This window comes from Nocardia sp. NPDC058114 (genome assembly GCF_042884695.1).
Taxonomy (GTDB): Bacteria; Actinomycetota; Actinomycetes; order Mycobacteriales; family Mycobacteriaceae; genus Nocardia.
Genome location: NZ_JBHVTK010000006.1, coordinates 113760 through 170099 on the forward strand (window position 1 = coordinate 113760; position 56340 = coordinate 170099).

Annotated in this window: 56 protein-coding genes (2 of these 56 running past the window's edge); 43 read left to right on the top strand and 13 right to left on the bottom strand. The window is 66.3% G+C overall.

The window, feature by feature from the left end; genetic code table 11:
• From ACFVVI_RS22460 to ACFVVI_RS22470, 3 genes are all read left to right on the top strand, one after another.
• Positions 1-388, top strand: partial view of a CPBP family intramembrane glutamic endopeptidase gene (locus ACFVVI_RS22460; protein ID WP_387446634.1) — the final stretch only. It extends 404 nt beyond the left edge of the window; 388 of the gene's 792 nt are visible here — the last part of the coding sequence; its start codon lies off the left edge, out of view; the stop codon is at positions 386-388.
• A gap of 129 nt (positions 389-517) precedes the next feature.
• The gene (locus tag ACFVVI_RS22465) at positions 518-955 is read left to right on the top strand and encodes a VOC family protein (RefSeq protein WP_378992834.1); all 438 of its coding nucleotides are present in this window, start codon (positions 518-520) and stop codon (positions 953-955) included.
• A 170-nt stretch (positions 956-1125) separates the two neighbouring features.
• Positions 1126-1860, top strand: coding sequence for a flavodoxin family protein (locus ACFVVI_RS22470; protein ID WP_378992835.1), 735 nt, complete (start codon positions 1126-1128; stop codon positions 1858-1860).
• Positions 1861-1905: 45 nt separating this feature from the next.
• Here ACFVVI_RS22470 and ACFVVI_RS22475 read toward each other — a convergent pair whose 3' ends face one another.
• From ACFVVI_RS22475 to ACFVVI_RS22495, 5 genes are all read right to left on the bottom strand, one after another.
• Positions 1906-2349 carry an SRPBCC family protein gene (locus tag ACFVVI_RS22475; protein WP_378992837.1) on the bottom strand — a complete coding sequence of 148 codons (444 nt, stop codon included), beginning with the start codon at positions 2347-2349 and terminating at the stop codon, positions 1906-1908.
• Between the two features lie 255 nt (positions 2350-2604).
• Complete coding sequence (locus ACFVVI_RS22480; protein WP_387446635.1) at positions 2605-3342, bottom strand: histidine phosphatase family protein; 738 nt, start codon at positions 3340-3342, stop codon at positions 2605-2607.
• 205 nt (positions 3343-3547) lie between these two features.
• Positions 3548-5257: an alkaline phosphatase D family protein gene (locus ACFVVI_RS22485; RefSeq protein ID WP_387446637.1), complete on the bottom strand. Its 1710-nt coding sequence runs from the start codon at positions 5255-5257 to the stop codon at positions 3548-3550.
• 135 nt (positions 5258-5392) lie between these two features.
• Complete coding sequence (locus ACFVVI_RS22490) at positions 5393-5833, bottom strand: hypothetical protein (protein WP_387446638.1); 441 nt, start codon at positions 5831-5833, stop codon at positions 5393-5395.
• Between the two features lie 110 nt (positions 5834-5943).
• On the bottom strand, positions 5944-6186 hold the full coding sequence (locus tag ACFVVI_RS22495) for a CsbD family protein (protein ID WP_387446639.1): 243 nt from the start codon (positions 6184-6186) through the stop codon (positions 5944-5946).
• Positions 6187-6452: 266 nt separating this feature from the next.
• Here ACFVVI_RS22495 and ACFVVI_RS22500 point away from each other — a divergent pair, with 266 nt between their 5' ends.
• Positions 6453-7169: a TetR/AcrR family transcriptional regulator gene (locus ACFVVI_RS22500; protein WP_387447011.1), complete on the top strand. Its 717-nt coding sequence runs from the start codon at positions 6453-6455 to the stop codon at positions 7167-7169.
• A 43-nt stretch (positions 7170-7212) separates the two neighbouring features.
• On the opposite strand, the gene ACFVVI_RS22505 is transcribed toward ACFVVI_RS22500, so the two are convergent.
• The gene (locus tag ACFVVI_RS22505; RefSeq protein WP_378992846.1) at positions 7213-8550 is read right to left on the bottom strand and encodes a M20/M25/M40 family metallo-hydrolase; all 1338 of its coding nucleotides are present in this window, start codon (positions 8548-8550) and stop codon (positions 7213-7215) included.
• Positions 8551-8728: 178 nt separating this feature from the next.
• On the opposite strand from ACFVVI_RS22505, the gene ACFVVI_RS22510 reads away from it, so the two are divergent.
• The 3 genes from ACFVVI_RS22510 to ACFVVI_RS22520 all read left to right on the top strand — a co-directional run bounded on the left by ACFVVI_RS22510 (position 8729) and on the right by ACFVVI_RS22520 (position 13031).
• Complete coding sequence (locus ACFVVI_RS22510) at positions 8729-10384, top strand: FAD-binding dehydrogenase (RefSeq protein WP_387446640.1); 1656 nt, start codon at positions 8729-8731, stop codon at positions 10382-10384.
• Positions 10385-10967: 583 nt separating this feature from the next.
• Positions 10968-12248: a lipase family protein gene (locus tag ACFVVI_RS22515; RefSeq protein WP_387446642.1), complete on the top strand. Its 1281-nt coding sequence runs from the start codon at positions 10968-10970 to the stop codon at positions 12246-12248.
• A 342-nt stretch (positions 12249-12590) separates the two neighbouring features.
• Positions 12591-13031, top strand: coding sequence for a hypothetical protein (locus ACFVVI_RS22520; RefSeq protein ID WP_387446643.1), 441 nt, complete (start codon positions 12591-12593; stop codon positions 13029-13031).
• A 12-nt stretch (positions 13032-13043) separates the two neighbouring features.
• Here the strand turns inward: ACFVVI_RS22520 and ACFVVI_RS22525 are convergent, their stop codons facing one another.
• The 4 genes from ACFVVI_RS22525 to ACFVVI_RS22540 form a co-directional block, all read right to left on the bottom strand.
• Positions 13044-13931, bottom strand: a complete 888-nt coding sequence (locus ACFVVI_RS22525) for a class I SAM-dependent methyltransferase (protein ID WP_387446645.1) — start codon at positions 13929-13931, stop codon at positions 13044-13046.
• A 324-nt stretch (positions 13932-14255) separates the two neighbouring features.
• Positions 14256-15254 (bottom strand): alpha/beta hydrolase, encoded by a 999-nt coding sequence (locus ACFVVI_RS22530; RefSeq protein ID WP_387446646.1) that lies wholly within the window; start codon positions 15252-15254, stop codon positions 14256-14258.
• 39 nt (positions 15255-15293) lie between these two features.
• On the bottom strand, positions 15294-15422 hold the full coding sequence (locus tag ACFVVI_RS22535) for a hypothetical protein (RefSeq protein ID WP_387446647.1): 129 nt from the start codon (positions 15420-15422) through the stop codon (positions 15294-15296).
• The gene (locus tag ACFVVI_RS22540) at positions 15419-16123 is read right to left on the bottom strand and encodes a TetR/AcrR family transcriptional regulator (protein ID WP_378992854.1); all 705 of its coding nucleotides are present in this window, start codon (positions 16121-16123) and stop codon (positions 15419-15421) included. Before ACFVVI_RS22540 ends, ACFVVI_RS22535 begins: the two co-directional genes overlap by 4 nt.
• Positions 16124-16209: 86 nt before the next feature.
• Between ACFVVI_RS22540 and ACFVVI_RS22545 the strand changes: the two genes are divergently transcribed.
• The 7 genes from ACFVVI_RS22545 to ACFVVI_RS22575 all read left to right on the top strand — a co-directional run bounded on the left by ACFVVI_RS22545 (position 16210) and on the right by ACFVVI_RS22575 (position 22656).
• Complete coding sequence (locus ACFVVI_RS22545; protein ID WP_378992856.1) at positions 16210-17310, top strand: hypothetical protein; 1101 nt, start codon at positions 16210-16212, stop codon at positions 17308-17310.
• Positions 17311-17359: 49 nt separating this feature from the next.
• Entirely contained in the window at positions 17360-18952 is a 1593-nt protein-coding gene (locus ACFVVI_RS22550; RefSeq protein WP_387446648.1) for a zinc-binding dehydrogenase, read from the top strand.
• Positions 18949-19743, top strand: a complete 795-nt coding sequence (locus ACFVVI_RS22555; RefSeq protein ID WP_378992859.1) for an MBL fold metallo-hydrolase — start codon at positions 18949-18951, stop codon at positions 19741-19743. Before ACFVVI_RS22550 ends, ACFVVI_RS22555 begins: the two co-directional genes overlap by 4 nt.
• Positions 19744-19800: 57 nt before the next feature.
• Positions 19801-20337, top strand: a complete 537-nt coding sequence (locus ACFVVI_RS22560) for a VOC family protein (RefSeq protein WP_387446649.1) — start codon at positions 19801-19803, stop codon at positions 20335-20337.
• Entirely contained in the window at positions 20334-20864 is a 531-nt protein-coding gene (locus ACFVVI_RS22565) for a carboxymuconolactone decarboxylase family protein (RefSeq protein WP_387446651.1), read from the top strand. The genes ACFVVI_RS22560 and ACFVVI_RS22565 overlap by 4 nt, the downstream gene beginning before the upstream one ends.
• 480 nt (positions 20865-21344) lie before the next feature.
• Entirely contained in the window at positions 21345-22427 is a 1083-nt protein-coding gene (locus ACFVVI_RS22570; protein WP_378992862.1) for an oxygenase MpaB family protein, read from the top strand.
• A 13-nt stretch (positions 22428-22440) separates the two neighbouring features.
• On the top strand, positions 22441-22656 hold the full coding sequence (locus tag ACFVVI_RS22575; RefSeq protein ID WP_378992864.1) for a hypothetical protein: 216 nt from the start codon (positions 22441-22443) through the stop codon (positions 22654-22656).
• A gap of 6 nt (positions 22657-22662) precedes the next feature.
• On the opposite strand, the gene ACFVVI_RS22580 is transcribed toward ACFVVI_RS22575, so the two are convergent.
• Complete coding sequence (locus ACFVVI_RS22580) at positions 22663-23415, bottom strand: TetR/AcrR family transcriptional regulator (RefSeq protein WP_378992866.1); 753 nt, start codon at positions 23413-23415, stop codon at positions 22663-22665.
• Between the two features lie 299 nt (positions 23416-23714).
• On the opposite strand from ACFVVI_RS22580, the gene ACFVVI_RS22585 reads away from it, so the two are divergent.
• The 12 genes from ACFVVI_RS22585 to ACFVVI_RS22640 all read left to right on the top strand — a co-directional run bounded on the left by ACFVVI_RS22585 (position 23715) and on the right by ACFVVI_RS22640 (position 35752).
• Positions 23715-24509: an MlaE family ABC transporter permease gene (locus ACFVVI_RS22585; protein ID WP_378993009.1), complete on the top strand. Its 795-nt coding sequence runs from the start codon at positions 23715-23717 to the stop codon at positions 24507-24509.
• 1 nt (position 24510) lies between these two features.
• The gene (locus tag ACFVVI_RS22590) at positions 24511-25374 is read left to right on the top strand and encodes an ABC transporter permease (protein WP_378992868.1); all 864 of its coding nucleotides are present in this window, start codon (positions 24511-24513) and stop codon (positions 25372-25374) included.
• Positions 25375-25383: 9 nt separating this feature from the next.
• Positions 25384-26724, top strand: a complete 1341-nt coding sequence (locus ACFVVI_RS22595) for an MlaD family protein (protein WP_387446654.1) — start codon at positions 25384-25386, stop codon at positions 26722-26724.
• 1 nt (position 26725) lies between these two features.
• Entirely contained in the window at positions 26726-27751 is a 1026-nt protein-coding gene (locus ACFVVI_RS22600; protein WP_387446655.1) for an MCE family protein, read from the top strand.
• On the top strand, positions 27751-28815 hold the full coding sequence (locus ACFVVI_RS22605; protein ID WP_387446656.1) for an MCE family protein: 1065 nt from the start codon (positions 27751-27753) through the stop codon (positions 28813-28815). The genes ACFVVI_RS22600 and ACFVVI_RS22605 overlap by 1 nt, the downstream gene beginning before the upstream one ends.
• Entirely contained in the window at positions 28815-29909 is a 1095-nt protein-coding gene (locus ACFVVI_RS22610; protein WP_387446657.1) for an MCE family protein, read from the top strand. Before ACFVVI_RS22605 ends, ACFVVI_RS22610 begins: the two co-directional genes overlap by 1 nt.
• Positions 29906-30988, top strand: coding sequence for an MCE family protein (locus ACFVVI_RS22615; RefSeq protein ID WP_378992874.1), 1083 nt, complete (start codon positions 29906-29908; stop codon positions 30986-30988). The genes ACFVVI_RS22610 and ACFVVI_RS22615 overlap by 4 nt, the downstream gene beginning before the upstream one ends.
• Positions 30985-32259: an MlaD family protein gene (locus tag ACFVVI_RS22620; RefSeq protein ID WP_387446658.1), complete on the top strand. Its 1275-nt coding sequence runs from the start codon at positions 30985-30987 to the stop codon at positions 32257-32259. Before ACFVVI_RS22615 ends, ACFVVI_RS22620 begins: the two co-directional genes overlap by 4 nt.
• Positions 32260-32284: 25 nt before the next feature.
• A complete protein-coding gene (locus ACFVVI_RS22625) occupies positions 32285-32869 on the top strand; it encodes a hypothetical protein (protein ID WP_387446659.1) in 585 nt (194 codons plus the stop codon).
• A gap of 40 nt (positions 32870-32909) precedes the next feature.
• Positions 32910-33503, top strand: a complete 594-nt coding sequence (locus ACFVVI_RS22630; RefSeq protein ID WP_387446661.1) for an SRPBCC family protein — start codon at positions 32910-32912, stop codon at positions 33501-33503.
• Positions 33504-34247: 744 nt separating this feature from the next.
• A complete protein-coding gene (locus ACFVVI_RS22635; protein WP_387446662.1) occupies positions 34248-34733 on the top strand; it encodes a hypothetical protein in 486 nt (161 codons plus the stop codon).
• Positions 34734-34900: 167 nt separating this feature from the next.
• Entirely contained in the window at positions 34901-35752 is an 852-nt protein-coding gene (locus ACFVVI_RS22640) for a hypothetical protein (protein WP_387446664.1), read from the top strand.
• Positions 35753-35827: 75 nt separating this feature from the next.
• On the opposite strand, the gene ACFVVI_RS22645 is transcribed toward ACFVVI_RS22640, so the two are convergent.
• The gene (locus ACFVVI_RS22645) at positions 35828-36046 is read right to left on the bottom strand and encodes a hypothetical protein (protein WP_378992880.1); all 219 of its coding nucleotides are present in this window, start codon (positions 36044-36046) and stop codon (positions 35828-35830) included.
• Between the two features lie 124 nt (positions 36047-36170).
• Here ACFVVI_RS22645 and ACFVVI_RS22650 point away from each other — a divergent pair, with 124 nt between their 5' ends.
• The 13 genes from ACFVVI_RS22650 to ACFVVI_RS22710 all read left to right on the top strand — a co-directional run bounded on the left by ACFVVI_RS22650 (position 36171) and on the right by ACFVVI_RS22710 (position 51391).
• Positions 36171-36845 carry a winged helix-turn-helix domain-containing protein gene (locus ACFVVI_RS22650; protein ID WP_387446666.1) on the top strand — a complete coding sequence of 225 codons (675 nt, stop codon included), beginning with the start codon at positions 36171-36173 and terminating at the stop codon, positions 36843-36845.
• The gene (locus ACFVVI_RS22655) at positions 36833-38116 is read left to right on the top strand and encodes a sensor histidine kinase (RefSeq protein WP_387446668.1); all 1284 of its coding nucleotides are present in this window, start codon (positions 36833-36835) and stop codon (positions 38114-38116) included. Before ACFVVI_RS22650 ends, ACFVVI_RS22655 begins: the two co-directional genes overlap by 13 nt.
• Positions 38117-38742: 626 nt before the next feature.
• Positions 38743-39570, top strand: a complete 828-nt coding sequence (locus ACFVVI_RS22660; protein WP_378993011.1) for an MlaE family ABC transporter permease — start codon at positions 38743-38745, stop codon at positions 39568-39570.
• Complete coding sequence (locus ACFVVI_RS22665) at positions 39570-40424, top strand: ABC transporter permease (protein ID WP_378992883.1); 855 nt, start codon at positions 39570-39572, stop codon at positions 40422-40424. Before ACFVVI_RS22660 ends, ACFVVI_RS22665 begins: the two co-directional genes overlap by 1 nt.
• Position 40425: 1 nt before the next feature.
• On the top strand, positions 40426-41691 hold the full coding sequence (locus tag ACFVVI_RS22670) for an MlaD family protein (RefSeq protein WP_387446669.1): 1266 nt from the start codon (positions 40426-40428) through the stop codon (positions 41689-41691).
• Positions 41688-42728, top strand: a complete 1041-nt coding sequence (locus ACFVVI_RS22675) for an MCE family protein (RefSeq protein WP_387446671.1) — start codon at positions 41688-41690, stop codon at positions 42726-42728. The genes ACFVVI_RS22670 and ACFVVI_RS22675 overlap by 4 nt, the downstream gene beginning before the upstream one ends.
• Before the next feature lie 8 nt (positions 42729-42736).
• Positions 42737-43792: an MCE family protein gene (locus tag ACFVVI_RS22680; protein WP_387446673.1), complete on the top strand. Its 1056-nt coding sequence runs from the start codon at positions 42737-42739 to the stop codon at positions 43790-43792.
• Positions 43789-44895, top strand: coding sequence for an MCE family protein (locus ACFVVI_RS22685; protein WP_387446674.1), 1107 nt, complete (start codon positions 43789-43791; stop codon positions 44893-44895). The genes ACFVVI_RS22680 and ACFVVI_RS22685 overlap by 4 nt, the downstream gene beginning before the upstream one ends.
• Positions 44892-46001 (top strand): MlaD family protein, encoded by a 1110-nt coding sequence (locus ACFVVI_RS22690; RefSeq protein WP_387446675.1) that lies wholly within the window; start codon positions 44892-44894, stop codon positions 45999-46001. The genes ACFVVI_RS22685 and ACFVVI_RS22690 overlap by 4 nt, the downstream gene beginning before the upstream one ends.
• The gene (locus tag ACFVVI_RS22695; RefSeq protein ID WP_387446676.1) at positions 45998-47305 is read left to right on the top strand and encodes an MlaD family protein; all 1308 of its coding nucleotides are present in this window, start codon (positions 45998-46000) and stop codon (positions 47303-47305) included. The genes ACFVVI_RS22690 and ACFVVI_RS22695 overlap by 4 nt, the downstream gene beginning before the upstream one ends.
• Positions 47306-47315: 10 nt before the next feature.
• Positions 47316-47984: a hypothetical protein gene (locus ACFVVI_RS22700; RefSeq protein WP_387446677.1), complete on the top strand. Its 669-nt coding sequence runs from the start codon at positions 47316-47318 to the stop codon at positions 47982-47984.
• Between the two features lie 142 nt (positions 47985-48126).
• Positions 48127-49650, top strand: a complete 1524-nt coding sequence (locus ACFVVI_RS22705; RefSeq protein ID WP_387446679.1) for a coniferyl aldehyde dehydrogenase — start codon at positions 48127-48129, stop codon at positions 49648-49650.
• 73 nt (positions 49651-49723) lie between these two features.
• Positions 49724-51391, top strand: a complete 1668-nt coding sequence (locus tag ACFVVI_RS22710; RefSeq protein ID WP_378992897.1) for an acyl-CoA synthetase — start codon at positions 49724-49726, stop codon at positions 51389-51391.
• Positions 51392-51508: 117 nt separating this feature from the next.
• On the opposite strand, the gene ACFVVI_RS22715 is transcribed toward ACFVVI_RS22710, so the two are convergent.
• A complete protein-coding gene (locus tag ACFVVI_RS22715) occupies positions 51509-52294 on the bottom strand; it encodes an SDR family oxidoreductase (protein ID WP_379314567.1) in 786 nt (261 codons plus the stop codon).
• A 168-nt stretch (positions 52295-52462) separates the two neighbouring features.
• Between ACFVVI_RS22715 and ACFVVI_RS22720 the strand changes: the two genes are divergently transcribed.
• From ACFVVI_RS22720 to ACFVVI_RS22735, 4 genes are all read left to right on the top strand, one after another.
• Positions 52463-53692 (top strand): cytochrome P450, encoded by a 1230-nt coding sequence (locus tag ACFVVI_RS22720; protein WP_387447013.1) that lies wholly within the window; start codon positions 52463-52465, stop codon positions 53690-53692.
• 126 nt (positions 53693-53818) lie between these two features.
• Positions 53819-55000 (top strand): thiolase family protein, encoded by a 1182-nt coding sequence (locus tag ACFVVI_RS22725; RefSeq protein WP_387446680.1) that lies wholly within the window; start codon positions 53819-53821, stop codon positions 54998-55000.
• Positions 55001-55029: 29 nt separating this feature from the next.
• Positions 55030-55791 (top strand): crotonase/enoyl-CoA hydratase family protein, encoded by a 762-nt coding sequence (locus ACFVVI_RS22730; RefSeq protein WP_387446682.1) that lies wholly within the window; start codon positions 55030-55032, stop codon positions 55789-55791.
• A 49-nt stretch (positions 55792-55840) separates the two neighbouring features.
• Positions 55841-56340, top strand: partial view of an SDR family oxidoreductase gene (locus ACFVVI_RS22735; protein WP_378992903.1) — the 5' portion only. Its footprint extends 271 nt past the window's final position; only the first 500 of its 771 coding nucleotides appear in the window; it begins with the start codon at positions 55841-55843; its stop codon lies beyond the right edge, outside the window.

Below are 56340 nucleotides of genomic sequence, written 5' to 3' on the forward strand. Positions count from 1 at the left end.
GGCCCTTGCCAGTGGTGTGGTCTGGATCGTCTGGCACCTGCCGGTGCTCGCCGTCATCGGAGACCGCCCACCGCGGGACATCGTCATCTATTTCGCGGGCATGCTGCCGTGGGCGCCGCTGCTTCTAGCACTTCGTTGGCGGTCGGGGAGTGTCTGGCCGGCAGTCATGACGCACGGAGCGATCAACAGCGTCCGGGTGTACCTGCTGCAATCCGTTCCCGATGCGACAGATCATCTGCTCATCGAAGTGATCGGCTGGGTGCTGACGCTCGCCGCTGCGCTGTGGCTGATGCGCACGAGCCCGGCACCGGTCGTCCAGGGAACCGTTGAAGCTCGCCCACTTCCACAGCGCGGCGGCGGCGAAGAGCGGGTATCCCAGCGGCCCTGACCAAGCCTGCGGCGAGAGTGTCGTTCCCAGGCGGGGCCGGGAAAGTCGCTGGTCGCACCGCGGCGCAGCGAGTGTGTCAACAGATCGGTAGTGGGAACGCGCACGGTAACTCGAACCGAAGGAGCCCTCGTGACCAGTCGCCCAGACCTCCCCGCACCCGAACAGGGTCTGATCCTCACCCATTTCCTGACCGTGCGCGATGTGGTCCGCTCGCGCGATTTCTACGCCGACATCCTCGGCGGCCAGGTCGTTCTCGCGGAAAATCCGGCTATCGTCAAGGTCGCCAACAGCTGGATCATCATGAATCCCGGCGGTGGACCAACCCCGGACAAGCCCGACATCACGCTGGCACCGCCGACGGCCGGCGAGGTGGTCTCGTCGTTTCTCAACGTGCGGGTCGCCGACATCGCCGCTTTCTATGCCGACGTCACCGCCAAAGGCGGACAGTTCTTGACCGAGCCGCTGGACCGCAAGGCCGAACTACGGTGCTACCTGCGCGACCCCGACGGCTACCTGATCGAGGTCGGTCAGGCCACCGGGATGCTGAAAGGCATCTTCGCCGACTGACCGACACGCCGCCGTCGCTCGTTCGCGACGAAATCCGCCGCGCTCCAGCGACTCGAGTGATCGAACAGTCACACCAAAGAGATGGGAGCACCAGTGCCGCACCACAACCCCCGCGACCACCACCGCCCACTGCTCTGCCGGGTGCTCGGCCTTCGAGTCGGGCCGAGGCGATGACCGGGCCCGAGGCGGTGACCGAACCGGGCCCGCGCTTCGACGATCTGCGCGCGCTGTTCATCAATTGCACGCTCAAACGTTCGCCCGAGCCCAGCAATACCGACGGGCTGGTGCGGTTGAGTGCGCAGATCATGCGTCGGCGCGGTGTCGAAGTCGAGGAGTTGCGCGCGGTCGACCACGATATCGCGACCGGAGTGTGGCCTGACATGACCGAGCACGGAGCCCCGACCGATGAATGGCCGCAGATCTTCGCGCGCGTGCTCGACGCCGACATCCTGGTTTTGTGCGGCCCGATCTGGCTGGGCGATAACAGTTCGGTGATGAAACGGGTGATCGAACGCCTCTACGGATGCTCGTCGCTGCTCAACGATGCCGGTCAATACGCTTACTACGGGCGGGCAGCGGGGTGTCTGATCACCGGTAACGAAGACGGTATCAAGCACTGCGCGATGAATATCCTCTACAGCCTGCAGCACCTCGGGTACACCATTCCGCCGCAGGCTGATGCCGGATGGATCGGGTCGGTCGGTCCGGGTCCGTCCTATCTCGATCCGGATTCGGGCGGACCGGACAACGATTTCACCAACCGCAATACGTCGTTCATGACCTTCAACCTCATGCACGTGGCGGCCATGCTGCGGCGCAACGGCGGAATCCCGGCTTTCGGAAACCAGCGCAGCGAGTGGGACGCCGGATGCAGGCCCGACTTCGACAATCCGGAGCACCGATGAATCACGCCGAGGAACTGGGATCCGGATCCGCGACGCTGGTGACAGTCAGGACCCGATGCGGTTGTCGAGACATTTCAAGACCCAGCTGAACCCGGCCGACGCGATGAGTTTGCCGGCGGGACCGAACACGAATCCGATACCTCGCACGGGTGAATCGAACTCCGATGTCCAAGTGACAAGGGTCGTGCCTGGCGAGGTCGACTCGAACTCGACCCGGCCGAGTTTGTGCTGCAACGGTGGCCGCGCCTTGCGGATCCTGTACTCCATCAGGACGGGCCGGTCGAAGGCGGTGATCTCCTCCCGGAACCAGGCGATGCCGGCGTTCACCTCGCGGATCGCGCCGAGCCCGTTCGGTTCGGTGTCGCCGGGCCGGACCACAGTGGCCGACACGATGCCGGGCACCAGCGCCAGCGCCGCATGGTCGGTGTAGGCGTCGAACACCGCTTCGATCGGGGCGTCGATGCTGCGTTGCACTTTCACGACGGTCATGGACAGAAATCCCTTCGGTTCACCACGGTCCGGCCTGGACCTGGACGGGTATCGCTGGCGCGGGTGGTTGCGCTTCGGCGGTGACCGTCGCGCGAGCATCAGCGCTGTCGACCGTGCGCTCGGCCGGCGCTTCCCTGACTATGCCAGTGCCCCGCCGCGGTGGACGACTGCGCCACGGGCGCTCCTGTGCTGAGAGACGACCGTGCCCCGGTGCCATCGATTGTGTCGGTGGCATCCGGGGCACGGAAGGGTGAATCAGCCCAGGTCCGGGTGGCCGACCCACTCGACAATCGTCCAGCCCTTCTGCGGGCTGCCCTCGAGGACGACGCGGCCGCCGTTGCGCATCGGATCGGTGCCGAGTTTGCTCTTGTCGGCGTTGGCGGCGTTCATCATCGACCAGAACATGATGGTGCCGCCGTGCGAGAAGATCACCGGGTTGGCGCAGCCGCGGCGCTGCACATCGAGCAGTGCCTGATCGACGCGGCCATCGAACTCGTTGCCGTCGATGGAGCCTGGAATCCGTGCGCTCAGGTCGCCGGAGAGCCACTTGATCGGCGCCTGTAGGTACCCGGACATCGCCTCGGCCTCCGGGGTGCCCTCGTACTGGCCTGCCTCGATCTCCCGGAAACCGGGCTGAATGTCGAGGCTCAGGTCCTGCTTGGCGACGGTCGGTGCCGCGGTCTGCTCGGTACGCACCATGGTGGACGCGAAGGCGCAGTCGTAGTTCTTGTCGCCCAGCTGGATAGCCAGATTGTCTGCCTGTGTCCGGCCGCGTGAGGTCAGGTCGGGTCCGGGCACCTTGGTGTCGATCAGGCCGGAGGTGTTACCGAGGGACTCGGCATGGCGCACCAGGGTGATGACCATGTCGCCGCTGCTGCCGGAGCTGCTGCCGGAACTGCCGAAGTCGATATCGGCGGACGCGACGCCGGTGGTAGCGGTTGTGGCCGCGACCGCCATCACGGCAATGGACAATCGAAGAGGTCGGATTCGCATGGGTGGGAATGCCTTTCATTGTGGCGAACGCCAATTCCGGTATGTCGAAGAACCGGAATTCGGAGTGTCGCGTCTCACAGAAGCAGCTATTTGCCCGAATCAAAGACGGGGTCTCCCATTCATCGGGAGCTTTCGCGCACTGGACCGCGCAGGCGAAACCACCGGTAGCGGAAGTGCGAGCGGCATGTCGACTCACGCGACCTGCTCACCCGGCCGTTTCGATGCCGCCGATCCCGTGTGCACGGCGATTTCCACAACCCGACAGCACCACGTCCGCGACCGTCGTCAAATGTGGACGGCCGCCGTCGGTGCTCACCTGCTCCAGCACGAGGCGGCTGGTCCGGCCGCGCAGATGCAGCGTCGCTATCTGGTTGCCGAAGAAGGGGCCGGTGACCCGACTCCACTCGACCGACACCGGGGGAACGGTGGACACCCGGTCCAGGAGGAAACGCGTCACCCGTTCGGCGGCCCGACTCCACGAGACCCGGAAGATCACCTTCATGGCGGTCGGAACGTAGTTGTGCATCGGCGAACAGGTCAGCTGGTAGACCCGGGATCGCACGGCGTCGGGAAACTGCGCTTGCGCGGCATAGGCGTGGTGAACGTCGCCGGACAGCACGCAGATCGTGGCGGGCGCCCGTCCCGCCGGGCCGCTGCACTGTCCGCGCCCGACGCGGGCGACGAGTTGGGCGAGCCGGTCGAATGACTCTCGGAACGCGGCCCAATGTTCCAGATCGGCTGAGCGCCGCAATCTTTCGGACCATCCGGCCACACGTCGGCCGCGGACCCCTGAGGCCATGCGCTCATTCCACGACTCCAGGTCGTGGAGGGCACGCGGCAGCAGCCACGGGAGCGAGCTCCCCACCAGCAGGTGGTCGTAGTCGCCCTCGGTCTGTCGTTCGATCCACGAGAACTCGGGCTCGGAGACCATCGACCGCGTGCCGCCGCCGAGTATGCGTCCGCACCGGGAATCGATGACGAGCAGCCGGGTGGTCCCGAGATCGCGGCGATACGACCATTGCGCTCCCTTGGCGCCGTCGGCTTCTTCGTCCGCTGCGGACGCGAAATCGCGGAGCAACTCCGCGCAGTCGCCGCCCTCGGATCGGATCCGCTGGTAGAGCTCGTCGTCGGCCAGGGCTGCGGGCGAGAGGTTGCCCAGGTGCTGGTAGATCCAGTACGACGACAACGCGCCCACGATGCGTTCCTCCCACCAATCGGTGGCCTCGATCTCGTCACGCCACGATGTCGAGGTGTTCCAGTCGTCGATGACGTCGTGGTCGTCGAAGATCATCGACGACGGAACCGTGGACAGCAGCCAGCGCACCTGCGGGTCGGACCATGACTCGGAATAGAGCCACGTGTACTCCTCGAAGTTGCGGATCTGGGCGCCCGGCGGTTGGTCGAGGTCGTGTACCTCGTCGATGCGACGGAGGATCTCCGGGGACAGCTCATCGGCGTAAACCTGGTCGCCGACCAGCAACAATGCGTCGGGCAGATCTTCGGGCGGGCGTTGCATGACTCGCCGCGCATAGGCGTCGAGAGCGTCGGCGTCGAAGTGGTCGTTGTCCTGCGTCGCGGTCGGTGTGGCGAATCGGCACGAGCCGAAAGCGAGAATCAGATCGGCGTTGCCTCTGAGCGTGCGAATGACGGACGGGTACGGTGCGTCGGGCAGCGGCCAGACGCGCTTGCCGTTGAGGCTGACCTCGTACCGCGTGACGGAACCGGCCGCCAGTCCCGTGATCAGGACGAGAGCGTAGTGATGTCCGGCGATGGTCCAGGTGTTCTCGTAATGGCCGAGGACCTCGACGGTGCATGGTGCGGAGGTCTCGACCCAGACGGTGGCGTCGCCTTCGCCGACGTGACGCAGCAACGGACCCAGAACCAGCTCGCTCCTGAATTCCGGCAGCCGTGCCATCAGTCCAGCCTATGTCGTGGACCAGCTGTCGAGCAGGGGCATTCTGCCCTGACGGAACTGAATCCGGTTCGACGGGTGGTCGCAGGTCAAAATCCTGTCAGCACGTGGCGAACTGATGCGCGCGGCAGCTGACGTCTACCCGGTGGGCTGCGGGGGAGGAGTGAGATCGCGCGGCGGCGGCATCGGTCGATCGGGCGGGCGAATGATGACGCCTGGCCAGGAAACGCCGCGAACTCCATCGGGGCCGCGCGCGACGCGGATTCCTTCGGCGGTGATCCGAGGGCGGTAGATGGTTGCGCGGTGACCGAATGCCGGGTCGCGATCGATGGAGTTGAACAGCCCCATCCTCGTCAACCACAGCGACGCGCGAACTACCTCGTCCTCGGTCAGCGATTCTCCCGGCCAGCAGACCGACGCCCCGACGACGAAGGCGCCGAGGACCGGCACCGGGTTGTCGAGGACATCTTCGTTGTGCGCCCATTTCAGCACCGCCTCACGCACCGCCCATTGCCGGTCGGAGTAGCCCGGTGTCGTTCGCGCGGCACTGTCCATCCGCAGCATCGCAGGCTTTTCCATCACGTCACTCCCTATTTCCGAACCGAACGGCCCGTGTCATCACGGCCCGCCCATATCGCTGAGCCGACGGGCCCGGCCGGTCCACCGGCCGGGCCCGAATACGCGAGCTGTCAGTCCTGCTCGGCGGCGCGCTGACGTGCTTCGTTGGCCGATACCTCCAGCCGTGCCTTCTCGGCTTCGGCTTCCTTCTCCGCGACCTCGCGCTGTGACTCGGCCTTGTCTTGCTGTGCACGGCCTTCGCGCAGCAAGGAGTCGTCGCCCACCACGGCACCCGCGACTTCCTTGGCTTTGCCCTTCACACCCTCGACAACGCCCTTGACTCCGGCCTCTACTCCACTGTCGTTCTCAGACACGTCTGTCCCTTCGATCGGCCCAACGTTTCCCCGTGTGACGCGAGCGCAACCCGGGGTGTGCAGCTCCACGGCTGACGTTTACAAGATAAACATATATCCGTTTACCTTGTAAACCACTGTGTCGAAATCTGCAGGGCGGGGTGCGTTGAAAACGGCCGGAACATCCCGGTACCCTGGGGTTATGGCGGCGTGGTGGAGTACCAGAGCCGGAAGATTTTGACAGGAGCTCTGCCCTGAGCGAGGACACGATCGACTCGGGCGCCGAGCTGCGCGACAACGGTTCACGGGACGGGGACGCTCGACGCGCCCCGCGCCTGGACCGGGTCCTGATCCTGGAATCAGCGATTGCGCTGATCGACCAGGAAGGCCTGGGGCATCTCACGATGCGCCGTCTGGGCTCGTGGCTGGGCGTCGAAGCCATGGCCCTGTACCGCTACGTTTCCGGGCGTGACGACCTGCTGGCCGGTGTGGTCGATCACCTCGTCGACCAGCTCTACGAGCAGAACCTGATGGAGCCCGACGAAGAGGGCGGCAGCTGGCAGGGGTATCTGCAGCGCCTCGCGCACGGCGTGCGCCGCGTCGCGATCGAGCACCCCGAGGTCTTCCCGTTGATGGCCTCTAGCCCACCGCAGGCGCCCTGGTTGTGCCCGCCGCTGCGCAGTTTGAACTGGATGGAATCCTTCCTCGAAACCATGCTCCACTATGGCTTCGACGATCGTCAGGCAGTCCAAATCTATCGGTCTTTCGCGACGTTCCTGCTCGGCCACCTCCTCCTCGAGGTAGCAACCAGGGGGGTCGAGCTGAGCCCGATCACCACCGCCGAGCCCGGACAGCACGAATCATCGGAGCTGGCCGACTACCCCCACGTCTATCGCCTGCAGAGCCACCTGGCAGCCAACCGCTCGGCCGATGAATTCGAAGAATCTCTCGAGGCATTGCTCGATCGGCTCGAAGGGATGCGCCGCGCTCGACAACGCCCGTGAGTGGTGGTTCGACATGTCGTGGCCGCTGTCGGATCGGTATGAATCAGTGGCTCCGGCGCAGGACAGCCTCGTAGAAGCGGATCCCCTGTTCGAGCGCGTCGACGGTGAGACGCTCGTCGGTGGCGTGGATGAGGCCCCGTGCTTCGGCGTCGAGCTCGAAAGGGTAGAAGCGGTAGACATAGTCGCTGATCTTGGCGAGGTGGCGCGCGTCGCTGGCGCCGACAACGAGAAACGGTGATGTCACCGTGCCGGGAAATGTTTCGGCTACAGCCAGTTCGACCCGTTCGAACGCGGGACCTTCGGTGGGAGAGATCGGGGTCGGTTCGGAGGAATTGAGAATATCGAGCCGGACTTCGGGGTCGTTGATCAGCTTGCGGACGCGTTCGACGGTTCCGGCGACGGTTTCCCCGGTGAGGATGCGGATATTCAATACCGCGCGCGCTGATTCGGCCATGACATTGGTGCCCTTGCTGCCTTCGAGCACCGTGGGCACCGCGGTGGTGCGGATCATCGCGTTCATCAGCGCACCGGAACGGGTCATGAAGGTGGTGGTCAGCCACTGCAGCCTGTCGGCTCGTGCGAGCACCGCGCCGAGTGGGCCACCGGAGTGTGCGCCGATGATGGCGAGCATCTCCCTGATCGGCGGCGTGAGCTGGGGCGGAAAGGTGAAGTTGTCCAGCTTTACCAGGGCACGTGCGATGCGGGTGGTCGCCGGATGCTTACCGGGCATGGAGGCGTGGCCGCCGGGGTCTACCGCGGACAGTTGGAGGTCGAGCATGCCTTTTTCGGCAGTGCCGACCGCGGCGATCTTCTCCTTGATCGGGAACAGGTCCCCCGCCACGCCGCCGCCCTCGTCGATGACCAGGCCGGGCACGATCTGCTGTTGGCGGAAGTACTCCACCACGGTGGGGACGCCGTCGCCGGCGACTTCCTCGTTGTGCCCGAACAGCAGATAGACGTCGCGATCGGGTGTGAACGCCTGGGCGAGAAGGTCTTCGACGGCTTCGCAGATGCAGACAAGCGGGCCTTTGTCGTCGATGGCGCCGCGGCCCCAGATCGCGCCGTTCGCGACGGTGCCCGCGAACGGCGGGTGCGTCCAACCGTCCGGATCGCCGGGGGAGACGACGTCTTGGTGCGCCATGAGCACGATCGGGTCCGCGGTGGACCCGGTGTCCCAGTGGTAGACCAGCGTGTGGTCGGCGAAGATCTGCTTGCGCAATTTTGTGGCAATCAGTGGGTACAGGGTGTCGAGTGTCTCGCGGAATGTCACGAATTGGGCCCAGTCGGTGTCCTTCTCGTCCTGGGTGGTGACCGTCGGGATCTGTAGCAAGGTGGCGAACCGCATTACCGCGCGGTCGATGTCGATGGTGCCTTCCGGCATACCGATGTCCTCTCCCGAGAATATGCACCCTCTGTGTGTCTATCCCGGCTCCGAGCCTATACCTCGACATTGTCCACAACCGCTGTTCCGCGGCTACCGACGGCGATATCGCCGGGTTCTGGCGGTGCGTGGGGTGGACCTCTTCCCTTGGTTCGGGAGGCAGAGCTACCGTAAATAGATGACCGAATCTGCTGACGTCATCGTCGTCGGAGCCGGACTCGCCGGATTGGTCGCCACGGCTGAGTTGGTCGACGCCGGCAAACGGGTGCTCGTCGTCGAGCAGGAGAACATCAACAATGTGGGCGGCCAAGCATTCTGGTCATTCGGCGGACTGTTCCTGGTGAACAGTCCGGAGCAGCGCAGGGTCGGCATCAAAGACTCATACGACCTCGCGATCCAGGACTGGATAGGCAATGCCGGATTCGACCGCGAGCGCGAGGACAAATGGCCACGCGCATGGGCGCAAGCCTTTGTCGAATTCGCCGCCGGTGAAATGCGCGGTTGGTTGGCCGAGCGCGGCTGGAAGGCGTTTCCGGTCGTTGCCTGGGCGGAACGGGGTGGCTACGGCGCGTACGGGCCGGGCAACTCGGTGCCCCGTTTCCACATCACCTGGGGAACCGGGCCACGGATCGTCGAGATCATCGAGTCTCGCGTCCGGGCCGGCGTCGACCAGGGGTTGGTGGAATACCGGTTTCGACACCAGGTCGACGAACTCGTCGTCACCGGCGGCACGGTCAGCGGTGTGCGTGGCACCGTCCTCGAGCCCTCGGACGCGGCGCGAGGCGTCGAGTCGTCGCGGAAAGCGGTGGGCGAGTTCGAGTTCAGCGCGCAGGTCGTGATCGTCACCTCCGGCGGTATCGGGCACAACCGCGAGCTGATCCGGCAGAACTGGCCCACGCGGATGGGCCGCGTGCCCGAGCACATGCTGGCCGGCGTTCCCGCCCACGTGGATGGACGAATGCTGGCGATCTCGGAGTCCGCGGGCGCGAGCGTGATCAACCGGGACCGGATGTGGCACTACACCGAGGGCATCATCAACTACGACCCGGTGTGGCCCGACCATGGCATCCGCATCGGTCCGGGACCGTCATCGCTGTGGCTGGACGCGACCGGAAAGCGGCTCCCTCCACCGCTGTTCCCCGGCTTCGACACGCTCGGCACCATGCAGTACATCAACCGGACCGGATTCGACTACACCTGGCTGGTCCTGGACCAGAAGATCATCGAGAAGGAGTTCGCGCTGTCCGGCCAGGAACAGAACCCTGACCTGACCGGCCGCAACATCAGGTTGTTGCTGGAACGGGTGAAGAAGGGGGCGCCGGGTCCGGTCGAGGCGTTCAAGCGCAGAGGTGCCGATTTCGTGGTCGAGGACACCCTGGACGACCTGGTGCGTCGGATGAATGAGCTGGCAGGCGACAACGTGCTCGATGTGGCGAGTGTGAAGCGTGAGGTGACCTCGCGGGATCGCGAGTTCGGCAACGCGTTCAACAAGGACCTCCAGATCGCGGCGATCCGTGCCGCGCGTGCCTACCTGCCCGACAGAATCACGCGAGTGGCCGCACCACACAAGCTGCTCGATCCCAAGGCAGGCCCGCTGATCGCCGTCCGGTTGCATCTGCTCACCCGAAAGACGCTGGGCGGCTTGGAGACAGACCTCTCGTCGCGAGTGCTGGGGCCGGACGCAGCGGTGGTGGAGGGCCTGTACGCCGCTGGTGAGGTCGCGGGGTTCGGAGGTGGGGGAGTGCACGGGTATCGCGCGTTGGAGGGCACCTTCCTGGGCGGATGCATCTTCTCCGGGCGTGCCGCGGGCCGGGCGGTCGCTGGCCGGCTGTGAGGCCTCCTGGCACGGCAAGAACTCGTCTCGGCCCTCCGCCGAGGCGAGTTGGAGCTGTCGGCAATTGCAGGGCTACTCACCGGGTCCGCTGACCGCCACGATCCGCCCAGCTCAGCAGGGCGAATCAACTCGGACCGCTAGGCGGTTGAGGTACGCCGCAGCAGAAAAGTCTACCTGTCGCGGCAGACAGGAGACCCGAAACTGCTGGCCGCCGACCGACAGCGGACAGAACCTTGAATTGAGGTGGCTGGCAGCGCAGTGTGCGAAACGGTTGTTCCACGGGGGTTCACACCGGACCGGGAACGCGCGGAAGCCGCCTGATCACGAAGTTGTCACGCCGAAGCAGGAGTCTGTGCACCGGTGTCGGCCTCATGGCATAAGCTGTGGCCCCGGCACCGTGATGTCCGTGCCGTGTTCTGTGCTCGACGGAGATGCCCGCAGTTTCGATTTAGATCTGTCGGGTCGAACATCACGCTCTTCTGCTCACGATCCGCTGACAAGCGGTGTTGCGCTCCATCCGTGGCGATTGTGCTGTTCGGTTCGATAGCTGCCCTGGACGGATCACCTCGCACGAAGGATCGGTATGAAGAGCGGAAAACGCGCGTGGATTGCAGCACTCACGGGAACCCTGGTGGTCGTTGCCGCCGGGGTCGTGGCCACACCGACGGTAGGGGCCCAGCCGCCGCGGTTGCAGGTGGCGGGGGGTGACATCGTCCGTGCCGATGGTTCGGCGACGGCGGTCACGATTCCCGGCCCGGCCGGGCCGATACCGGCACGATCCACCCGCCTCGTCTACACCAGCAACGACACCCACGGCGCGCCGAAGACGGTGGTCGGCACCTATCTGGAGCCGACTCAGCCCTGGACCGGCCCCGGCCCGCGACCACTGGTGGCCTACGCGGGCGGCGCACAGGGGCAGAGTGCCGACTGCTCGCCGTCGGCGATGCTGGGGCAGGTGATCCGGTACCAGCCGCCTGCCGACGTGGTGTTCGAATACGACATCATCGCGATCTATCAAATCCTGGCGAGCGGGATGCCGGTGGTGATGACCGATTATCACGACTTCGGGGTACCGGGAGTGCACGACTTCCTCAACCGCAGGACGCAGGCGCACGCGGTGCTGGATTCCGCGCGCGCCACGCTGCGGCTGCCCGGTTCGGGGCTCGGCCCGGATTCACCGGTCATCATCTACGGCTACTCCCAGGGCGGAATGGCCTCCGCTGCCGCCGGCGAACTGCAGGCCGAGTACGCACCCGAACTCAACGTGCGCGGGGTGCACGTGGGCGGGCCGGTGGTGGGCCCGCAGGATTTCATCGCGCGCAGCGACGGCAACCCCGGCGTCGCGCCTGCCATCGCGTGGGTGCTCAACGGAATCGCCGCCGACTACCCCGACACACGCCCGGTACTCGACGCCGAGCTCAACGACACCGGTAAGGCGATCCTGCACGACTCCGCCGGCACGTGCGGGGGCGGTCTCTCCGAGACTTTCGTCCAGCCCCAGGACACGGCGCGGTGGACGACCAGCGGACGGCCGCTCACAGCCGTGATCGACGGTTCCCCCGAGTTGAAGAAGGCATTCGACGAGCAGCGCCTCGGCGGGTCCGCTCCCGCGGCGCCGGTGCGCGTCTACTCGGCCAGGCACGACGACAAGGCCGCGTACCCCGCCGCGCGCGATCTGGTCGCGCGATGGTGTGGCGGCGGCGCGGCGGTACTGCTGGATGCGGACGACACGGTGCCCGCGACGTCGGGCTTCCTGGGCACCCATGATCTGGGCTTCTTCCCGTCGCTGACGAGTTCGCAGCCCTGGATGGTCGATCGCCTCGCCGGCGTGCCCGCTCCGGTGAACTGCGCGGCGCTGCCCTAGCCTCGCCGATCTCCATCGACCTCGAGCCCACGCCGGTCGGCCGCATCGCCCCACTAGCAACTCCGGTGGCTGCGATGCGGTCAGGTGAGGATGCGGGGAATGAATCTGACTGTTTCGGACGGGGCGGTCTCAGCGGGTCGCTTACAGGCCGCGATCGCTGCGCCCTGCCCCAGCGTCCCATCTCGGCCGGCAGCGTCATCCAGGCGCTGCCGCGCACACCGCGACGGGACTCGGTCGGATCCTCTTGTGGCGGGTAAGAGTGTCGATTTGCACGGCTCCCGTTCGACCTAGGTAGGAGATGGCCTGGTGAGGGCCGGACAAACTACTCGAGCGAGGAACCACATGACGATCAACGATCTCGATGTTCTGCTCGGCTCCTGGGAACTGACCGGGCGCACCCACACGTCGGACCACGACGACATCGCCGGGGTTCTTACCGCGACCCGCATCCTCGATGGCGGGCTCCTGCAGCTCGACGGCACCATGCTGATCGGTGACACGCAGATCCACAGCCTCGAATTGATCTGGGCGGACGAAACCACCTCGGACTTCGCCGCGCATGTCTATTCCGGTTCCGCTGCTCCGCTGAGCTACCGGTGGAGCCGTCGAGGAGACACCCTCGTCCATGCCGGTCTGGGTATGACCTACACCGGCACCATCAGCTCCGACGGTGCCACGATCACCGGCACCTGGTTGCCCGACCCGGACCGTCCGGACATGGCCGGAGCCGCCTACGACGCCACCATGCGCCGGGTGGATCGCGCGGTGCCGTCAGGAGAATGACCAGCGGTGCGGCTACCAGTTCCCGGCGGGCGAGCCTGAGCGGCTCGCGCGCAGCATGCGGATGGCGCGCAGGGCGTGGGGCGGTTCGCTTCCGAAACTTGCGGATCCGTCGAGGTAGTGAGTGACCAGGTCGGGGGCGGAGTGGTCTTCGAGGCTGGTGAAGCCGAGGGCTCGCAGCTGGGCGGCGATATCGTCGGGCGTGAAGTAGCTGTACACGGGTTCGCCGACGTCGGCCAGTCGATCAGCACGTGCCTGCTGGTGCGCACTGTCTTCGTCGGTGTTCGCGGGCTGTAGGTAGTCGAAGACCACCTCGACCGGCTGGCTCTGACCGGCGATGTATTCGAGAGTGGTGTGGGCGGCGTCGGGAGTCAGATAGAAGACGACGCCGAGCCACACGAAGACGGCCGGTTCCGTCCGGGTGAATCCGGTGGATGCCAATCCTGCTGCCAGCGTTTGCGTTTCGAAATCGACCGGCACAAAGGCCAATGTCTCAGGGCGGTCGATTCCGGCGGCGGTCAGACGTTCGCGTTTCCACGCTTGGGTGGCGGGGTGGTCGACCTCGAAGACACGCAAGTCCGGAAACGGATTGCGATAGGCGAACGTGTCCAGGCCTGCGCCGAGGACAACGACCTGCCGCACACCCGCGGCGACGGCCGCGGCCACGACGTCCTCGGCGAAGCGCGCGCGTGCGGCGAAGAACAGCCGACGGGACCGATCGCTGGCCCCGTCACCGAGGTGATCGGTTGTGGGCGTGCCCAATTCGGCCAGTTCCTCGGCGGTGACGCCGAGCAGACGTGCCGCCAGAGGATCGGTGAAGATCAGCGGTCGGTCAACGACCTGGTGATAGGCGCGGGCGTAGGCGGTGATGAGCGCTGTCCGACTGGGTCCGTCGTTGTCCATGTTCAGAACCTACTTGCGAATGCGGCACACGCTCTATGAACTCACTCACGCAATCCGTGACAGTTCATACTGATCCGCTGCGTGCACTGGATCCAGCTGCCGGACGAAGACGCAGCGGCCGACCTCCACACCGAGGCCGACCGCCGCGAAGTTCACCCCGAGATTCGTTTCTCGAGACCATCCAGACGCAGATCAGGCAGACGCAGTTCGGACCGACTGCCAACGAAGCGGATGCTCAACACCCCGTCCGTGACAACGACTTCCGGCTCACCACCCGGTCCAGCCCGGCAGCGCTTGTCGGCTCGGTCGGGTGGTCCCAGGTGGTTACAGACCTAATCCGGTGCGCAGGGTCGGCCAGGAACTGTGGAGTGCGTCTTGCCAGTACGGCCATGCGTGGGTGCCGAACAGGGTGTAGCGCACGGTCGGTGTGAGGCCGGCGGTGCGCATGGTCTTTTCGACGGTGCGGGTGCAGTTGAGTGCGCCTTCTTCGAGGCTGATCGCGCCGAACAGGTCGATGGGGTAGGAGAAGCTCGGGTCGAAGTCGACGTCGGCGGGGCCTGGGGTGCCGCTGCCGACCGACATGTAGACGGTGGTATCGCGGAGTGCGTCGAGGTGTTCGGTCGGGTCGTGGGCTGCCCATCCCGGGTCCAGCGATCCGCCCCACATGTTGTCGGGGTTGCCACCTCGGTTGTGGACGGTGGCGCGCACCATCGGTTGTCCGACGCCCGAGGTGAGCAGGCAGCCGCTGTAGACGCCGACGGCTCGGTAGAGTCCGGGGTTGCGGAAGGCCAGGGTGGCTGCCGCGTGGCCGCCCATCGACAGCCCCGCGACCGCGTTCTTGCCGTTGCCCCTCAGTTCTCGGTCGATCAGCGGTGGTAGTTCGCGGGTGAGGAAGGTTTCCCAGCGGTTGTGTCCGAGGACGGTGTCGTCGTCGAGCCAATCGGTGTAGAAGGTGCCGCCGCCGCCGATCGGCATGACCACGTTGACGTTCTTGTCGGCGAAGAAGCGGGTGGCGTCGGTGCGCAGGGTCCAGGTGCTCTGCGTTTGATTGTTGTCGGCGCCGGTGCCGTCGAGCAGGTACAGCGTCGGGCGTGGGGCGGTGCCGGTGGGGTGCAGGATGTCGAGCCCGACGACGCGGCCCATGGCGGGGGAGAAGACGTAGAGCTGCTCCCAGCGGTCGCTGCGGGTGATGCGATGATCCACTGTCGCGGTGGCCGCGGAGGCGACACCGGGTGCGGTGAGTGCGGCGACGATGCCGAGTGTGGTGACCAAGCCGAGTAGTCGGCGGTGCAGGGTGCGGAGTCGAGTTGGTGACGCTGTCATCAGGTCCTCCCGGCCACGGTCGGTTGCCGGGCCACAAGGCTAACCGGTGAAAACTCGAATCTTGTTACGGTAGAACAGGTTCCGGTGCTTCGTCGTGTTCTCGGCGACGTCGAATGGGATGCGCATCGTCACGTCTTCCGGCCGATCGGCGGTGTCGGTGCGGCTCATGGGCTTGCCGGTGATATCGGGGTGGTGGCGAGGCGGACGATCAGGTCGACTGTGAAGTCGAACTCGCGATCGCGGTCGAATCGGGCGAGAAACGGTGCGGCGAGTCCGATCTGCGGCAGCCCCGATCCTTCGAGCGTGGACTGACGCTCGGCGATTTGGGTGGGGTCTTCCGACCCGAACGTCGGTCCGGCTGCGGCCTCGCGCAGCAATGTTCCGATGAGCGTTGCCAGCAGCGTGCGCATGAGATGGACCGCCTCCTCGGGGCTGCGGCCCGTGCGTCGTAGCACGGTAAGGATTCCTTCGACGGGGGCAAGGCCGACTGTCGAGGAGAGTTGGCGGGTCAGCACCAGCGTCGCGGCCTGGGGGTGGGCGAGGGTGATTCGGCGGAATTCGTTGGCCCACGCGCGAATATCGCGCTCGATCGAGTCGGTCGATTCCGGCGGGCGTAGTTGTTCGAGTACATGCTCGGCGACAGCGTCGAGCAGATCGCCTTTGTCCTCGACGTAGTGGTAGAGGCTTTTGGCGTCGACCCCCAGGACCCGGCTGACCGACCGCATGCTGACGGCGTCTGTGCCCTCGGCGTCGATGACCGAGAGCGCGGCCTCGCGGATCGCGGTGCGTGAAAGCTGGGCCTGAGTCTTCGGCGGACGGCCTCGTCGGGGTTGCCGCAGGCCTGTTGTCGCGTCGGTCATGGCGTTCATTAAACCCACTCTTGCATATTTCCACGGTGTGGGTTTAATCTGTCATTAATCCCACACCGTGGAATTAATGACGTGAGGTGAAATCGATGCGGATGCCCTGGCATCAAGGCGATGTGCTGGATCTGGCGAGTGTTGGTGTGCGGGTCGACAGCCTGACCGACCTCTCGGCGATCTCTGGTGGTCCGGGTGCCCGGCTCACCGCGATCCGGGCCCAGGCGGTGGCGTTCAGGCAAGAGTTCCTCGGAACCGGCACTCCCGACAGCGTCACGACCTGTGACCTGGTCACCCTGCCGTATCCGACACGGTTCGGCTTGTTCCGCGCGTCCCGCGCGATAGCGCCGTTCCTCGCGATCACCAACCGGATGTTGGTCATCAGGTGGCGTGCGAGCGACGGGACGCCACGGGTGCTGCTCTTCGAGCCCAGCGATGTCGAACTCGGCCGCTACACGCCGTACTTCGACAAGCTCGCCGAACGGACCCCCGCCATGGTGTCGAAACGGATGGTGACCGAACACGGCACTGTGGTCGAGCACCTGTCCCGCCTCGGAATCGATCCGGCCGAGGTCGATTATCTGATGTTCGACCACCTGCATACCCAGGACCTGCGCCGCTGGATCGGCACCACCACGCACCAGGCCGACCTCGGCGAGCAACCGAAACCCGTTTTCCCGCGCGCGAAGGTCATCGTGCAGCGTGACGAACTGGCCGCGATGGCGGATCTGCACCCGATGCAGCGCCCGTGGTATCAGCCCGGGGCCTACCGCGATGTGTCGCCGGAGTCGTTCCTGCCCATCGACGGGTCGGTGGTGCTCGGTCCCGGCGTCGCGGTGGTGAAAACCCCCGGCCACGTCTTCGGTAACCAGAGCTTGGTGCTCCAGACCTCCACCGGGGTCTGGGTCAGCAGTGAGAACGTCATCGCTGCGGAATGCCTCACCCCGGAGTTCTCCCGGATGCCCGGGATCGCGCGTTGGGCGCGGGAGTGGGGACAGGAGATCGTGCTCAATGCCAACACCATCGAAACCACTGTCGATCAATACAACTCGATCATCTTGGAGAAGACGCTGGCCGATCGAAGCCAACGTGATTCCCGCTTCGTGCAGTTCTTCCCGTCGAGCGAGCTGACAGCGGCGTGGACCAATCCTGGTACCTCACCGACATTCACCCACGGTGCGATCACGCACCGGTGACCTCAGGGCCAACCAGCCATTCCACAATGCTGTGAAAGGAATCCCGCACATGCGTGCACTCATCGGCGGCGCCGGACCCCACTGGCAGCTGCGCGATATCGATACTCCGCACCAACTCGGTGCGGTCCGCATTCAGGTGATGGCCGCCGGGCTGAACCGCGCCGACCTCTACGCCCTGGAAGGTAACTACTCTGCCAACTCCCAGCAGCCGGGTGAATTCACCGCGGGCATGGAAGTAGCGGGCATTGTGGAGACGTCGAGTCCGCTCGCACCACATCTGTGCGCGGGGACTCGGGTCATGGGGATCACGATCGGCGGCTTCGCCGACTACGCGCTGTGTGATCCACGGTTACTCGTGCCCATCCCTGAGGGGCTGAGCTTCGAGGAGGCCGCGTCCTTGCCGATCGGGCTGATCACCGAACACGACGCGCTGGTCAGCCAGGCGGGTTTCGTCGCGGGCAACAGCGTGCTGATCGTCGGTGGGACCAGCTCGATCGGGCTGGTCGGCATTCAACTCGCCAAAGCACTCGGCGCGAGCACCGTCATCGCGACCACCACCAGCGCGGACAAGCGAGACGCACTCACCGCCGCGGGCGCAGACCTCGCTGTCGATACCACCGGTGAGGATCTCGCGGCAGCGGTGGCATCCGCGACGAACGGCAACGGCGTCGATATCACCCTCGACCATGTCGGCGGTGAACTCTTCGCGCAGCTGCCCGCTGCCACCGCGATCGGCGGCGCCATCGTCAGTATCGGCCGACTTGCCGGCGCCACGACCACCCTCGATCTGGACACGATTGCTTTCCGTCGCCAGCGACTGCTCGGCACTACCTTCAGCATCCGCACCCGTGCCGAGCTGGCCGAGGTAGTCGCCGCGCTGACCTCGCAGGTCCTTCCCGCGGTCGCCGCGGGAACGATCAGCCCACGCGTGGACGCCGTTTTCGCCCCCGAACAAGCCGAGCACGCGGCCGAGCGGCTCCGGCGGAACTCGGCGGTCGGCAAGATCATCTTGTCCTTCGCCGACGCGCATACCGGGCCCGCTCCGGCACCGTCACCGCGGGCCAACATGTTCGGCACCATTCGCCAGATCGGTTATGTCGTCCGTGATCTCGAGTCGTCCCTGCGCGGATTCATCGACAGCGGAATCGGGCCCTGGTTTCATCTGCGCGGCCTGCGGCCGGGGAACTTCACCTATCGCGGTGAGCCGTCGGGCATGGTGATGGATGTCGCGGTCGCCAACAGCGGCGACATCCAGCTCGAGCTCATTCAGCCCGTGAACGCGGAACCGTCGATGTACAAGGACTTTCTCGACGCCGGCCACGAAGGCGTGCAGCACATCGCCTACTGGGCGGAGAACTATCAGGAACTCTACGACCGAGCGCTGGCCGCCGGGTTCACTGTCGGACAGGAAGGCGAAATCGGCGGTCCGACAGGTCGATTCGCCTACCTGGAGACCGAACATCATCCCGGCACCGTCGTCGAGATCTCGGATCTGAGCGGATCGAAGAAGTTCGTCTTCGACCTGATCAAGGTCGCGGCGGCGAACTGGGACGGCACCCACCCGATCCAGGTCATCGATCCGGCCTTGCTCAGCGGCGATCCCGCGGCGATGGACGAGATGAAGGCAGCACTGGGCGGATGAAGGTCCATCACCTCAACTGCGGAACCATGCACCCACCCGCGACTCCCGGCGGGCTGGTCTGTCACGTGCTGCTGGTGGAAACACCGCGAGGGCTCGTGCTCGTGGATGCGGGCCTGGGGTTACAGGACTCCCGTTCTCCGGGGCCGAGGTTCGGTGCGGGCCGCTGGTACGTCCGACCCGTCTTCGACCCGGCCGAGGCCGCGATCACGCAGATCCAGAGGCTCGGCTTCGATCCCCACGATGTGCGCCACATCGTGCTCACCCACTTCGACGCCGACCATGCCGGCGGTTTAGCCGACTTCCCTTGGGCCCGGGTGCACCTCACCGCGGCAGAGGCCTTCGCTTCCCGGCATCCGCGCACGCTGATCGAACGCGGCCGCTACCTCCCCGCACAGCGCTCCCACCACCCGGTCCTCGTCGAGTACACACCGGCCGCGGGGGAGTCATGGCGCGGGTTCGCCGGTGCGGAAGAGCTCACCGGCATCTCACCCGGGATCGTGCTGATCAATCTCCCCGGCCACAGCCGGGGTCACGCGGCGGTGGCGGTCGACGCCGGTGATCGCTGGATTCTGCATGTCGGCGATTCCTTCTATCACCACGGCCAGCTCGATGGGTCCCGTTCCGCGCCAAGGGCTCTCACCGCGATGGAACGTGTCATCGCCGCCGACTGGACCAGGGTCAAGGCCAACCACGAACGTCTCGCCGAGCTGTGGACCGCCGCCGACCCCGACCTGCTCCTGATCAATGCCCACGATCCGTACCTACTCGATCGGGCACTGGGACGCCGCTGAATCAAGCTCGCCGGGCGCATGCCTCGGCGAACCCTTCGAACAGAAAGCGAGATCGCTATGAGCCGGATCTTCGGCAGTGTCACCCAAATGGGCTATGTCGTACGCGACATCAACGCAGAGATGCACCGATGGATCGCACAGGGCGTAGGCCCCTGGTTCTATGTCCACGACGTAGAGACCGACTACTTCACCTATCGCGGCAGCGATTCGCCGCTGAAAATGAGCGTGGCGCTGGCCAATTCGGGTGACGTGCAGATCGAGCTGATCCAGCCGCGCAACGACGCGCCGTCGCTCTACCGGGAATTCCTCGACTCCGGGCGCGAAGGCTTGCAGCACATCGCCTACTGGACCGACAACTACCAAGCGCTCTACGACAAGGCGCTGGCGCTGGGCTACGAGGTAGGCCACGAAGGGTCGATCGGCGGTGACCTCGGCCGCTTCGCCTACTTCGACACCGAGAAGACCTTCGGCCACATCATCGAAATCTCCGACATCAGCGGCCCCAAAGGCCAATTCTTCCGCTACATCCGGGAAGTCGCGCAGACCTGGGACGGCAGCGAGCCCATCCGCGGCGAAGTCGACAAGCTCGCATGACCACAGAAGAGAACACCATGACGACCATCAACTTCCCCGACCCCGCGGCCCTGCCCGACGCGCTCCGAGAAGCGCTGTCCACCCACACGGCCAACATCTATCGTATGGTCGCTCACTCCCACGGCATGGGCCTGAGCTTTCTGACCATGGCAGACGCCATGCTGCAAACCAACTCTGTCCCTTTCCCGCTGCGCGAGCTGGCGATCTTGCGCGTCGGCCACGTCTACGCAGCGCCCTACGAACTGCACCACCACGAGAAGTTCGCGCGCGCGGTCGGGCTCAGCGAGGACGCGATCGCCGCTGCCGCCACCGGCGGCGGCGAAGGGCTCCGATCCGAGGAAGCTGCGGTGCTCCGCTGGACGGATACGATCCTCGACCGGCACACGCTCGGCGCGGTGGCTCGGACCGAAGCGCTGGAACTGTTCAGCGTCACCGAACTAGCCGATTTCGTCCTCACCGTCGGGTTCTACCAACTCGTCTGCAACTTCCTCAACACCTTCGAGGTCACCACCGAGGGCGAAGCGTAGGCGCGGCGAGGTCCGAAATGACGAATGCCCCGAGCTCGATCGAGTTCGGGGCATTCGGTCGCAGAGCCGTTTGTGAAGGCGGGGACTGCTGTCACAGTGACAGATCATTCTAGGCCCCGGGGGCTGCTCGCTGAGTGTGAGAATCGGCGAGGTCGATCGTGACAACTCTCCGCGTGCCCGCGTCAGCGCAGGATCTCCCCCCATGTCCGAAAATGGGAGTAGCTGTCTCAGTCAGTTGGGTGGCAGTCTGGATCTGATCGGATCTTTGGAAGGTATTTGTCCATGAAGTCGGGGGGCATCTTGTGCAGAGTAGGGCTGGATCTGCCTGTTTGGGCAGTGCACCCATGCCTTAGCTGTCTGGGTCAATGAGCGGAAAATCCCCGTGAACCGTTGACTCGGGACTCGCAGGCGGTCTAGTATTCCTACTCACACGTAGTAATACTTCTACGTAGTCGTAGAAAATGGATTGGAAACCCTGCAATGGCAACAATTGCTTCCTTGCGTGAGTGGCTGTCGCTTCCCCCGCTGACGCCCGCGGAGGACTACGGCTTCTTCGGCCCGGAGTCGGTCGCGTGGCAAGTCTGGAGTTACCCGACCAGTTTGACGATCGGCTTCCAGCGTGCGGTGGTGATCGAGGAGCTGGATCCGGCGCTGGTGGCCTCGGTGGACGCCACCCATGCGATCTACGACCGTCCTCGTACCCGATACGACCGCACGCTGCGATATTTCGCTATGGTGCTGTTCGCCGACAGCCGGTCGACCGCGCACGCGGCCGACATTCTGGTGAAGATCCACTCCAAGGGTATCGGCGTCGACCCCGTCACCAAGCAGTCCTACGACGCGAACAATCCGCAGTCGCAGCTGTGGATCCACCTGACCGCATGGCATTCCATCCTCGTCGCCTACGAGAAGTACGGTCCCGGCCGGCTCAGCGAGGCCGACGAACTGCAGTACTGGGCGGAGTGCGCGCGAGCGGCGGAACTACAGACTTGTGACCCGGCGGATGTGCCGCGCACCAGGGCCGGGATCAGCGAGTACTTCGAGCAGATGCGCCCGCAGCTGATCGGGTCCGACATCGCCCGCAAGGCGATGCGCCACCTGCTGCAGGCGGAGGTGATGATGCCGGAGATCCCGCTCCTGGTCCGGCCGATGTTCAAGATCGTGTACGCCTTCCTGCGCCGGGGCACCCTGGCCACCATGCCGCGATGGATGCGGGAGATGGCCGGATTGCCGAAGGGTAGGCTGCTCGACGCGCTCGTCACGACGCCGATGAGCGTTGCCTTCACTCTGGTGAGTCTCAACGCGCGCCTGCAAATTCAGCTGCTGCGCTTGATCTCGCCGATGACGGTGGCGGTGGCGGGTCCAGTGCTGCTGAAGATTCCGCCCGCGAGCACGACCACGATGACCCCTCGGCAAGCGCAAGAGCTCTACGGCTACGACATTCCCGCGCTCGCCCATCAAGCGCTGCGGGACAAGCAGCGGGCCCGGGTCTTCGGCCGCGGGGAAGCGCCGGACGACCAGGGTCTGATCGAGTCCCAGGCCGTGCTCGGCGAGATCGCGTGAGGGGTGCGTTCTGATGATCAAAGAACTGCTGGGCTATCGGATCAGCCTTCGCCAGCTCATCTTCCTCGGCATCGCCTTCGGAGTGCCGTACTTCCTGATCGGGCTGTTCTGGCTGGGGGCCCACCATGAGCACCTCGACGATCTGCACGGCTTCGACAAGCTGTTCTCGGCGATCGGTGAGATCATCGCCTGGCCGCCGTTGGTGATCTCCGATATCCAGCTACGCTGACGCCGGTCAGTCGGGAAGTGTCTCCGTGTTGTCGGCCTGCCAGGCCGAGACCACCGATCCGCCGGACGGGATGATCCGAGTTCCCGTGTCGTCCTTGGGCAAGGTTCGAGTCAGTGCCCGCACCGCGGGCCGAAGTGCTTGGGGAGAAGCGAGTTCCGGATTCGACAAGACCAGCCTGCCGAGCGATTCGATGAACCCGAGCATGACGCGACTGGCCAGTTCGACGTCCACGTCCTTGGGGCCACCGCGCCGCGCGATGCCTGTCTCGAGCAGTTGGGCGCAGCGTGCGATGACCTTCTCCCTGGCATCGGCGAGCAGTCCGCGATAAGAGGCAGGGGCTCCGTCGGCGGGCATGAGGATCAACCGCCAGCGAACCGGATCGTCCTGGACCGCGGTGAGGAAGGCGATGACCGCTTCCTCGTACTCCACGTCCGGGTCGGAATCGTCGAAATCCGCTGGTAATGCCTCGAGGACCTGCGCGATTCCCCTGGTGTGTTCGCGCCGCAACAGCGCGTCGAGCAACTGGGGCGCGGTGGGGTAGATCGCATACAGCACAGGTTTGGCGACGCCGGCTTGTTTGGCCACCGCTTGCATCGTGAGCTCGGCCAATCCGTCACGACCGGTGACTTCGCGGGCCGCGTCCAGCAGCTGCTCGCGGCGTTCCTCCGGCGGTAGTCGCGGGCCGTTGCGACGCCGCGGCCGGGCAGGTTGCGGCGGGGCGATCCGCCAGACGCCGTCGGTGCCCTCTTCGATGCTCATCAGGAAATGATCCCCCAAAGCTCTGGTGCCGCGTGAGCGGCGCTGTTAGTGTCCACATATCTACTTTAGCGTAGTAATTCATAACTACGGCAACGTAGAAAACTTCCGGGGAATCCAGGCGTCGCACCGAGCTCGTGCCTCGGAGCCGCGCCGGCAGCAAATCGGTCCGACCCATCAGCAACCGGCGAGAGTGAACAATCGTGCAGCAGCCGTCGACCAGGATTTCTGGTGAATTCGATACCGGGACAACAGCTCCGCCAGGAGGCGGTGATGCCCGTGATCAGGTCGTCGCCTTCGGGCTGACCTACTGGCGCGAACACCCGCAACGCGCCGTCGAGACGGCCGGGCGCCAGGTACTGATGACCGGCCGGGCACTCGCCGAACTGGTCCGCGCCCTGTTCACCCGGCGGTTTCCCACCACGGAATTCGTCAAGCAGTGCGCGTTCATGGCCAGTGTGTCGGCGACACCGACACTGCTGGTCGCGATTCCCATCGCGGTGGTGGTGTCGATCCAGGTCGGCTCGCTCGTCAGCCAGGTCGGGGCGACCACCTTCATCGGCGCGGTCAACGGACTGGGAATCATCCGCCAGGGCGCCCCGCTCGTGACCTCGCTGATGATCGCCGGCGCGGTGGGGTCGGCGATCTGCGCGGATCTCGGTTCGCGCACCATCCGGGAGGAGATCGACGCCATGGTCGTGATGGGCGTCGATCCGGTCCGTCGCCTGGTCGCCCCCCGCCTCGCGGCGGCGGTCGTGGTCAGCACCTTGCTGTGCGGGCTGGTCGTGTTCGTCGGCTTCGCGACCGGCTATGTGTTCAACGTCTATATCCAGGATGGGACGCCGGGCTCGTACATCGGTACCTTCGCCTCGTTCGCGGTGGCCGGCGATCTGGTCGTCGCCATGGTCAAGGCCACGGTCTTCGGCGCGCTGGCGGCGATCATCGCCTGCGACACCGGGCTGCACACCCGCGGCGGACCGGCGGGCGTGGCGAACGCGGTGAACTCGGCGGTCGTCAACTCCGCGATCGTCCTGTTCGCGGCCAACATCATCCTCACGCAGCTCTACAACGCTGTGTTCCCGTCGAAGGTGCTCTGAGATGGCCTCGGGTTACGTGCCACCCCTGCTGCGTCCGGTGCGCCGGCTGCGCGCCGCCGCCGCAGCGCCCGCGACCGTTCCGGTGCGCCTCGGTCATCAAGGACTGGTGTTCCTTCAAGCAATCGCCGCGATTCCGTTCGTGCTCAAGCACTATCGGAAGGAGCTGCTGCGGCTGATCACCGATGTGAGCTTCGGCAACGGCTCCTTGATCGTCGGCGGCGGGGTGATCGGCGTCGTGGTCATCCTGTGCGGGTTCGGCGGAATCACCGTCGGCATGGAATCGCACACCGCGCTGAACCTGCTCACCATGAGCCCGCTCACCGGCGCGATCTCCGGATTCGCCACGACGCGGGAGTTGGCACCGCTGCTGGCGACCCTGGCTTTCGGCGCCCAGGCCGGGTGCCGATTCACCGCGCAGCTGGGTTCGATGCGGATCTCCGAGGAGATCGACGCCCTGGAGTCGATCGCCATCCGGCCGCTGCCCTACCTGATCACCACGCGCATGCTGGCGGCCGTCGTCGCCATCGTGCCGCTCTACACCGCGGGCCTGGCCATCGCCTACATCGCGACGAGGTTCACCGTGGCCTTTCTCGGCGGGACGACGCTGGGCACCTACGACCACTACTTCCACCAGTTCCTCGACCCGGTGGACGTGGCCTACTCGATCCTCAAGATCATCGTCTTCGCCGCCGTGGCGACCTTCATCCAGTGCTACTACGGCTACACCGCGGCGGGCGGACCCGAAGGCGTCGGAGTCGCGTCCGGCCGGGCGATCCGGATGACCATCGTCACGGTCGTGTTCATCAATCTCCTGTTCTCCCTGTCGATCTGGGGGATCGACCCGGGCATCAGGATCACGGGATAGGCCTCGATCATGATCATCGACCCCAGCGGGCGTGGCCCGAGCGCGCTGCGCCTCGGCCTGCTCGGCGTGCTCATCGGCGTGCTCATCGCCACCACCGTCTACCTGCTCGGACTGCGCTACAACGGCAAGTTCCTCGACACCGTCGAGGTGACCGCGGCCATGACCAGCACCGGCGACGGCGTCCCCGCGCGCGCCGATGTCACCTTCCGCGGCGTGCTGGTCGGCCAGGTCGCCCGCACCGACATCGCCGCCAGAGGTGAACGCCAGAACATGCTGTTGCGCATCGAACCGCCGATGGCCCAGCGCATTCCCGCCACGGTCACCGCCCGGGTGGTGCCGAACAACATCTTCGGCGTCACGGCGGTGGAACTCATCGACAACGGACCCTCGCCGGACCGGCTGCGCGACGGAGCGACCATCGCGCAGGACACCAGCGAGGTGGGTGCCCAGTTGCAGACGACCCTGACCACCCTGCGGACCGTCCTCGACGCCATCGACCCGATCCGGCTGGCCACCGTCCTGGGCACGCTCGCCGACGCGCTCGACCCCAGCTACCGGATGCCCGGCTCCACCATCGAACGACTCGACACCTGGACCACACAGGTCAGGGCGACGCCGGGGATCGGCGACCTGCTCGGCGACCTCGGCGCCGCGGCGTCGGCGGTCAACGAGTCGGCGCCGCAGCTGGTCGACACTCTCGTCGCGTCGGTGACCGCGGCGCGCACCCTCACCGAGAAGCGGGCGAACCTGATCGCGCTGCTGACCGCCGCCCGCGGCGCGGTCGGGGTCACCAACACCCTGTTCGAACGCAATCCGGAGGCGGGCCCGGAACTGGTCGGCGGGCTGCACGAGACCTTCGGCGCGCTGGCCGCCGACTCCGGCGCCATCGGCGCCGCGGTCGCCAACCTCAATACCGCGCTGAGCAGGCTGGCGACGGTCTTCAACTGGGGACCCGACCGGCAGATGCGCTGGGCCGTCGACGTGAGCTTCACGCCCTTCACCCAGTACACCGCCGCGGACTGCCCCCGCTACGGCAACCTCGCCGGGCCGCGATGCGGCGGCCCCTCGGTGCCGTATACCGCGCCGGAACAACATATTCCGACCCAGCTGCTGCCGCGGCGGCTGGAAGCGGCAGGCCCGCCGGCCGTCGTTCCCGGTCTCCCCACGCTCCCGGCGATTCCCGGCCTGACGGCCCCGGCCTCCGCGCCGGCGTCCCTGCAGGGCGTCGAGGCCATCGAGGCGCTCGTCGGGCGACCGCCGAACGCCGCGCAGCTGGTGCTGCTCACGCCGGTCCTGGCCGACGGTGTAGTGCAGCTCACCTACTCCAACCCAGCGCCAGGGGGGAACTGACATGATGAAAACCCGCACCGCCGTGCTGATCCTGACGCTGTTCGTCGGACTGGCACTGGTCGCGAGCTACACGATCTTCTCGACCTTGCAGCGCGGAGTCAGCGGCGACACCGTCCGCTATACCGCGACATTCGGCAATGTCCTCGGGCTGCGCATGGGCGACGACGTCCGGATGGCCGGAATCCGGGTCGGCCGCGTAGATTCCATCGAACTCGACGCGGATCGGCGCGCGTCGGTGGTGCTGCGTGTGCAGTCGCGCCAGCAGCTCACCACCACGACCAAGGCGCTGATCCGCTATCAGAACCTGATCGGGCAGCGATATGTCGCGCTGGCCGCCGGAGACCGAGGCGGGGACCGGCTGCCACCGGACGGGGCGATTCCCTACGAGCGCACCGAATCGTCCTTCGACGTGTCCACGGTGCTGGCGGGATTCGAACCACTGTTCGCCACCCTGGAGCCCGACGACATCAACTCGTTGTCGCACACGCTGATTCAAGCGCTGCAAGGTGACGGAGTGTCGCTGAGCGCGCTGGTCACCCAGGCGGCGCAGCTCGCCAGTACTTTCCGCGACCGCGACGAGATCCTCGGCCAGGTGATCACCAATCTCGGTGGCGTGGTGGAGGGTCTGGCCCATCGCAGTGGTGAGCTGGAAACGCTGATCACCCAGACCCGCACGCTGACGGTCGACCTCTACGAGCAGGGCACGACGCTCGCGACCGCGGTCGACCAGGCGTCGGGGTCGACCAGGCAGCTGGCCGATCTCATCACCCGGATCAGACCCGGACTCGCGCAGGCGCAACAGTCCGCGAACGAAGGTGTGCGCCTGCTGATCTCCAACGGCGCACGACTCGACATCACCGCCGCCGAACTGCCTTTCGTCCTGGCGGGTCTCGCCCGGATCAGCGGCAACGGCACCTACATCAACTCCTACGTCTGCAGTCTGGATGTTTCGCTGTGGGGTGTGCTGCTTCCGCCCGGGATGTTCAACCAGATCGGTGGCAATTCCCATTCGGAGGTATGCCGGTAATGAACTCCCCCCGACCACCCGAGCTCCTGCGACCGCTGGTGTCCGTCGTGCAGCGAATGTGGCAGGCGATACCGAGCTATTCGGGCAATCGCCACTGGTGGCTCGGCCTTGGTGCGGGCGCGGCGGTGGTGGTCCTGCTGTTCGGTTCGAGCGCGCTCACCCAGTTCGACCTGGGCAATCGGACCGTGTACGCCGAGTTCGCCCAGACCGCCGGGCTCCGCCAAGGCGACAGTGTCGATATCGCGGGCATCGAAGTGGGCACGGTGAAGTCGACGCGGCTGGCGGGCGACCGGATCGAAGCCGCGCTCTCGATCGACAACGGCATCCGGATCGGCGACGACGCCAAGGCCGCGATCAAGATGTCGACGATCCTGGGCCGGATGCATGTCGAGCTCGATCCCGGCGCGCTCTCGGCGCCCGAAAGCCGCCGAATTCCCCTGGACCGGACCGAGGTTCCGTACAACCTGGCCAAGGTCGTCAACGACGGCAAATACACCCACTCCTTCGAGCACCTCGAACGGATGGACCCCGTGGCCTTGCGGGCCTCGCTGGACGCACTCGCCCGGCAGATGGGCGACTCGCCGCAATTGACCGCGGCGGCACTGGATTCGGTGGGGTCGCTGGCCGCGGTCATCAGCGATCGCCGGGACGAGGTCGAGCAGCTGCTGCGCAATATCGACAAGGTCTCGAGCGTGGTGTCCGACAACCAGAACGCCGTGCTCGTGCTGTTGACCCGTGGTCAGGCCATCGGTGACGCGGTCGCCCGACGACAATCCTTGGTCACCCAGCTCCTGGACAGTATCGCCGCGGTCTCGAAGGACCTGCAGGCGATGGGCATCGACAACGGGGGACAGCTCGCACCGTTGATCGCCGATCTGAACACGATGTCGACGGGCCTGCAGAACAACAAAGCCAATCTGGACAACCTGTTCCAGATCATGCCGGTCACGCTCCGGCAGTTCAACAACACTCTCGGAAACGGCCCCTACGGGGAGATCTATCTGCCATGGATGTTCCCCGACAACTGGCTGTGTGCCGTTCAGGCCGTGGAAGGTTGCCGCTGATGCGCACGACATTCGTCCGGATGGCCGTCCTCGCCGCTGTCGCAGTCCTGTTGTCGGGCTGCTCGGCGCTGCCACACAGCCTGACCTCGCTGCCGGACCGGCTGCTCGGCGAGGAGAAGACGATCACGGCGGATTTCGAGAATGTCGCCGGCCTGTACGTCGGCAACGAAGTCTCCGTTCTCGGGATGCCGGTGGGCCGGGTGACCGAGCTGGTCCCCAAGGGCGAGTACGTGCAGGTGCACATGGTGGTCGATCCCGAGGTCGACCTGCCCGCCGACGTGATCGCGGCGCTGGTCTCCCCGCAGATGATCACCAACCGCCACATCGAACTCACCCCCGCCTACACCGGCGGTCCCACCTTGCTCGACGGCAGCCACATTCCGTTCGCCCGCACCAGGACACCCGTCGAGCTGGACCGGATTCTCCGCAATTTCGACGACATCGGAAAGGCACTGGCGGGCAACAACTCCGACGGTCCGATGGCGAGCCGGGTGCTGTTCCCGCTGCTCGACGGCAACGGTGACCGCATCAGGGAGACCCTGGACGCGCTCTCCGGCGCCTTCGAGGTGACCCTGGCCAACAAGGACCAGATCTCCAACGCGATCGTCCGGCTCAACGACGTCACCCAGATCCTCGCCGACAACGACGCGACGGTCCGCGACTTCAGTGCCCGGCTCACCCAGCTGGTCACCCTGATGCGCGAGCAGTCCCCGGGGCTGCAGGCGGTGCTCACCCAGATCAACGACTTCGTCGCCAACACCAGCGCTGTCGTCGGGGAGAACAAGCAACCGCTGACCGACGCATTGCTGCGACTGATCACGATCACCGCGCAGATGCGCGACCACGCGCGAGGACTCACCGAGATCGTCGACATCGCCCCGCTGTTCCTCGGCAACCTGGGTAACGCGGTGAGCCCCGAAGCCCGGGCCGTTCGTCTTCACCTGCTGACGGACAAGAGCCTGCTCGACAACGAGCTGCTCTCGCTGTTCTGCGAGCGGGTCGAGCTACGGGCCGACGGCTGCCGAACCGGCAGGCTGCAGGACTTCGGCCCCGATTTCGGGCTGTTCGCCGCGCTGCTGGGACTGACCCGATGAGCCGGCGTCTGTGGCGTGCGGCGGTGCTGGCGGTGGCGGCCTGCTCGGTCGCCGGCTGCACGGTGACCGTCGACTCCATGCCCTTGCCCAAGCCCGGTCTCGACGGCCCCACCTACACGGTGCGGGCGCTGTTCGACAACGCGCTGAACCTGCCCGATCGCGCGCACGTGAAGACCGGCGGCACCGACATCGGCGTCGTCACCGGCCTCGACACCACCGATTTCGTGGCGACGGTCGAGCTCGAGATCCGCGCGGACGTGCGCCTGCCGCGCGGATCGCGGGCCGAACTCCGTCAGCCGACCCCGCTGGGCGACATCTACGTCGCCATCGTGCTGCCCGAACTCCGTTCCGGCACACCGATGCTGGCCGAGGGCGACGTCATCGACAAGGACCACACCTCGGCGGGCGCCTCGGTCGAGGAACTGATGATGTCGCTGTCGATGCTGCTCAACGGCGGTGCGCTCAGCCAGGTCGCCCGGATCACCAGCGAGTCGAACTCGATGTTCGCGGGACGCGGGCCCCAGCTCTCGCATCTGCTCACCGAACTGACCGCGACCCTGACCGCTCTCAACGAAAGGACCGGCCAGATCGACGCCGTTCTGCACGGGCTCGATGCGCTCAGCGCCACGCTCAACCAGCGCAGGGCCGAGCTCGGCCAGGCCGCGGATACCTTCCCGCCGCTGATCTCGGTGCTCACCGAGAACAACCGGGCGATCACCGAGCTCACCACCGAGGTCTCGACCACCCTCGGCGCGCTGGGCGAGTTCACCTCCACCAGCAGCGCCGACTTCGTCGGGCTCTTCGACAGCGTGCAGGCTCTGATGACCGGCTTCACCCAGATGGGCGACAACCTGGCGGGCGCGCTCGACCAGCTGCACGCGCTGAACCCGTCGCTGCTGGCCACCACCCAGGGCACGAGCCTCGCCGTCGCGGCGACGATCTCCTACCTCAGCGTCGGCGCCCTGACCGACCCGAACGGGAGCAGGCTGCCCGACGGATCGGACCCCGGCGCCTTCGTCGGCAGTCTCGCCGAGGTCCTCGCGCGGGTCCTCGGCCGGTTGCAGGGTGGCGGGCGATGAACGAATATCCCCGTGGCGGTGTCCGCTACACCGTGGCGCTCGTCCTCACCTTCGGCATCTGGTTCGCCGGGGTGGCGCTCGAAGTCGCCGCCGAATTGCTGCTCCGGGCCGCGGCCTGGGCGAACCGGCACGTCAACGGCATCGCGGCCGCGGGCCTGGTCACGACGCTGCTGGTCAGCGGCGGATATCTGCTCGTCGATGTCGTCCGGGTCGATCCACTGCGGGACACCTTCACCGTGCGGGTGGAACTGGCCGGGTCCGGCGGGCTGCTCGAGCATTCCGATGTCACGTTCCGCGGCGTGCGCGTGGGCACGGTGCGGTCCTTGGAGCTGTCCGAGACCGGCGTCACCGCCGTCGCCGACATCGATGCCGGCTATCACGTTCCCGCGGGCGGCGCGGTGGTCGTGGCCCGGTTGTCGGCGGCGGGGGAGCAGTACCTCGATATCCGGCCCGATTCCAACGACGCCCCCTACCTGGCCGACGGCGCGGTCGTCGAGCTGGACCGGACCTCGACGCCGGTCACCATCGACGAGTTCCTCACCAACACAGCCGATTTCATCGGCGGATTGAATCCGCAGCGGCTCAACGTCATCGTCGCCGAACTCGACAAGGCGCTGGCCGGCGGGCCGAACCAGCTGCGCACCGTGATCAGCGGGATCAGTCAGGCCATGGTGGGGATGACGGAGTTGCTTCCGCAAACCCGCAATCTCGTCGAGAAGCTGTCCGTCATCGCGGAGACGACCTCGCACGCCCAGCCGGACCTGCGCACTCTCGTCGAGGGGTCGGGAGTGTTGTTCGGGCAGTTCGCCGCCGCCGACCTGGAACTGCGGCGCCTGCTCGACCTCGGACCAGGACAGCTGGCGACGCTCGGCGGCGTGGTCGCCGAGACCACCGACCCGATCACGAACCTCGTGACCAACCTGCGCGCCATCACCCGGGCCGCCCGGCTGCGCACACCGGCGCTGACGGCGCTGTTCCCGGCCCTGCGATCGGGCACAGCCCTGCTCGGAGTTCCGGCGCACGACAACGCCTTCCACACGATGGTAGATATCTGGCCGCGACCGTTCTGCGAGTACGACACCATCCCGGTCTCGCCCGCCACCGTCTCCGACGGCAGCGTCCGGCTCTACAACTACTGCATCACCAGCGATCCCGCGCAGCAGGTCCGCGGGTCGGCGAACGCGCCACGACCCGATACGCCCGACAACACCGCCGGACCGCCGCCGGGCAGCACCGGCGACGAGCGATCCGTGCCGCTGCCCGGCCGTTGATTCCCCTGCTACCGAAAGGAACTCCATGACAGACACCGACGAATCGACAGCCCCCGCGCCGCCGGAATCCGAGGAAACCGATACCGCGGCACCACCACCCACCAGCCGGAACCGCGCCACCTCGATCGTGGTCGCACTGGCAGTCGCCCTCGGCATCGGCGGAACGGCCGCCGGCGGCTACTTCGGCTGGCAGAACCACCGCGCGAGCGAACTCGAGCGATCACGCACCGAGGCACGGGCGGCCGCCTGCGCGTACGGCTCGGTGCTGTCGACCTACAACGCCACCGATCTCGACGCCTACTTCGCCGCCGTGCTCGACCGGGCGACCGGCGCGTGGAAACAAGAATTCGAGTCCACCAGTGCCGATCTGCGCGAAGTCCTGATCCAGGGCCGAGTGCAGTCGACGGCGGGCACCGTCGACTGCGCGATCGCCACCAGCGGTACCGACACCGCCGAGGCGCTCGTCGTCGTCGACCAGTCCATCGCCAGCGTCGGCACCCAGCAGCAGCCCCGCCGTGGTCAGCTGTCGATCACGTTGTCGCTGGCGAAGTCCGGCGACCGATGGCTGACGAGCAAAGTCTCCTCGCCCATGCTGCGCACCACACCGTGAACCCGACTCCTCCACTCCCGCGACAAGGACTGCGCTGCACATGGTTTGGCTCGTTCTCCTCGGCACCGCACTCGGGGCCCTCGTTGTGGCCGCGGTCGGCGGTCTGGTCGTTCTGCTCGTCCTGCAGCGCCGCGCCGCACGGCTGCTCGGCGCCGAGACCCCGCCGGTCGACGACCACGCGATCCGGCTGATCGAATCCCGGCGCCCGACCTTCCAGATGTCGGTCGAGCAGGACTTCGCCGCCATGCCGTGGGAAGTGTGGTCCGCACTCGAGGACGGCGCCTTCACCTGGATCCCGATGATCGACGGCGTCACCTACCGTGACCAGGAACGTGGTCCGGGAACCGTCCGCACCCTCGACGCCATCGTCTTCGCCGCCGCGGAACAGGTCACCCGCCGCGATCCACACACCCGGCTGAGTGTGGCCGGCATCAAGACCTCGATCCCGCTGCTGGTCAAGTCCTACACCATGGACTTCGACCTTTCCGAAACGCCCGAGGGGACGACGGTTCTCCGGTGGACGATCGCGGGGAGACCAGCTGTCTTCGCTTTCCTCCGACTGAGCTGGACCGCGTTCTTCATTCGTCCGTTCGTCCGGGTCGTTCTCGGGAGATGGGCGAACTACTACCGCTGAAAGGCACGATGTGGAGCCGGTTCCGAATTTCGATGCCGGGGTCAGTCGGGAGATTCTCAACTACTTCGGCACCTGCGGCGCCTGTGGCTACCCGGCGCAAGCACACGCGGTCAGTATCTTCGCCGACGGCCACATCGTGACAAGGGTCATCGCGACCTGCGGATTGCCGTGTGGTTGGCGGGGAGTGTCCGACCGGACCACGATGACCTGACCGCCTGGCGTTCATCGGACTCCCGTCGTGAGCGAGGCGAGTAGTCGAGTACTCGTGCATGTCGCGCCCGCTTGGCTCATTCTCGTCTCATTGCACGAGAGGAGCGGGCGATGCGATGCGAATCCGATCGGTGTGACGCGGCGCGCGGTCGAGGTCGTCTCGGCGCTTGTTCGGCCGCTGGAATCACCCCTCGATGGCTGGTGATCGTCACCGCGGCCGCGATTGCGACGGTATCGGCCGGATGCGTCCGCCCCCCGCCCGAATCGCTCTCGCCCGCACCGACAGCCGCGAATAATACGGGTTCGGCATCGGAACCGGGAGGGCAATCGCCTGGCAGCGGCCCCGCGCCCGGTGGACCGATCGGCCAGGACGGCGCGGGAGCTCCCGCGCCCGGCGGTCCGGTAGGTCCGTACTCCCCACCTCCTGCCGGCGGCGCACCACCTCCGGATAAGCCGGGTGGCGGAAACCAGGCGAAGGGTTCACCGGTCAAAATCCCGTCTTTCCAGGAGAAGGGCTCTCCGCTCACCGCGGACTTGAAGGGACGCATCGATGCCGCGTTCGCGTCGGCCTGCCAGGAGGCAGGCCATGCAGCGGGTTGTGTCGAGCTCGCCTACACCATCACGTTGCCACTGGAATCCGATTGTGCGTATTCGGGATTCTCGCCGACCGACGGTGCGACCGTCGAGGCTGGGACGACCGTGACGGTCCAGCTCTCCGGTAAACAACCGTGCCCCATCAGCGGCGGCGGAGACGGTACCGGCGGTGGCGGTGGCGGTGGCGAGACGACAGAGGGCGGCGGCACGACTGGCGGCGGCACGACTGGCGGCGCTACGACAGAGGGCGGCGGCAAGACTGGCGGCGGCACGACCGAGGGCGGCACCGGCGGCACCGGCAGTACCGGCGATGGTGCGGGCACTGGCAACAGCAAGTCCGGGGGTGGTGAGACGGCCCCGGGCACCGGCAACAGCGGAGCCACGAACGGCGGCACCGATCATCCACCAGCACCGTCCGGTGGATGATCGGCAACTGATAGGACGACGATATGGGCTCTGGATTTCGTCCCGCCGGGACCGCGCGTTCTGGACGCGCCACACACCGGTCGACGGGTGTTCCCCGACCCGCGCAGCCACCGCAAGCCTCGACCTCGGCTGGACCGGGAGACACCGGGCTGTCCCGCCTCAGCCTGATGATCCGCAACTTCGCTGCGCCCACTACGTTGATCACCGCACTGCTGTTCTTCTTCGGCTGGTCTCACGCCTACTGGTTTTTCGACTACTTCGGCGTGAACGCCACAACACTTGGCCTGACCACCCAGGACTACTTGATGCGCAGTCAGGATTCCCTGTTCATCCCGCTCGCGGCGAGCGCTTGTCTGTTCACGGCATATCTCTTCTGCCGCAGAATGTTCCGGGAATTCGCGCTGCCGCGGATCAGTCCTGAGAATCGCCGCAGACTGGTGATCGCATCGATGGTCGCCGGCTTCGTGCTCGTCGCCGCCGGACTGCTCACCATCGTGATCTCGACACCGCTGAGAATGGTTGTCGGAGCGCCGGGCCTGTGCATGGTCGGTGGAATCTTTCTGATCGTTTCCGCCGTCCGATCGAGACGCACTGATCAGGCCACCACCGAATCATCGGCAGACGTCCTCACCGCCGGAGAATGGGGCGCTGTGTTCGTTCTCGTCGGTGTCGGGCTCTTCTGGGCGGTAGCCGATTACTCGGCCGCCGTCGGCACCGGCCGAGCGATCGAGCAGGTCGAAACGTTCGCCGAACAGCCGAGCGTGTCGGTCTATTCGGACAAACGCCTCGGGCTGGCGGCGCCGGGCGTCGTGGAACTCACCTGCCCAGCTCCCGACGCCGCCTACCACTTCCGTTACGACGGCCTCAAACTCATCCTGCAATCAGGAAACCAGTACCTGCTGCTCCCGACGTCCTGGAGCCGTACGCACGGAGCAGCCTTCCTTCTCCCTCGATCCGACGCGAACCGAATAGATTTCTTCCCTCCGCAAGCCATCCCACCCGCACACAGTTGCGAGTGAGTAGAGAACCATCGCCATACTGGATCGCCCCGGTGCCGGCGCGGAGGCACCCCGCCGGCACTGCCGTGGGTGGGATCAGTAGGTGTACAGGTCCCAGCCACCGGCCACCTCGACGCACTCCCACTGCGCGCCGCCGGTGGTCGGTGAGGCGCCGTCGGCGGCGCAGGCTTCGAAGGTGGCGTAGCTGCCGACGAAACCGGTGTGCAGCACGGCGGGCGCCGCCGAGGCCAGACCTGCGCCCGCGACGGAGGCCGCGGCGATCACGGTGGCGGTGATGACGGACTTGAAGCTCATGGTGTTCCTTTCGTAGCAACCCGGTGGTGTCCGGGGCAGGACCAGAGAACCTCAGTGCGCGTGAGATTTTCGTGAGGTCGCCACGCCGCGAACCCGTGCCGGGCGTGCCCTACTCTCACTACTCGTGCGTGTGCTGGTGGCGGAGGACGACGAAGGACTGGGCCAGGAGATCGCGTCCGGGCTCCGAGTAGCCGGATTCGCGGTCGACCTGGTGAATCTGCTCGTCGACGCCGATCTGAAGATCTCGGTGAACACCTACGACGTCCTCGTCGTCGACCGGGGAATGCCCGACGGTGACGGCTTGCGGTTGCTCGCGGCACTGCGCGCGCGTGGCTGCCCGGTGCCTGCCCTGGTGCTCACCGCGCGCGACGAATTGTCCGACCGTATAGCCGGATTCGAGCACGGTGCCGACGACTATCTCGGCAAGCCTTTCGCGCTCGCCGAGCTGGCCGCCCGGGTCAGGGCGCTGTGCCGTCGCCGCGATCATCCCACCCCGGCGCTGCTCCGGTCGGGCGACATCGAGATCGATCTGCCGCGCCGCAGGGTGCGACGCGCGGGCATCCTGCGTTCGCTCACACCGAAGGAATTCGCGGTGCTGGAACTGCTGGCGACACGGGCGGGCGCGGTGGTGTCGCGGTCGGAGCTGATCGAGGCGTGCTGGGACGAGATGGCCGAACCGAATTCCAATGTGGTCGACGCGGTGATGGCAGGCTTGCGGCGCAAGCTCGGAGCCCCTCCGGTGATCGACACGGTGCGCGGTGCGGGCTTCGTCCTGGGCGGCGTCGCGTGCGAGTCCTGATCGCCACCTCCGACCCACGTCCCGCGGTGGCGCGGTTGCACCGGGCCAGGATCGAGCTCACGGTGCTCATCACCGCGACCACCATGCTGTGCTTGATCGTGCTCGGCCTGGTGGCCGCCGTCATCGACGCGCGGTCCCGTGACAATGCCCTCGACGCGGATCTCGACCGGGTGCTGACGGGACTGGGTCCGCGTCTCTACCTCGACGAGGACGACGCCGTCGACACCACGGATCTGCCCGGTGACGAGCTGGTCGGCGGCGAGATCGCCATCCTGGTGCTGACGGCCGACGCCACCGGCGGTTGGACGGTCCACTACGGACACCTCCGATCGCACATGCCCGCCGAATCGGGGATCGCGGCCACCGCGGACGCCGCTACCCAGGCGCCGGGCGACACGATCTACCGCGATTCGATCGACAGCGCAGGGCGCCGGGTCCGCTTGGCCGCCGCGACCTTCGGCTGGGAGGACTCCGACCGCGAGGCGGTCCTGATCACCGGCGCCGACCCCGACGCGTGGGACCGTGGCCGCGCACTCCTGCTGTGGGCATTGGCGGTCGGCGGCACGGTGATGGTGGCGGCCGCCGCGGTCGGCGGGCATCTGCTGTCGGGGCGGAGCATGCGTCAGGCGCTGGCGCTGGTCGAGGAGAGGGAACGTTTCCTCGGCGACGCGGCGCACGAACTGCGCACTCCGCTCGCCACGCATCGGCTCGTCACCGTGCCGCGCGCACGCACACCGGCCGAATCCGAACGGGTGCTGGCCGATGCGAGGGCTCTCGGCGCGAGGATGGAACGGGTGGTGGCAGGTCTGCTGGCCAGGGCTCGCCTACAGTCGGGGGCGGCCACGCTGGAGCGGGTGCAGCTGCTGCTCGATCAGCTGACCGAGTCGGTGGTCGAGGAGTTCGGCGCCGACCGTCTCGTGCTGCGCGCGGAACCGACTGTCGTGGTGGGTGACCCAGGTCTGCTCGGCCTGGCGATCCGCAATCTGGTGGAGAACGCGCTCACCCACGGCGCGGTGAATCCGCGGGTGCCGGTGGAGGTCTTCGTCGGCGCGGGCCGGGTCTGCGTCCGTGACCACGGCACCGGGCTCGCACCCCAGCTGTCGTCGAATCCGTTCGAGCGCGGGGTCAGTGGCGGTCGTGGCAGCGGCATCGGCTTGGCGCTGGTGGCCTGGATCGCCGAAGCGCACGGCGGCACCGCCACCATCGAACCGGTGGCCGGCGGCGGGACGATCGCCACCCTGGTGCTGCCACCGCCGGGCGCCGCGATCTGAACGGTGTGCCCGCCGTGACGGCTGCCGAGCAGCCCGTAGCACTCTTGCGTGACTAACTGTAAGTAATACAGTATGCTTGCTCACGTCATGTCGGGCGGCTGCGGGCGACCTACGCCGCCATGAGTCCGGAGTCGATTCGGCAGGTGATGTCGAGTGGCAACTGTAAGAGCCGGTAGGCGGATGGTGGTCATAGCGTGGCGGTCGGGAGGAGTGGGATGGTTCGTCGGAACTCGCGTCGCGGCTGGACCCTGTCCGCACGCTGGTGGCTACGGCACGGACATTCCTACGGCGCCGCGATCGGAGGGGTGTCCGACTGGTCGGGCAGTCCATAAAATCTGAATTCCCTGCATATTATTTGTCGATCGGAAATATACGCCGATGCGTAGTGAGAGCTCGCCCACTATTCTGGGCGGGCAAATTGTCGTGCCATTTAACTAAATGGTCGAATTGGCTCGAAAAATAATTCCAGAATTCTGTTGACTAGACCGTGTGACGTCACGCACACTCGGGAATGGCAATTGGGCGGTGTTACCCGAATGGAGACGCGCGAACCGATGGTAAACGGATTTGATCCGGCAGCAGACAAGCGCCGTGAAAGGCGAGCGGTGAGCTCGGAGCGGTCTGTCATGCCGGCGAGCAGAGAGGTCGCCGCGTGGTTCCGCGGCTATCTCGACCGGCATCCCGGTGTTGCCATCGGCACTGTCGGTGGCCAATTCGTCCTCGGTGTTCGTACGGTGCAATATCTGCTGGTCGACCTCTTCACGGGGAAATTGGCTGTGCGGGAAACCCTGGCGCAGGGGGCCTTCATGGCTTCGGCGGCCGTCTTGCCGACAATCTTTGTCGCCCTGCCGATCGGGGTCACGCTCTCCATTCAGTTCGGACTGCTGGCCGGTCAGGTCGGTGCCACCTCCCTGGCGGGGGCCGCCAGCGGCTTGGCGGTCATCCGGCAGGGCGCCCCGATGGTGGCGGCGCTGCTGATGGCCGCGGCCGTCGGGTCGGCCATCTGCGCTGACCTGGGATCGCGGAAGATCCGAGAGGAACTGGACGCCATGGAGATCATGGGCGTCTCGGTGATCCGGCGCATGGTGGTTCCGCGGTTTCTGGCGGCGATCGTCATCGGCGTCTCGCTGACCGGGGTGGTGTGCTTCGTCGGTTTCGTGGCGGGCTATGCCTTCAATGTCTTCGCGCAGGGCGGTGCGCCCGGGAGTTTCGTAGCGACGTTCGCCTCGTTCGCTACGGTGGGGGATCTGGTGTTGACTCTGGTAAAAGCGGTGGTCTACGGCGCGATAGTCGCGGTGGTCGCCTGTCATAAGGGTCTTACGACCAAGGGCGGATCCGCCGGTGTCGCGAACTCGGTGAATTCAACGGTTGTTTCCTCGATCCTGTTGCTCATGATCGTTAATGTGTTGTTCACGCAGCTGTTCATGATGTTGTTTCCCAGGCAGGGCTTGTAATGGCATCCACCTATTACCCGTTCGGCACCAGATCGGTGACGACATATGCGAAGAAATTCGGCGTCGTATTCATGCGCCTGGGGCACATGCTCACCTTCTTCGTGCGTGCCGCCGGGTCGATTCCGGTGATGCTCCGCAATTATCGAGTCGAGTTCATGCGGACTCTGTCCGACATCGCATGGGGAAATGGATCGATCGTCGTCGGCGGCGGAACCGCGGGGGTCATCATCATCCTGGGCGCGGCCGGTGGCGCTATTATCGGGCTGGAAGGCTACAACGCCTTGCATCTGCTCGGTATGGAGCCCGCGATCGGCTTGGTCGCCTCGACGGCCTCGACGCGCGAGTTGGCGCCGATCATGGCCTCACTGGCCTTCGCGGCGCAGGCAGGTTGCCGGTTCACCGCACAGCTGGGCTCGATGGGTATCTCCGAGGAGATCGACGCCATGGAGTCGATGGCGATCCGATCCATTCCCTATCTCGTCAGCACCAAGCTCTTGGCCTCCGTAGTAGCGATCGTGCCGCTGTATCTGCTCTGTTTGGCGGCCAACTATGTGGCTGTCGAGATGGTGGTCGGTATGTCGGGTGGGCTGTCGATCGGGACCTATCGTCACTACTTCCAGCTCGTCTTGAACGGGCCCGACATCGTCTACTCGCTCGGCAAAGCGATTGTCTTCGTGCTGCTCACCACCACGATCCAGTGCTACTACGGGTACTACGCCGCGGGCGGACCTCAGGGCGTCGGCATCGCGGCCGGCCGTGCCATGCGCGCGGCGATCTCGGTGATGATCGTCGTCAATCTCATGCTGACCATCGCTCTGTGGGGCATCGGGGCCAGCGCGCGGCTGGGAGGGTGAGATGTCGGTCTTGTTCGACAAGGACGGACGCGGTCCGTCGAAATTGTCTCTGTTCTTGCGGGGATTGGTCGCGTTCGCGCTGATCGTCGGTGGGCTCACCGTCGTGTACATGAAGTCGACCGGGTCCTTCGAAGAGAAGGCCGAGGTCACTGCCCTGCTCGAACAGGTGGGTGACGGCCTGCCGCCCAACTCGGACGTGAAGTTCCGCGGTGTGCTGGTGGGGACTGTCACCGAAGTGACGCCATCGATCGACGGCGGCCGCAATCGGGCCCGACTCGAGCTGGAACCTCGTCTGCTGGTGAGCATTCCGGACTCGGTGACCGCGCGGGTTGTTCCCAGCAACATCTTCGCGGTGTCTTCGGTGCAGCTGGTCGACAACGGTCCTGGACGACCGCTGCGGGCCGGTGCGCAGATCCAGCAGGACACGAGTTTGTCGACGGTGCAATTGCAGACAGCACTGACCAAGCTGCGAACCATCGTGGCGGCGACGGCGCGGATCAGTACGAGCGACACGGTGGGAGTGCTCGCCGCGGTCGCCAAGGCCACCGACCGGCGCGGCGCCGACCTCGTGCGCGCCGGTGCCCAGCTCGATCACATCACCAGGGAGCTCGCCGCCCAGATCGCGCCGCCGGGTGAGCCGTCGACGATGGCCGCGCTCACCGAATCGGTGCAGGGTTTGGCCTCGGCGGCACCGGATCTCCTCGATGCCCTGCATTCCGCGGTCGTCCCCATGCGTGCTGTCGTCGAGCAGGAGGCCGCGCTGCGCAACCTGCTCACGGCGGGCACCGCCACGTTGTCGACCGTCGGCGGCGGATTGGACCGCCACGTCGAGGAGATGGTGACGGCCACCGATCAGCTCACTCCGGTCCTGGATGTCTTCGCCGCGGGCAGTTCGAACTTCGGTCCCATCGTGGGCAGCATCAAGAACTTGTCGGACGTGTGGTTCGCCGAATTCTGGAACGAGGAGACCAAGAACGGGACCGGCAAATTCCAGATCAGGCTGACCCCGGACACCGCGTACACGCGGGCGGACTGCCCCCGCTACGGCGATCTCGCCGGCCCGAGCTGCGCGACAGCGCCGCTGACGACCTCGGCCGAGCCGCTGCCCGCGTCGCTCGACCCCCGCACCATGCCGAAACCTGTGCTGACCCCGCAGATGCAAGACCTCATCGGCCGGGTGCTCGCGGGCGGTGCCAACAGCGCGGAACAGGTGCTGGCCCAACTACTCACCACCGGTGTCCCCGGAACAGGAGGTGCCCCACGATGAACCAGCATCGTCGTTCGGTGGCCGGACTCAGCATCTTTCTCGTCGTGGCGTTCGCCCTCATCTCGATGACCTTCGTAACCCTGAATCGCGGCATCGACGGCTCGACGAAGCCGTATTCGGCGATCTTCACCGATGCCACCGGATTGCGGGTCGGCGACGACGTGCGGATGGCCGGGGTACGCGTCGGACGTGTCGACGCGGTAGAACTCGCCGGTACCCGAGCCCGGGTTCGGTTTCGGGTTCAAGATGCCCAGCACCTCTACGGCGACACCGTGGCCGCCATCACCTATCAGAACGTCATCGGACAGCGCTACCTCGGTTTGTCCCGTGGCGACAACCGCGTGGACTCCGTCCTCGCGAGCGACGGGGAGATCCCGGTGGAGCGTACCGAGCCGTCCTTCGACCTCTCGGCGCTGCTCAACGGATTCGAACCACTGTTCAGCGGTCTCGATCCCCAGCAGGTCGACAATGTCACCGCCGCACTCGTGCAAGCGTTGCAGGGCGACGTCGGCTCGCTGACCCGGCTGATCGAGCAGATGTCCACGCTGGCACAGTCTTTGGCCGGTCCGGACCAGGTGCTCGGCGCGGTCATCACCAATCTCAACCAGGTCGTGCAGAACCTGGCGGGCCGACGGGCCGAACTCAGCACCTTGCTGAGCCGAACCCGGACCATCGTCGAGGGGCTGGCGCGTCACCGTGACGAACTGATGACGACGTTGACCGAGGTCTCGGGAGTCGCGGACCGGATGGCGACCGTCGTCGCCGAGGATCGGCCCGCGCTCGAGCGACTGATGAACCGAGAACCTGGGTTCACCCGGCATTTCGAGCAGAACAAGGATCAGTTCGCCTACCTGGGATTCAACCTGCCCGCGCTGTTGAAGGGCATCGCCCGCGTCAGCCAGGAAGGCGCGAACCTCAACGTCTACCTCTGCAATCTCGGCTTCACCGCGATCCCAGCGCTCTCGGAATTGATCCCGGCGATCGTCAGAATGGCCACCCCGGCCGGAACCGTTCAGCAATCGCCGATCTGTAGGTGAGGCAATTCATGACACTATCGACTCGAATTCGGCGGCTGAGCGCCTCGTACGCCCGCCCGATCGAAGAACAGAGCCCGCGCGCGCTGGGGCTCGTGGCGCTGGCCGTACTGGTCGTGTTGCTGGCGTGCGCGCTGGGCTGGAACACCCTCGGTGTCGGCGAGCGCAGCTACGACGCCGAGTTCGCCCAGGCAGCCGGGCTGCGCGTCGGTGACAGCGTCACGGTCGCCGGCGTCCAGGTCGGTGCGGTGACCGGCCAGACGCTGGTGGGTGACCGCGTCGTGGTGCGGATGCGGATCGCCGGCGACGTACCGCTCGGCACGGAGACCACCGCCGCGATCAAACTGACCACGCTGCTCGGCGCCCGCTATGTCGAGGTGCGCCCGGCCGGTCCCGGCGAGCTGCGCGATCGTCGGATCATGCTGTCGCACACCGCTGTTCCCTACGACCTGCAACAGTCGCTGGAGAACGCCACCACCACCTTCGAACAGGTCGACGCCGCGCAGATCAGCCGCTCCCTCGACACCCTGGCCACGCAGCTCGACGGCGTGCCGGCCGTCCTTCCCGGCGTGCTGACCAATATCAGGACGTTGTCGAGCATTCTGGGCAGCCGCCGGAACGAATTGGGTTCCTTGCTGACCGGGGTGCGTGAGCTGACCGCCATGGTCAACAGCCAGCAGTCCGATGTCGGGGTGATCGTCGGTATGGGTCGAGACCTGTTGACCGACATAGCTTCCCGGCGGCAAGCGATCGAGTTGCTGATGTCGGCGACGACTCGACTGGTCGAGCAGGTCCGCGGCATCGTCGTCGATGACCGGGCGGATATCGACCAACTACTCACCGGACTCAACGGGCTGCTCGGCAGCCTCGCCCGCCACGACGACCTGCTGCGCAATACCTTGCAGATCCTGCCCGTCGCGGTCCGCAACCTGACCAACGCCTCCGGCAACGGAAACTCGGTGGACTTCAACGCGCCCGGCGGTGTGCTCGTCGACTCGTGGATGTGCGCCCTGAGCGGGCACGCCGAATTGGCCCAGTTGCCACAGTATTTCGGAGATTGTCGATGAGAACACTGATGAAGCTGGTGCGGGTCGTCACGGTGCTCGCAGTTCTCGGGTTCGTCGGTTGCGCGAGCGCGCCGATGCGAAGCGGACCCGACGACATCACGGTGGTGGCCCATTTCGACAGTGCCGCGGGACTATACGTCGACAACACGGTCGCGATACTCGGGATGCCGGTCGGTGAGGTCACCACGATCGTGCCGCGAGGAGCCTACGTCGAGGTGACCATGCGGGTGGACGGCGAAGCGAAGATCCCCGCGGACGCGATGGCGGTGACGGTATCGACCTCGGTCCTGACCGACCGGCACGTGGAGTTCAGCCCCGTGTACCGGGGTGGGGAGACGCTGCGCGACGGGACGACACTCGGATTGGAGCGCACCAGAACGCCGGTAGGGGTGGATCGGTTGCTGGCCATGGCCGACGGCCTGTCCGGTGAGCTGGGCGGCGAGCAACCCGGTGACGGTCCGATCGCACGGATACTCGCCGTCGCCTCGTCGGCGACCAGCGGCAACGGGCAGCAGATGCGCGCGACCATGGACGAGTTGTCGCGGGCGCTGCGCCTGGGTGATGACGCGGGAGCGGGGACCCGAGACTCGGTCACCCAGATCACGCAGGAGCTGTCGGTACTGGTCGCGGCGGCCGCCGACGGTGATCAGACCATCCGTGAATTCGGCGCGGCCTCGGGGCAATTGGGTGAGATGTTGACCCAGCTCGAGATCGGATCGGGAGCAACCGGCGCGCAGATCACCGCGGTGATGCGGCAAGCCGACGATCTGCTGATGGCCAATCGGGAGCCGTTGCGCCACGCGGTCGCCGACACGGGAACCGTTGTCAAGGCGCTCGCCGACTATCGCGACCAGTTGGCCGAATTCCTCGACCTGACGCCGATGTTGCTGGCCAACGGCTACAACGCGGTCGATCAGGAGGCAGGCGGTGCGCGCATCCACGCGCTCCTCGACCGGGTCGCCTTCGACGGGCAGATGGTCAAAGAGGTGTGCAACATCCTCGGGCTGCGCCAACTGGGTTGCAGCACAGGAACTCTGCAGGATTTCGGACCCGATTTCGGTATCACCGACATGTTGGAAGCGATGAGTAGGTTGCCTCGATGAGAACCAGGAATTCCGTGCTGACGACGGCGGCACTGGCGCTCGCCGTGGTCACGGTGACCACCGGATGTGGCGTCGGGCTCGACGACTTGCCGCTGTCGGCACCCGGGTCGGGCGAGTCCGGCTACACGATCAACGCGACGTTCGCGAACGCGCTGAACCTGCCGGCGAAGGCGAAGGTCCGGCTGGCGGGCGCCGACGTCGGCGAGGTAGCCGAGATGTCTGTCGCCGACTACAAAGCCAAGGTGGCGCTGCGTATTCGGGCCGATGTCGAACTGCCGGTCGGCACTCGGGCGCAGCTGCGCACCGCGACCCCGCTCGGCGATGTCTACGTGGCGCTCGACGCACCGATCGATGCCACACCCTCGACCGCCGCGCTGCGCGACGGAGATGCCATCGCGTTGCCGGAGACCTCGGCCGCGGCGACCGTCGAAGAATTGCTGACCACGGCCTCGCTGCTGGTCAACGGCGGTGCCATCCGCAATCTGACCAGCGTCGTGAACGGACTCGGGCGCGCGGTCGGCGATCGAGGCGACAACCTCGGTGGGCTGCTGGATCAGTCCACCCAGCTGGTCACGGCCCTGGCCGCCCGTTCCGACGACATCCGGCTCGCGCTGACCGAAACAAATCGGCTGGTCAGCGAATTGGCCACGCACCGCACTGTGATCGACGAGTTCATCAGTGCCGCGGGTCCCGCGTCCACCGTCATCGAGGCGAACGCGCAGCAGGCGCTAGCACTCGTGCGGCAGGTCGACGATGTCAGCGCTCAACTGGCGAAGTTCCCGGTTCTTCGCGGTGGTGAGATCGGCGGGCTGATCGCGAATCTCGACCAGATCTCCGCGGGGCTCAACGACGCCATCCTGAATCCGAACGCGAGCCTGGCCGCGATGAACGCCATGCTGCCGACCATCATCAGGCTCTCCAGCGGAACCTCGGCGCACGGCAATGTCGACCTGCAGGACTTCGCGATCGGGGCGCTCGCCGACCCCGGCCACCAGGCCGATCCCGGCAACCGGATACCCGACGCGAGCGATTGGCAGGCACTGGTCGGTTCGCTCACCTACACCCTGCTCGCACTGCGTGAGCGCGTCCTCGGACCCGGCCGATGAGCGCCGTCGGCGGGCTCGCCGCACTCGGCTCGACGGTAGCGGATCTGCCCGCGCGACTGCTGGTCGGCGGGGTGCGCGGGGGACATCCCTACCGACTCGCGCTCTCCGCGGTGGCGTTGGCCATGGTCGCGGTCGCCGGTGCGACCTATCTGGTGTTCGGTGCGCTCGGCTTCGATCCCTCGGCCTCGACGATCGCGGTGCGGGTGCATCTGACCCAGTCCGGTGGACTGTTGCCCGGCCAAGACGTCACCTTGCGCGGTGTGCCGATCGGTGAAGTCCGGTCGGTCGAGTTCGAACCGGGCGGCGTGGTCGCGGTGGCCGGCATCGACGCCGATGTCCGGGTGCCCGACGACGGCACGGTCGACGTGACGAGTTTGTCCACGGCCGGCGAGCAGTTCCTCGACTTCCGGCCCACGCGCTCGACCGGGCCGTATCTGAGCGACGGCGCGGAGATCTCCGCGGACAAGACCTCCACGCCCACACCGCTGTGGCAGATGCTCGGCACGCTCGATTCGAGCTTGGCGCAAGTGGATCCGGCCCAGCTCGCCGCCGTGGTCGCGGAGCTCGGCGTCGGGCCGGAGGGACCGCGCAAGCTCACCGACCTCCTCGACGGCGGGATCTTTCTGGTGTCGACGCTGGATTCGGTGCTCCCGCAGACCGTCGCGCTGATACACGACAGCAAGACCGTGCTCTCGACCCTGGGCCGTGGATCGACAGGGCTGCAACGGTTCTCCGCCGACGCCGCGCACTTCATGCGTGGTGTCGAGGTGAAGACCGGCGGTTTCCCGGAGTTCCTCGACGCGGCGCCGGGGACGCTCACCGCCTTGGACACCGTGCTGGCGGACAATTCCGCCGCGATGGTCGGTCTGTTGACCAACCTCTCGACGGTGGCTCAGGTGACGAACACCCGGGTACCGGCCATGCGGGAGTTCTTCTTCCCGACTCAGCGTGCCGGATCGGCCCTCGACGCGTTGGCGACGGTGATGCACGACGGCGGATTCTGGGGGCTGGTCAGCCTGTATCCGCGCTACACCTGCGTCTACGACCTGCCGCGCAAGCCGCCGTCGGTCGGTGACTATTCCGAACCGTATCTCTATACCTACTGCCCAGACGGCAATCCGTCGATCCTGGTCCGCGGCGCGGACAACGCGCCGCGCCCGCCGGGAGAACGCCTGCCCGGCCGTCCGCCCTCGGGCGAGCCGGCCGATCGCACCGCCGACCCCACGCCGATCGGCCCCTGGTCGTTGCCCCTGCCGTTGCCGTTGGCCGAGTCCGGCCAGACGGTTCCCGCTCCACCCCGATGAGGAATCCGAGATGAACCAGAAGACCGACTCCACCGATAACCCGACCGCTGACGAGCCGACCACCGACGTCCCCGTGGAGACGAGTCAGGCGCAGTCCGCCGACCAGGCCGCGGACCCTGCCTCGAACGCGACGACCCCGGCCGCCGAACCCGAATTCGTGATGCCGTCCAAGTGGGCGATCCGTCGGATGATCGCGACCGTGATCTGGAAGAAGATCCGCATCCCGCTGCTCGCGCTGGTGGCGGTGGTGGCCGTGGTCACCGCGGCTATCCTCGGCTGGAAGCTGGAGCAGGACAACGACACCGACGCCGCGGCCGCGGCCGGACTCGATGCCGCGCGGGCGTACGCGGTGACCTTGACCAGCGTCGACTCCGGCAACCTCGACCGCGATTTCACCGCGGTGCTCGACGGGTCGACGGGGGAGTTCAAGGACACCTATACGCGGTCGAGCGGGCAGTTGCGTCAGCTGCTGCTGGAGAACAAGGCGACCGGCAAGGGGACGGTGCTCGATGCGGCGGTGAAGTCGGCGACGCCGACGAAGGTCGAGGCGATCCTGTTCGTCGACCAGACGGTGACCAACACGGCCTCGCCCGATCCTCGGGTGGACCGCAGTCGGGTGATGATGACGATGGAGCTCGTCGATGGTCGCTGGCTCGCGAGCCGGGTGGCGCTGCCCTGACCTCCGCGCTGGTCACGTCCAGCCCGCGCAAACACTGTGCGGGCGGGAGTGTCGCTGTTACAGTTGGTATTACTGGAACGATATCTGTTGTCAATATATCTGTGTGAGCGGCAGCGGGTTCGATGTGAGTGCGGAGGCGCGGATGTCACAGGTTGTCGGGTTGGGTGAAGCCGGTCGAACCGGTGAAACGACAGACCCGGATGAGCTGGTCGCGATCCTGGAACGACAACGCCAGTCATTCCTGCGTGAGGGCCCGGCATCGGCGGCCGTGCGGCGCGACCGGATCGACCGGCTGCTGGCCATGGTCCTGGACAATATCGACGACTTCGTCGAGGCGATGTCCCGCGATTTCGGGACGCGATCGCGGACCGGGATGCTGTTCGCCGAGATCATGGGGATGCTCACCGCTTTCGAGCACACCCGATCACAGACCGAGCGATGGATGCGTCCGATCCGGCCGAACCGCCTCGCCCGGCTGTACGGCATCCGCACCGAAATCCATCCCTCGCCCCTCGGGGTGGTCGGCATCGTCGGCCCGTGGAACTTCCCGCTGCAACTGGTCGTGGTGCCCGCGGCTTCGGCGTTCGCCGCGGGCAACCGCGTGATGATCAAGATGTCGGAGATCACCGCGCACACCGCCGAACTGACCCGCTCGCTGGCTGGGCGCTATTTCCACCAGGACGAACTCGCGGTGGTGACCGGCGGGCCCGACATCGGCGCGGCTTTCACCCGGCTGCCGCTGGACCACCTCTTCTTCACCGGGTCGACCGGAGTCGGTCGCCTCGTGCAGCGCGCCGCCGCCGAGAATCTGGTCCCGGTAACGCTCGAACTCGGCGGCAAGAATCCCATCGTGGTCGGGCCCGACGCTGATATCGACCGTGCCGCGAACCGGATCGCACGCGCCAGAATGGTCAATGGCGGCCAGGTCTGTGTCTGTCCCGACTATGTTTTCGTTCCGGCGAGCCGGATCGAGCGATTCACCGACAGCCTACGCACCGAATTGCGCGCCATGTTCCCGTCGATCCTGGACAACGACGACTACACGGCCTCGGTCGACACCGCCAACTACCACCGGGTGCTCGCCCTCGTCGACGATGCCCGAGCTCGCGGGGCCCGGGTGGAATCACTCGCACCGGCGGGCGAGGAGTTGCCCGATCCGGTCGCGCGGAAGATCGCGCCCACGCTGATCCGTGACGTCGACGACGACATGCGCATCGCTACCGAAGAGATCTTCGGTCCGGTCCTGTCGATTCGGCCCTACACCGATCTCGACGACGTGATCGACTACGTCAACGCGCGGCCTTCGCCGTTGGTCGCCTACTGGTTCGGTCCGGACCGCAAGGATTTCCGCAAGTTCGTCGACGGCACCCGCAGCGGCGGGATCGCGCGCAACGAATTCGCGATCCACATGTTCTCCGAGAACGCGCCCTTCGGCGGTGTCGGGCACAGCGGGATGGGCGCCTATCACGGGAAGACCGGCTTCGACACGTTCAGTCACCTGCGCACGGTGGCGGGGACCGATCTCCCGTTCGCCATCACCGGCAGAGCGGCGCCGCCCTTCGATCCGCGGACGGCGAAATTCATCGATCTGGCGTTGCGGGCCGCGCGCTGGCGTACGGGACGTCGAGTGCGTGGACGCCTGCCTCGACGTGAGCCGACCAGCTGAGACGCCGTCTCCACTACTTCCACCACAACCTACGGGCGTGCGTGAGCGCACCACCGACTATCGAGGAGTTACGTTGTCCCCTTCCGCGACCGGGTCCGACTCGACGCAATTGACTCTTGTCGGCGCCGCCGACGCTGCCGCCGCGGCGCTCCCGGATCGGGACATCATCATCCAGGGCGACCACCGGCACACCTACGCGCAAGTGGCCGAACGATCCCGGCGGCTCGCGGCTTACCTGCATGCTCAGGGGCTGGGATGTCACACCGAGCGTGCCGAGCTCGAACCCCACGAGGTCGGTCAGGACCTGCTCGGCATCTACGCCTACAACGGCAACGAGTATGTCGAGAGTTTGATCGGGGCGTTTCGCGCGCGCGTGGCGCCATTCAATGTGAACTACCGCTATGTCAAGAGCGAGCTCCAGCACCTGCTGGCCGATGCCGGCGCCACAGCGCTGGTCTACCACGCGACCTTCGCACCGCGGGTGGCCGAGATCCGGTCCGATCTGCCGCATCTGCGTGTCCTCATCCAGATCGCCGACGATTCCGGCAACGAACTGCTCGACGGTGCCGTCGACTACGAAACGATCATCGCCGCAACGGAACCGGTGGACCCGCCGGTGACGCCCTCACCGGATGATCTCTACGTGCTCTATACCGGCGGCACCACGGGGATGCCGAAGGGCGTGCTGTGGCGCCAGCACGACATCTACATGGCGGCCTGCGGCGGGCGCGACATCAACACCGGCACGCAGGTGAGTTCCTACGAGGAGATCGGCGCGCGCGCGGCGGCCAACCCCGGCGTCAAACTCATGCTGTTGCCGCCGCTGATCCACGGTGCGGCGCAGTGGGCGGTGCTCACCGCCATGACGACCGGTCAATCCATTGTGTTCTCGCCGGTGGTGGATCGGATCGATGGCGCGGAGATCGTGCGGACGATCGAGCGCGAACGCGTCGCGATCGCCATCGTGGTGGGCGATGCCATGGCCAGACCGCTGCTCGCCGCGGTGGAATCGAAGACCGCCGATGTGTCCTCGCTGGCCGCGCTCGCCAATGGTGGCGCGGTGCTCACGCCGCAGCTCAAGCAGCAGTGGATCGAGGCGGTGCCGGGTTTGGTGGTGCTCGACGGCGTCGGATCGTCGGAAACCGGAACCCAGTTGCATCATGTCTCGGCGGCGGGCTTCGTCTCGACCGGAACATTCTCGGCGGGGCTGGACACCCGGGTCGTCGCCGAGGATTTCAGCACCGTCCTGGAAGCCGGCCATGACGGTCTCGGCTGGCTCGCGAAGCGTCAGTTCACCCCGCTCGGCTACAAGGACGACGCGGCCAAGACCGCGGCGACGTTCCCTGTCATCGACGGCGTGCGCTTCGTGCTGCCCGGTGATCGTGCGCGCCACCTCGAGAACGGGACGATCGAACTGCTCGGTCGCGATGCCGTCACCATCAACTCCGGCGGCGAGAAGATCTTCGCCGAGGAGGTCGAGTCCGCGATCGTCTCCCATCCCGCGGTCGCTGATGTGCTGGTGGTGGGGCGTCCGAACGAGCGATGGGGTCAAGAGGTCGTCGCGGTGGTGGAACTCGTGGCCGAGGCGACCGCTGATTTCGATGAGCTGGTAGGCCACGCGGCGCAGTCGCTCGCCCGCTACAAGCTGCCCAAGGCCGTGGTCTTCCGTTCCGCGATCAGCCGTAGCCCGGCCGGGAAAGCGGACTATCGCTGGGCGCGTGAACAGGTCACCGAACTCTGATCGAACGACCTCGGACGGCACCGATCTCGTGGTGGCGTCCGAGGTTTCGGCACGACATCTTGCGATCCCACCGCCCATACGGCACCACTGCACGTGGTGCCGTATGGGCGCAACGGGTCAGAGTTCGATGGCCGGACCGACGGTCAGCGGGGCGACGAATCCGCCGTCGACGTGAATGTCCTGGGCGTTGACCCAGCCGGATTCAGGTCCCGCGAGGAACGCGATCACGGGAACGATGTCGGCCACGGTGGCGTGCCTGCCGATGGTGGCCTTGACCGAGTCGAGCACTTCCTTGCCCATCGACGCTTCGAAGTCGGTGAGAATCGGCGTCTCGGTGGGGCCGGGGCTGACGGAGTTGACCCGGACGCCGAACTTCTGCCAGGCGGTCGGGGCCAGGCGCTTGGCGAAGATGATCGACGCTTGCTTCGACGTGCTGTAGACGGGGTACGCGGGGTCCTGCGTCGCCTGCCACCGCGCCACGGCGTCGGCGTCGGTCGCCGCCAGCAGGCCCGCGAGATCGCCGATTCGCTGCTCCCAGCCGAGGGCGGCGACCGAGGCCACGGTGACGATCGCGCCGCCCTGGCGCAACAGCCCCAGCATGCCGGTGGTGAACAGCCGCATGCCGAGGTAGTTCACCCCGAGGACATCGGCCGCGGGCGCGGTGCCGGGTACACCCGCGACGTAGGCCAGCGCGTCCCAGTCCGCCCCGATGCGCCCCAGCAGGGCCGCGATCTCGCCCGCGTCGCGCAGGTCGCACTGTTCGTGCTGACTGGCCGGAGTGTCGTTCGCGTGCAGGTCGACCGCGAGGACGTGGTCTCCCCGCTCGTGGAAGTGCGTCGCGGTCGCCGCTCCGATGCCGGACCCTGCTCCGACGACGACGATCCTGCGTTGCTGGGCGACCATGGATTCCACCATTCTGATGCCCGATACGGCATCTGTTACAGAAAGCTTGACAGTAAGGGTAACTATAAATCAGTCTTGTGGGCGAGACAACGTCCTCGGCACGCTCTGTGTGTGCGATGGGGCGAGTGCCGGGATGCCGGCCGAGGAACGGAAAAGGTGCTGATAGGAATGCCGATCGTTGATGAGGCCGCGAACGTTCTGGCCGAGCCTGCCGCCTACGCCGACGAGTCGCGCTTACACGCCGCATTGGCCGCGTTGCGGGCGGACAAGCCGGTCGCGCGCGTGGAAGTGGCGGGATACAAACCGTTCTGGGCGATCACCAAGCACGCGGATGTGATGGCGGTGGAGCGGGCGAATCGTCGGTTCACGAACTGGCCGCGTCCGGTGTTGATGACGGCGGAGTCCGACGAGATGCAAGCCGCCGTGGGGATTCGGACGCTGATCCATATGGACGACCCGCAGCACCGCGTGGTGCGGGCGATCGCGGCGGAGTGGTTCGCGCCCAAGGCGATGAAGGCGATGGGTGAGCGGATCGAGGAGCTCGCGAAGCGATACGTGGATCGGATGCGAGACACCGGTGGTGAGTGCGATTTCGTGTCCGAGATCGCGGTGAATTTCCCGCTGTATGTGATCATGTCGTTGCTCGGGGTACCCGAGTCCGATTTTCCGTTGATGTTGAAGTTGACTCAGGAATTGGTCGGAAGTGACGACGACGAATTGAAGCGGTCGACGCCCCCGGATGAGGCGATGAACGCGTTGGTCGAGATGTTCACCTTCTTCCAGGCGCTGACCGAATCGCGGCGGGCGAACCCGACCGATGACCTTGCATCGATGATCGCGAACGCGAAGATCGACGGCGAACCTTTGTCAGATGTGGACATTGTTTCGTATTACGCGATTATCGCGACGGCGGGCCACGATACGACGAGTAGCAGTATCTCGGGCGGTGTGCGGGCGCTGATCGAGCATCCTGATCAGTTGGATCGGTTGCGGCGGAATCCGGAGTTGATGCCGGGTGCGGTGGAGGAGATCATCCGGTGGGTGACGCCGGTGAAGGCGTTCATGCGGACGGCAGCGCAGGATTCGGTGGTGAACGGGGTGTCGATTCCGGCGGGGGATTCGTTGTTGTTGTCGTACGTGTCGGCGAATCGTGACGAGGATGTTTTCGATGATCCGTTTCGGTTCGATATCGAGCGTGTGCCGAACAAGCATGTGGCGTTCGGTTACGGGGTGCATTTTTGTTTGGGTGCGGGGTTGGCGCGGATGGAGATCAGCAAGTTCTTGGGGGAGTTGTTGCCGCGTTTGCGGTCGATCGAGTTGGCGGGGGAGCCGGAGTTGACGGCGACGACGTTTGTGGGTGGGTTGAAGCATTTGCCGATCCGTTTCACCATCGACTGACCGAATACCTGTGCCTCACCCGGCCGCCGATACCGGCGCCGTGCGCACAGAACACGACTCGAAATTCATCGGAATACACACGAGGCCGCACCGAGGGGCGCGGCCGGAACACAGAGGTTGAGAACTATGCCCAAACCAGTCATCGTCAGTGCGGTCCGAACCGCGATCGCGCGATCGTTCAAGGGCGCGCTCGTGAATGTGGCGTCGGAGACGCTCGCCATCGAGATCCTCACCGAGGCCGTCCGCCGCTCGGGCATCGACCCGACCCACATCGACGACGTGATCCTCGCCGAACTGAATTACGGCGGCGGCGACCTCGCCCGCCACGCGGCCGTGGCCGCGGGGATGCTGAATGTGCCCGGCCAAGCGGTCAATCGGCATTGCGCGGGCAGTCTCACCTCGATCGCGAACGCGGCCGCCCACATCGGTGTCGGGATGGAGCGGGTGATCGTGGCCGGTGGCGTGCAATCACTGTCGACGGCTCCCCTGATGAAGTGGCGGGTGCCGGGGTCGGGGCCCGAGCTCGAATTCAAGGAGCCGTGGATTCCCCCCTCGCACCCGGAAACTTCCGACGCGCCCACCATGGACATGGCGATCACCGTCGGTTGGAACACCGCGAAGAAGGTCGGGATCAGCCGTCAGGAAATGGACGACTGGGCACTGCGGTCGCATCAGCGCGCCATCGCCGCGATCGACGAGGGCCGATTCACCGACGAGATCCTGCCGTTGAAGGTCGCCCAGCCCGACGGCTCGGTCCTCGATTTCGCCGTCGACGAGCATCCGCGCCGGGAGACGACCGCCGAGCGGTTGGCGGCGCTGCCCGTGCTGCATCCCGAAATCGAAGGGTTCTCGATCACGGCGGGCAACAGCAGCGGCATCAACGACGCCGCCGCCGCCGTGACAGTGACCGCTGACGACTACGCCGCGAGTGCGGGCCTGGAGGTTCTCGCGACAGTGCGTGCCTGGGCGAACGTGGGTGTGACACCGGCGGACAACGGCATCGCCGCGGTGAACGTGATCGGCAAGGTGCTCGACCGTGCCGGGTTGACCGTCGGCGACGTGGCGCTGTGGGAGATCAACGAAGCGTTCGCCTCGGTACCGATCGCCGCGTGCCGCGCGCACAACATCGACGAGGAGCGGGTGAACTTCTCCGGCAGCGGATGCAGTCTCGGCCATCCGATTTCGGCTTCGGGCGCCCGCCAGGTGGCGACCCTGATCTACGAGCTCCGCCGTCGCGGCGGCGGCATCGGCGTCACCGCGATGTGCGCGGGTGGCGGCATGGGCGGCGCCCTCGTCATCGAAGTCTGAGTGCATACCCCGAGAGAATGGAGATATCTGTGTCGGACGCAGTGCTAGTGGAACGGCGCGGGCGAACGCTGGTGATCACGATCAACCGGGCGGACGCGCGCAACGCGATCAATCTTGCCGTCAGTCAGGGACTCGCCGACGCCGTCGACGAGCTCGACGAAAGCCCAGAGCTGTCCGTCGCGGTCCTGACCGGCAGCGGCGGAAACTTCAGCGCCGGAATGGATCTGAAGGCTTTCGCGGCGGGGGAGTACCCCTACGTCGCCGGTCGCGGCCTCGGATTCACCGAGAAGCCACCGGTCAAGCCCATCATCGCCGCCGTCGAAGGCTACGCGCTGGCCGGCGGCACCGAGTTGGTGCTGGCCACGGACCTGGTCGTCGCGTCCACAACCGCGCGGTTCGGGGTTCCCGAAGTCAAACGCGGTCTGGTCGCGGGCGGCGGTGCGCTGTTGCGGCTGCCGCAGCGCATTCCGTACCAGAAGGCGCTCGAATTGGTCCTGACCGGTGACACTTTCACGGCAGACGACGCCGCCGCGTGGGGTTTGGTCAACGAGGTGGCCGAACCGGGACAGGCCCTGGATCGGGCGCTGGCTCTGGCCGACCGGATCACCGCCAACGGGCCGATCGCGGTCGCGGTGACCAAGGAAGTCATCGTCAAGGCGGCCGAGTGGAGCACCGCGGAGATGTGGCAGAAGCAGCTAGAGCTCATCGCCCCGGTCTTCGGGACGAAGGACGCGCAGGAAGGCGCGAAGGCGTTCGCGGAGAAGCGAACTCCCCAGTGGACGGGCACCTAGGCCAACGTGCCGCCCACCTATCATCAACCCATGAAGTGAAGGAGACGCAGTGTCGTTCGAAGGTGAAGTAGTTCTGGTGACCGGTGGTGCCGGTGGCCTGGGTGACGCGACGGTGCGCAAGTTGCACGCCGAAGGCGCGGCCGTTGTCATCGCCGATGTCAACGACGACAAGGGCAAGGCGCTGGCCGAGGAACTGGGCAACAAGGCCGTCTATGTGCGCACCGACGTGCTCGACGACTCGACGATCGAGGAAGCCTTCGCCGCGGCCGACGAACTGGGCACGCTGCGCTACGCGGTGATCGCCCACGGTGGTTTCGGAGTGCTCGAGAAGGTCGTCAACCGGGACGGCACGCCGCACACGTTGAAGGGCTTCACCGACACGATCGGGCTGTACCTCACGGGTACCTACAACGTGCTCCGGCTCACCGCGGCCAAGATCGCCAAGCTGGAACCGAAGGAAAGCGGCGAGCGTGGCGCGATCGTCATGACCAGCTCCATCGCCGGCTACGAGGGCCAGATCGGCCAGTCGGCCTACGCGGCGGCCAAGGG

Coding starts and splice junctions, on each gene's coding strand:
- ACFVVI_RS22470 (WP_378992835.1), top strand. CDS start 1,126: ATGACCGGGCCCGAGGCGGTGACCGAACCGGGCCCGCGCTTCGACGAT.
- ACFVVI_RS22475 (WP_378992837.1), bottom strand. CDS start 2,349: ATGACCGTCGTGAAAGTGCAACGCAGCATCGACGCCCCGATCGAAGCG.
- ACFVVI_RS22480 (WP_387446635.1), bottom strand. CDS start 3,342: ATGCGAATCCGACCTCTTCGATTGTCCATTGCCGTGATGGCGGTCGCG.
- ACFVVI_RS22485 (WP_387446637.1), bottom strand. CDS start 5,257: ATGGCACGGCTGCCGGAATTCAGGAGCGAGCTGGTTCTGGGTCCGTTG.
- ACFVVI_RS22490 (WP_387446638.1), bottom strand. CDS start 5,833: ATGGAAAAGCCTGCGATGCTGCGGATGGACAGTGCCGCGCGAACGACA.
- ACFVVI_RS22505 (WP_378992846.1), bottom strand. CDS start 8,550: ATGCCGGAAGGCACCATCGACATCGACCGCGCGGTAATGCGGTTCGCC.
- ACFVVI_RS22510 (WP_387446640.1), top strand. CDS start 8,729: ATGACCGAATCTGCTGACGTCATCGTCGTCGGAGCCGGACTCGCCGGA.
- ACFVVI_RS22515 (WP_387446642.1), top strand. CDS start 10,968: ATGAAGAGCGGAAAACGCGCGTGGATTGCAGCACTCACGGGAACCCTG.
- ACFVVI_RS22520 (WP_387446643.1), top strand. CDS start 12,591: ATGACGATCAACGATCTCGATGTTCTGCTCGGCTCCTGGGAACTGACC.
- ACFVVI_RS22525 (WP_387446645.1), bottom strand. CDS start 13,931: ATGGACAACGACGGACCCAGTCGGACAGCGCTCATCACCGCCTACGCC.
- ACFVVI_RS22530 (WP_387446646.1), bottom strand. CDS start 15,254: ATGACAGCGTCACCAACTCGACTCCGCACCCTGCACCGCCGACTACTC.
- ACFVVI_RS22535 (WP_387446647.1), bottom strand. CDS start 15,422: ATGAGCCGCACCGACACCGCCGATCGGCCGGAAGACGTGACGATGCGC.
- ACFVVI_RS22540 (WP_378992854.1), bottom strand. CDS start 16,123: ATGAACGCCATGACCGACGCGACAACAGGCCTGCGGCAACCCCGACGA.
- ACFVVI_RS22545 (WP_378992856.1), top strand. CDS start 16,210: ATGCGGATGCCCTGGCATCAAGGCGATGTGCTGGATCTGGCGAGTGTT.
- ACFVVI_RS22550 (WP_387446648.1), top strand. CDS start 17,360: ATGCGTGCACTCATCGGCGGCGCCGGACCCCACTGGCAGCTGCGCGAT.
- ACFVVI_RS22555 (WP_378992859.1), top strand. CDS start 18,949: ATGAAGGTCCATCACCTCAACTGCGGAACCATGCACCCACCCGCGACT.
- ACFVVI_RS22560 (WP_387446649.1), top strand. CDS start 19,801: ATGAGCCGGATCTTCGGCAGTGTCACCCAAATGGGCTATGTCGTACGC.
- ACFVVI_RS22565 (WP_387446651.1), top strand. CDS start 20,334: ATGACCACAGAAGAGAACACCATGACGACCATCAACTTCCCCGACCCC.
- ACFVVI_RS22570 (WP_378992862.1), top strand. CDS start 21,345: ATGGCAACAATTGCTTCCTTGCGTGAGTGGCTGTCGCTTCCCCCGCTG.
- ACFVVI_RS22575 (WP_378992864.1), top strand. CDS start 22,441: ATGATCAAAGAACTGCTGGGCTATCGGATCAGCCTTCGCCAGCTCATC.
- ACFVVI_RS22580 (WP_378992866.1), bottom strand. CDS start 23,415: ATGAGCATCGAAGAGGGCACCGACGGCGTCTGGCGGATCGCCCCGCCG.
- ACFVVI_RS22590 (WP_378992868.1), top strand. CDS start 24,511: ATGGCCTCGGGTTACGTGCCACCCCTGCTGCGTCCGGTGCGCCGGCTG.
- ACFVVI_RS22595 (WP_387446654.1), top strand. CDS start 25,384: ATGATCATCGACCCCAGCGGGCGTGGCCCGAGCGCGCTGCGCCTCGGC.
- ACFVVI_RS22600 (WP_387446655.1), top strand. CDS start 26,726: ATGATGAAAACCCGCACCGCCGTGCTGATCCTGACGCTGTTCGTCGGA.
- ACFVVI_RS22605 (WP_387446656.1), top strand. CDS start 27,751: ATGAACTCCCCCCGACCACCCGAGCTCCTGCGACCGCTGGTGTCCGTC.
- ACFVVI_RS22610 (WP_387446657.1), top strand. CDS start 28,815: ATGCGCACGACATTCGTCCGGATGGCCGTCCTCGCCGCTGTCGCAGTC.
- ACFVVI_RS22615 (WP_378992874.1), top strand. CDS start 29,906: ATGAGCCGGCGTCTGTGGCGTGCGGCGGTGCTGGCGGTGGCGGCCTGC.
- ACFVVI_RS22620 (WP_387446658.1), top strand. CDS start 30,985: ATGAACGAATATCCCCGTGGCGGTGTCCGCTACACCGTGGCGCTCGTC.
- ACFVVI_RS22625 (WP_387446659.1), top strand. CDS start 32,285: ATGACAGACACCGACGAATCGACAGCCCCCGCGCCGCCGGAATCCGAG.
- ACFVVI_RS22630 (WP_387446661.1), top strand. CDS start 32,910: ATGGTTTGGCTCGTTCTCCTCGGCACCGCACTCGGGGCCCTCGTTGTG.
- ACFVVI_RS22640 (WP_387446664.1), top strand. CDS start 34,901: ATGATCCGCAACTTCGCTGCGCCCACTACGTTGATCACCGCACTGCTG.
- ACFVVI_RS22645 (WP_378992880.1), bottom strand. CDS start 36,046: ATGAGCTTCAAGTCCGTCATCACCGCCACCGTGATCGCCGCGGCCTCC.
- ACFVVI_RS22660 (WP_378993011.1), top strand. CDS start 38,743: ATGCCGGCGAGCAGAGAGGTCGCCGCGTGGTTCCGCGGCTATCTCGAC.
- ACFVVI_RS22665 (WP_378992883.1), top strand. CDS start 39,570: ATGGCATCCACCTATTACCCGTTCGGCACCAGATCGGTGACGACATAT.
- ACFVVI_RS22670 (WP_387446669.1), top strand. CDS start 40,426: ATGTCGGTCTTGTTCGACAAGGACGGACGCGGTCCGTCGAAATTGTCT.
- ACFVVI_RS22675 (WP_387446671.1), top strand. CDS start 41,688: ATGAACCAGCATCGTCGTTCGGTGGCCGGACTCAGCATCTTTCTCGTC.
- ACFVVI_RS22680 (WP_387446673.1), top strand. CDS start 42,737: ATGACACTATCGACTCGAATTCGGCGGCTGAGCGCCTCGTACGCCCGC.
- ACFVVI_RS22685 (WP_387446674.1), top strand. CDS start 43,789: ATGAGAACACTGATGAAGCTGGTGCGGGTCGTCACGGTGCTCGCAGTT.
- ACFVVI_RS22690 (WP_387446675.1), top strand. CDS start 44,892: ATGAGAACCAGGAATTCCGTGCTGACGACGGCGGCACTGGCGCTCGCC.
- ACFVVI_RS22695 (WP_387446676.1), top strand. CDS start 45,998: ATGAGCGCCGTCGGCGGGCTCGCCGCACTCGGCTCGACGGTAGCGGAT.
- ACFVVI_RS22700 (WP_387446677.1), top strand. CDS start 47,316: ATGAACCAGAAGACCGACTCCACCGATAACCCGACCGCTGACGAGCCG.
- ACFVVI_RS22705 (WP_387446679.1), top strand. CDS start 48,127: ATGTCACAGGTTGTCGGGTTGGGTGAAGCCGGTCGAACCGGTGAAACG.
- ACFVVI_RS22715 (WP_379314567.1), bottom strand. CDS start 52,294: ATGGTCGCCCAGCAACGCAGGATCGTCGTCGTCGGAGCAGGGTCCGGC.
- ACFVVI_RS22720 (WP_387447013.1), top strand. CDS start 52,463: ATGCCGATCGTTGATGAGGCCGCGAACGTTCTGGCCGAGCCTGCCGCC.
- ACFVVI_RS22725 (WP_387446680.1), top strand. CDS start 53,819: ATGCCCAAACCAGTCATCGTCAGTGCGGTCCGAACCGCGATCGCGCGA.